This window comes from Oceanibaculum pacificum, assembly GCF_001618175.1.
GTDB classification, from domain to species: domain Bacteria; phylum Pseudomonadota; class Alphaproteobacteria; order Oceanibaculales; family Oceanibaculaceae; genus Oceanibaculum; species Oceanibaculum pacificum.
Genome location: NZ_LPXN01000101.1, coordinates 1 through 44,394 on the forward strand (window position 1 = coordinate 1; position 44,394 = coordinate 44,394).

The 44,394-nt window shown below is 67.5% G+C and carries 34 protein-coding genes; 25 read left to right on the forward strand and 9 right to left on the reverse strand.

Annotated elements, in window-relative coordinates; genetic code table 11:
• Positions 1-119: 119 nt before the first annotated feature.
• The 14 genes from AUP43_RS08505 (at position 120) to AUP43_RS08570 (ending at position 14,152) form a co-directional block, all read left to right on the forward strand.
• Positions 120-935 (forward strand): FadR/GntR family transcriptional regulator, encoded by an 816-nt coding sequence (locus AUP43_RS08505; protein ID WP_067555158.1) that lies wholly within the window; start codon positions 120-122, stop codon positions 933-935.
• Positions 850-1,737, forward strand: a complete 888-nt coding sequence (locus AUP43_RS08510) for an amidohydrolase family protein (protein WP_067555160.1) — start codon at positions 850-852, stop codon at positions 1,735-1,737. Before AUP43_RS08505 ends, AUP43_RS08510 begins: the two co-directional genes overlap by 86 nt.
• Before the next feature lie 52 nt (positions 1,738-1,789).
• The gene (locus tag AUP43_RS08515) at positions 1,790-2,797 is read left to right on the forward strand and encodes a TRAP transporter substrate-binding protein (RefSeq protein ID WP_067555163.1); all 1,008 of its coding nucleotides are present in this window, start codon (positions 1,790-1,792) and stop codon (positions 2,795-2,797) included.
• Between the two features lie 62 nt (positions 2,798-2,859).
• Positions 2,860-3,393 (forward strand): TRAP transporter small permease, encoded by a 534-nt coding sequence (locus AUP43_RS08520; RefSeq protein WP_157089283.1) that lies wholly within the window; start codon positions 2,860-2,862, stop codon positions 3,391-3,393.
• Entirely contained in the window at positions 3,393-4,670 is a 1,278-nt protein-coding gene (locus AUP43_RS08525) for a TRAP transporter large permease (RefSeq protein WP_067555169.1), read from the forward strand. Before AUP43_RS08520 ends, AUP43_RS08525 begins: the two co-directional genes overlap by 1 nt.
• A gap of 146 nt (positions 4,671-4,816) precedes the next feature.
• Positions 4,817-7,126 carry a hydrogen gas-evolving membrane-bound hydrogenase subunit E gene (gene mbhE / locus AUP43_RS08530; RefSeq protein ID WP_067555171.1) on the forward strand — a complete coding sequence of 770 codons (2,310 nt, stop codon included), beginning with the start codon at positions 4,817-4,819 and terminating at the stop codon, positions 7,124-7,126.
• Positions 7,123-7,518 carry an MnhB domain-containing protein gene (locus tag AUP43_RS08535; protein ID WP_198154855.1) on the forward strand — a complete coding sequence of 132 codons (396 nt, stop codon included), beginning with the start codon at positions 7,123-7,125 and terminating at the stop codon, positions 7,516-7,518. The genes mbhE and AUP43_RS08535 overlap by 4 nt, the downstream gene beginning before the upstream one ends.
• 2 nt (positions 7,519-7,520) lie before the next feature.
• Complete coding sequence (locus AUP43_RS08540; protein ID WP_067555173.1) at positions 7,521-7,925, forward strand: NADH-quinone oxidoreductase subunit K; 405 nt, start codon at positions 7,521-7,523, stop codon at positions 7,923-7,925.
• Complete coding sequence (locus AUP43_RS08545; protein WP_067555176.1) at positions 7,925-9,448, forward strand: Na+/H+ antiporter subunit D; 1,524 nt, start codon at positions 7,925-7,927, stop codon at positions 9,446-9,448. The genes AUP43_RS08540 and AUP43_RS08545 overlap by 1 nt, the downstream gene beginning before the upstream one ends.
• Positions 9,445-9,771: a Na+/H+ antiporter subunit E gene (locus AUP43_RS08550; RefSeq protein ID WP_067555179.1), complete on the forward strand. Its 327-nt coding sequence runs from the start codon at positions 9,445-9,447 to the stop codon at positions 9,769-9,771. Before AUP43_RS08545 ends, AUP43_RS08550 begins: the two co-directional genes overlap by 4 nt.
• On the forward strand, positions 9,768-10,058 hold the full coding sequence (locus AUP43_RS08555) for a monovalent cation/H+ antiporter complex subunit F (RefSeq protein WP_067555182.1): 291 nt from the start codon (positions 9,768-9,770) through the stop codon (positions 10,056-10,058). Before AUP43_RS08550 ends, AUP43_RS08555 begins: the two co-directional genes overlap by 4 nt.
• Positions 10,055-11,347 carry a monovalent cation/H(+) antiporter subunit G gene (locus AUP43_RS08560; RefSeq protein ID WP_067555185.1) on the forward strand — a complete coding sequence of 431 codons (1,293 nt, stop codon included), beginning with the start codon at positions 10,055-10,057 and terminating at the stop codon, positions 11,345-11,347. The genes AUP43_RS08555 and AUP43_RS08560 overlap by 4 nt, the downstream gene beginning before the upstream one ends.
• A 67-nt stretch (positions 11,348-11,414) precedes the next feature.
• Positions 11,415-12,794, forward strand: coding sequence for an ATP-binding protein (locus tag AUP43_RS08565; RefSeq protein ID WP_067555188.1), 1,380 nt, complete (start codon positions 11,415-11,417; stop codon positions 12,792-12,794).
• On the forward strand, positions 12,791-14,152 hold the full coding sequence (locus AUP43_RS08570; RefSeq protein ID WP_067555191.1) for a sigma-54-dependent transcriptional regulator: 1,362 nt from the start codon (positions 12,791-12,793) through the stop codon (positions 14,150-14,152). Before AUP43_RS08565 ends, AUP43_RS08570 begins: the two co-directional genes overlap by 4 nt.
• A gap of 9 nt (positions 14,153-14,161) precedes the next feature.
• Here AUP43_RS08570 and AUP43_RS08575 read toward each other — a convergent pair whose 3' ends face one another.
• On the reverse strand, positions 14,162-14,503 hold the full coding sequence (locus tag AUP43_RS08575) for a response regulator (RefSeq protein WP_067555194.1): 342 nt from the start codon (positions 14,501-14,503) through the stop codon (positions 14,162-14,164).
• A 191-nt stretch (positions 14,504-14,694) separates the two neighbouring features.
• Here AUP43_RS08575 and AUP43_RS08580 point away from each other — a divergent pair, with 191 nt between their 5' ends.
• The gene (locus tag AUP43_RS08580; protein ID WP_067555197.1) at positions 14,695-15,867 is read left to right on the forward strand and encodes an OpgC family protein; all 1,173 of its coding nucleotides are present in this window, start codon (positions 14,695-14,697) and stop codon (positions 15,865-15,867) included.
• Between the two features lie 10 nt (positions 15,868-15,877).
• On the opposite strand, the gene AUP43_RS08585 is transcribed toward AUP43_RS08580, so the two are convergent.
• A complete protein-coding gene (locus tag AUP43_RS08585) occupies positions 15,878-16,885 on the reverse strand; it encodes an ABC transporter substrate-binding protein (RefSeq protein WP_067555200.1) in 1,008 nt (335 codons plus the stop codon).
• 160 nt (positions 16,886-17,045) lie between these two features.
• Here AUP43_RS08585 and AUP43_RS08590 point away from each other — a divergent pair, with 160 nt between their 5' ends.
• From AUP43_RS08590 to AUP43_RS08620, 7 genes are all read left to right on the forward strand, one after another.
• Complete coding sequence (locus AUP43_RS08590; RefSeq protein ID WP_084462662.1) at positions 17,046-17,735, forward strand: TetR family transcriptional regulator; 690 nt, start codon at positions 17,046-17,048, stop codon at positions 17,733-17,735.
• A gap of 93 nt (positions 17,736-17,828) precedes the next feature.
• Entirely contained in the window at positions 17,829-18,668 is an 840-nt protein-coding gene (locus tag AUP43_RS08595) for an ABC transporter permease (protein ID WP_084462663.1), read from the forward strand.
• Entirely contained in the window at positions 18,665-20,059 is a 1,395-nt protein-coding gene (locus AUP43_RS08600; RefSeq protein WP_067555203.1) for an amidase, read from the forward strand. Before AUP43_RS08595 ends, AUP43_RS08600 begins: the two co-directional genes overlap by 4 nt.
• A 30-nt stretch (positions 20,060-20,089) precedes the next feature.
• Entirely contained in the window at positions 20,090-21,124 is a 1,035-nt protein-coding gene (locus AUP43_RS08605; protein WP_067555252.1) for an NAD-dependent epimerase/dehydratase family protein, read from the forward strand.
• Entirely contained in the window at positions 21,111-21,956 is an 846-nt protein-coding gene (locus AUP43_RS08610) for a GNAT family N-acetyltransferase (protein WP_067555206.1), read from the forward strand. Before AUP43_RS08605 ends, AUP43_RS08610 begins: the two co-directional genes overlap by 14 nt.
• A 9-nt stretch (positions 21,957-21,965) precedes the next feature.
• Positions 21,966-23,063 (forward strand): dihydrodipicolinate synthase family protein, encoded by a 1,098-nt coding sequence (locus AUP43_RS08615; protein WP_157089284.1) that lies wholly within the window; start codon positions 21,966-21,968, stop codon positions 23,061-23,063.
• A complete protein-coding gene (locus tag AUP43_RS08620; protein WP_067555209.1) occupies positions 23,060-23,824 on the forward strand; it encodes an ABC transporter ATP-binding protein in 765 nt (254 codons plus the stop codon). Before AUP43_RS08615 ends, AUP43_RS08620 begins: the two co-directional genes overlap by 4 nt.
• Positions 23,825-23,841: 17 nt before the next feature.
• On the opposite strand, the gene AUP43_RS08625 is transcribed toward AUP43_RS08620, so the two are convergent.
• The 7 genes from AUP43_RS08625 to hutI form a co-directional block, all read right to left on the reverse strand.
• Entirely contained in the window at positions 23,842-25,227 is a 1,386-nt protein-coding gene (locus AUP43_RS08625; RefSeq protein WP_067555212.1) for a TRAP transporter large permease, read from the reverse strand.
• A gap of 18 nt (positions 25,228-25,245) precedes the next feature.
• Positions 25,246-25,797: a TRAP transporter small permease subunit gene (locus AUP43_RS08630; RefSeq protein WP_067555215.1), complete on the reverse strand. Its 552-nt coding sequence runs from the start codon at positions 25,795-25,797 to the stop codon at positions 25,246-25,248.
• A gap of 55 nt (positions 25,798-25,852) precedes the next feature.
• A complete protein-coding gene (locus AUP43_RS08635; RefSeq protein ID WP_067555218.1) occupies positions 25,853-26,953 on the reverse strand; it encodes a TRAP transporter substrate-binding protein in 1,101 nt (366 codons plus the stop codon).
• Positions 26,954-27,051: 98 nt separating this feature from the next.
• A complete protein-coding gene (gene hutU, locus AUP43_RS08640; RefSeq protein WP_157089286.1) occupies positions 27,052-28,719 on the reverse strand; it encodes a urocanate hydratase in 1,668 nt (555 codons plus the stop codon).
• Positions 28,713-29,540, reverse strand: a complete 828-nt coding sequence (gene hutG, locus AUP43_RS08645; RefSeq protein WP_067555224.1) for an N-formylglutamate deformylase — start codon at positions 29,538-29,540, stop codon at positions 28,713-28,715. The genes hutU and hutG overlap by 7 nt, the downstream gene beginning before the upstream one ends.
• Complete coding sequence (gene hutH / locus AUP43_RS08650) at positions 29,537-31,078, reverse strand: histidine ammonia-lyase (protein WP_067555227.1); 1,542 nt, start codon at positions 31,076-31,078, stop codon at positions 29,537-29,539. The genes hutG and hutH overlap by 4 nt, the downstream gene beginning before the upstream one ends.
• Positions 31,075-32,283 carry an imidazolonepropionase gene (hutI, locus tag AUP43_RS08655; protein WP_067555230.1) on the reverse strand — a complete coding sequence of 403 codons (1,209 nt, stop codon included), beginning with the start codon at positions 32,281-32,283 and terminating at the stop codon, positions 31,075-31,077. Before hutI ends, hutH begins: the two co-directional genes overlap by 4 nt.
• Positions 32,284-32,393: 110 nt before the next feature.
• Here hutI and AUP43_RS08660 point away from each other — a divergent pair, with 110 nt between their 5' ends.
• The 3 genes from AUP43_RS08660 to AUP43_RS08670 form a co-directional block, all read left to right on the forward strand.
• Positions 32,394-33,752, forward strand: coding sequence for a formimidoylglutamate deiminase (locus AUP43_RS08660; protein ID WP_067555233.1), 1,359 nt, complete (start codon positions 32,394-32,396; stop codon positions 33,750-33,752).
• An 8-nt stretch (positions 33,753-33,760) separates the two neighbouring features.
• A complete protein-coding gene (hutC, locus tag AUP43_RS08665) occupies positions 33,761-34,498 on the forward strand; it encodes a histidine utilization repressor (protein ID WP_067555236.1) in 738 nt (245 codons plus the stop codon).
• 335 nt (positions 34,499-34,833) lie between these two features.
• Positions 34,834-44,394: VCBS domain-containing protein (locus AUP43_RS08670; protein WP_157089285.1), on the forward strand; the 9,561-nt coding region annotated here is incomplete at its 3' end.

Consider the following 44,394-nt stretch of genomic DNA (forward strand, 5'->3'; position numbering starts at 1 on the left):
GCGTCTCGAAGCATCGGGCGGCGCGCTCCGTTGATTCATGCCGCCTGTTAAGCGCCCAACCGCCCCGGCAAGCTGCGTCATGAATTGACTGCCGTCAGGTTATCAGACAACCTGACGAAATGAATCCCTTCAATGTTATCGCCAAGCCGGTTCGGCTGACGGATCAGATCGCGCGGGTGCTGGCGGAGCGCATCCTGCAGGGCGCGCTGCCGCCGGAATCGCGCCTGCCGGCGGAGAAGGAGCTGGCGGAATCCTTCGGGGTCAGCCGCTCGGTCATCCGCGAGGCCGTGTCGATGCTGAAATATGACGGGCTGGTCGAGACCCGCCAGGGCAGCGGCGTCTATGTCAGCGCCACGCCGACCGCGCGCTCCTTCCGGCTCGACCGGCCGGAGGCCGGCAGTGCGGCCGACCTGGCCGCCATCTTCGAGCTGCGCATCGTGGTCGAGGCCGCCGCCGCCGGGCTGGCGGCGGAGCGGCGCGGCAAGGCCCAGCTCGACGCCATGGCCGCCTATCTGGAGGTGATGGCCGCCGACGTATCGGGCGGGCGGGCCGGCATCGAGGCCGACGCCGATTTCCACACCGCCATCGCCGCCGCCTCGGGCAATGCCTATGTCGAGCGGTTCATCGAGTTCCTGGGCGGCGCGCTGCGCGAGGCGATCCGCACCGCGCGCAGCAACTCCGCGCAATATCCCGGCTTTCCCGACGTGGTGCAGGCCGAGCATCGCAGAGTGTTCGAAGCCATCGCCGCCGGCGACCCGGCCGCCGCCGAGGACGCCATGCGCCAGCATGTGCTGGCCGCCATGACCCGCCTGGGCCTGAAGAGCAAAAAGACCAAACCGGAGGAAGAAAATGACTGCCCCCCTCGACGAAGCGCCGGCGATTCCCGGCCCGGACCGGTCGCCACGGCGCCCCGCCCTGGCCCTGCCGCCGCTTAGCTGCGACACCCACGCCCACGTCTTCGGGCCGGCCAAGGCCTACCCCTACTCCACCCCGCGCAGCTACACCCCGCCGGATTCGCCGCTGGCGGAATATCTGGCGATGCACGACACGCTGGGCGTCCAGCGCGGCGTGCTGGTGCAGCCCAGCGTCTACGGCACCGACAATACGGCGATGATGGACGCGCTCAGCGCCCATCCCGACCGGCTGCGCGGCGTCGCCGTGGTCGATCTGGCTGTCAGCCAGAAGGAGCTGGAGGAGCTGCACGCGGGAGGCGTGCGCGGCCTGCGCATCAATGTGCTGTTCAAGGGCGGCGTGCCGATCTCCTCGGCGCGCGGGCTGGCGGATCGCATCGCGGCCTTGGGCTGGCACCTGCAATTCCTGATCGATGTCGGCAACCATCCCGAACTGGACAAGGAGATGGGCGACTTCCCCTGCCCGGTGGTGATCGACCATATGGGCCATTGCGCCGTCGCCAAGGCCCCGGCCGATCCCGGCTTCAACGCCCTGCTGCGGCTGCTGGATGGCGGCAATTGCTGGGTGAAGCTGTCCGGCCCCTACCGCATTACCGGCCGCAAGGCGGTGCCGTTCGACGATGTGACGGCGATCGCCCGCACGCTGGCCGAGCGCCGGCCCGACCGCATGGTCTGGGGCACCGACTGGCCGCACCCCTCGATCCACACCGACATGCCGAATGACGGCGACCTGGTCGACATGCTGGCCGACTGGGTGCCCGATGCCGAGACCCGGCGGCGAATCCTGGTCGACAACCCCGCGCAGCTCTACGATTTTCCGCGATAAGGCCCGCGAAGGGGTCGCCGTATCCACAACAGAAACCCAAGGGAACACCACCATGACGACACGACGCACAAGCCTGAAGCTCCTGTCCCTCAGCGCCGCCCTGCTGGCCGTTGCGGGCATCGCCGCCAGCCCGGCCTTCGCCCAGAAGACCGTGATCAAGCTGGGCTGGACCACCAGCGACGGCGCGCAGGACCCCTATGCCGTCGGCGCCCGCGCCTTCAAGGAAGAGGTCGAGAAGCGCGCCGGCGACCGGATCGAGGTTCAGTTCTACCCGAACCGCCAGCTCGGCGACGAGAAGGACATGCTGGAAGGCATGCGCTTCGGCACCATCGACGCCGGCATCATCACCAACGCCGTCGTCGCCAATGTCGAGCCGTCCTTCCAGCTGAACGACCTGCCCTTCCTCTACAGCAACGAGGCCCAGGCCCAGAAGCTGCTGGATGGCGAGATCGGCGAGGCGCTGTCGAAGAAGCTGGCTGCCAAGGGCGTCTACGTGCTGGGCTTCATGGAAGGCGGCTTCCGCCACATGATCAACAACCGCAAGCCGGTGGTGAATCCGGATGATGTCAGCGGCGTGAAGTATCGCGTGATGCAGAATCCGGTCTTCATCGACATGTTCTCCTCGCTGGGCGGCAGCGCCGTGCCGATGGCCTGGGGCGAGACCTTCACCGCCGTGCAGCAGGGCACCATCGACGGGCTGGAAATCCCGGTCGCGGTGATCAGCGCCAACAAGTACAACGAGGTCACCAAGTATCTGTCGCTGACCAACCACACCTATTCGGCCATTGAACTGCTGATGTCGAAGCGCAGCTTCGACAAGCTGCCGGCCGATCTGCAGGGTGCGGTGCGCGAGGCCGCCAAGGCGGCGACCGCCAGCCAGCGCGTGACCGCGGCGGCCAATGTGCAGACCCTGCTGACCGACCTGGAAAAGAAGGGCATGCAGGTCAACAAGATCAGCGACCCGGCCGCCTTCCGCACCAGCGTGAAGCCGGTCTATGACAAGTTCCGCTCCTCCATCGGCGCGGACCTGACCGACGCGGCGCTGAAGGCCGTGCAGTAACCCATCGATAGCGGCGCAGGCGCTGATGCCTGCGCCGTTTCTCTTTTTCGCGGAGATACGGCATGTCCGATACCCCATCGGCGTCGCCTGCAAGGGGGCCGTTGCGCTGGCTGGACCGGCTGAGCGGCCTGATCGGCCTGGCATCGGGCTATGTCGCGGTCGCCATGACGCTGGTCATGCTGGCCGTGCTGACGTTGCAGATCGTCGCCCGCTACTTCTTCGGCGTGGCGCTGAGCTGGAGCGAGGAGCTGTCGCTGCTGCTGTTCACCTGGGTGGTGCTGCTGGTCGGCAGCCTGGGCGTGCGCGAGGGCTTCCATGTGCGCCTCACCCTGCTGCTCGACGCGCTGCCGCCGGGAGCCGGCCTTTGGCTGAACCGGCTGCTCGACGCGGCGATCCTGGTGTTCGGTGTGTATCTGGCGCTGGCCGGCTATGATTACGTCGAGGCGACGATGGGCCAGACCTCCGCCGCCATCGCCTATCCCATCGAGGCGCTGCACATGGCCGCCCCGGTCTGCGGCGGGCTGATCGCGCTGCATGCGCTGTCGCGCATCCTGGTGCCGCTGCCGCCCCGCGCCGCCGTACCGGAGGTCGAATAATGTCCGCCGCCGCCTGGATCTTGAGCGCCGGCTTCGCCGGGCTGCTCGTCATCGGCATGCCCTTCGCCTTCGCGCTGGGGCTGACCACGCTGGCCGCGCTGATCGTCTCGGACATCGACATGATCGCGCTGGCGCAGAAGATGATCAGCGGCTCGCAATCCTTCAGCCTGCTGGCGATTCCCTTCTTCGTGCTGGCCGGCGACCTGATGACCGCCGGCGGCCTGTCGCGCCGGCTGGTCGCCTTCGCCAATACCCTGGTGCGCCATGTCACCGGCGGGCTGGGCATGGTGGCGGTGATCGCCGCCGTGTTCTTCGCCGCGATTTCCGGCTCCGCGCCCGCGACCACCGCCGCCATCGGCGCGATCATGATCCCGGAGATGGAGCGCCGCGGCTATGACCGCGCCTTCGCCACCGCGCTGGCCATCGCCGCCGGCATCATCGGGCCGCTGATTCCGCCCTCCATCCCGTTCGTGATCTGGGGCGTGATCGCCGAGCAATCCATCGCCCGGCTGTTCCTGGCCGGCGTGATCCCCGGCTTCCTGCTGGCCGTCGGACTGATGGCGCTGTGCTGGCTCTATGCCCGCCGCCACAGGATCGAGCGCGAAAGCCGCGCCGGCGGCCGGGAAATACTGGCCGCCGCCTGGGACGGCAAATGGGCGCTGGGCGCGCCGGTGCTGATCCTGGGCGGCATCTATGGCGGTGTGTTCACGCCGACCGAGGCGGCCGTGGTCGGCGCGGCCTATGCGCTGATCGTCGGCCTGCTGGTGCACCGCGAATTCACCGTGCGGGAGCTGCCGCGCATCACCCTCCAGGCGCTGCGCACCACCGCCATCGTCATGTTCATCATCACGGCGGCGGCCGGCTTCGGCTGGCTGGTGGCGTTCGAGCAATTGCCGCCGAAGATTGCCAACCTGCTGACCGGCCTGTCGGACGCGAACTGGGTGGTGCTGATGGTGATCAACGCGCTGCTGCTGGTCATCGGCGCGGTGATGGACAATGTGGCCGCCATGGTCATCCTGGGCGGCGTGCTGGTGAATGCCGGCAATCAGATGGGCCTCGACCCGATCCATCTGGGGGCCATCGTCACCACCAACCTGACCATCGGCATGGCGACGCCGCCCTTCGGCTATGCGCTGTTCGTGGGCGCGGCGGTCAGCGGCCTCAGCGTCGGGCGCATTTCCAAGGCGCTGTGGCCGATGCTGGTGGTGATGGGGCTGGTGCTGCTGGCCGTCACCTATATTCCCTTCGTCAGCCTGGCCTTCCAGGGCCTGCTGTAGCGATGAACGGGTGAACAGTCCCTGTTCGCGAACGCGAACAGGGACTGTGAACACGGGCTTGACCGTGGCGCATAAGCCATTGAAAAAAATAAAAAGATGATCCTGGCACGATCCTTGTGACAGAGGTGGCCCATGAGAGGCCGCCCATGACACATCTGCTTGCCCTGCCCCTGTTGATGGGGATTGTCGCCAGCCTTGCCGGCACCCGCCTGCCACCGCGGCACGCGCCCTTGCTGGGGGCGGCCGTGGCCGCCGCCTGCTTCGCCGCCTATGGCTTCCTCGGCCTTGGAATGGCCGATGGGGTGGCCGTGGAAGCGGCCTTCTGGAGCGTGCCGGCCCTGGGCATCGGCGGCGGGTTGCGGCTGGACGGGCTGGGGCTGGTCTTCGCCCTGCTGATCTCCGGCATCGGCTTCTTCATCTTCCTCTACGCCCACCGCTATCTGGAGGGCGACAAGCGGTTGACCCGCCTGTCGGTTATGCTGACGCTGTTCATGACCGCGATGCTGGGCGCGGTGACCGCCGACGATGTGATCGTGCTGTTCATCTTCTGGGAGATGACCAGCCTGACCTCCTTCTTCCTGGTCGGCTACGACCATGAGAAGCCGGGCGCGCGCCAGGCGGCGTTGCAGGCCCTGCTGGTCACCGCCGGCGGCGGGCTGGTGCTGCTGGCCGGGTTGCTGATGCTGACCGTTGCGACCGGCACCAGCAGCCTGTCGGCCATCATCGCAATGCGCGACATCGTATTGACCGATCCGACGGCGACGGCCGCCATGCTGCTGATCATCGTCGGCTGCTTCACCAAATCGGCGCAGATACCCTTCCATTTCTGGCTGCCGAACGCGATGGCCGCGCCCACGCCGGTCAGCGCCTACCTGCATTCCGCCACCATGGTGAAGCTGGGCATCTATCTGCTGGCGCGGATGAACCCGCTCTATCAGGACGAGGCGCTGTGGCAGTCGATCCTCACCTGGTTCGGCCTGGGCACGGCGGCGCTGGGCGCGCTGCTGGCGCTGCGCGAGACCGACCTGAAGCGCATCCTGGCCTATACCACGCTGACCGCGCTGGGCACGCTGACGCTGCTGATCGGCGCGGCCCCCACCCTCACCCTGACGGCGGCGATGGCCTTCCTGGTCGCCCATGCGCTCTACAAGGCGGCGATGTTCATGATCGCCGGCATTGTGGATCACGAGACCGGCACGCGCGACGCCCGCGCGCTCGGCGGTCTGCGCAAGGCGATGCCGGCGACGGCCATCGCCACCGTGCTGGCCGCCCTGTCGATGGCCGGCCTGCCGCCCTTCATCGGCTTCCTGGGCAAGGAGCTGATCTATGAATCGCTGCTGGAGGCCGGCCCCGCCGCCCTGCTGCTGATCGCCGGCATGCTGTTCGTGAACGGCGTGAATGTCGCGGTCGCCGGGCTGATGGCCATCCGCCTGTTCTTCGGCGGCCAGCGGCCGACGCCGGCCAGGCCGCACGATCCGCCCGCCGGCATGCTGGCCGGCCCCTGGACGCTGGCCGCGCTGGGCCTTGCCGGCGGCCTGCTGTCGGGCGCCGTGGGGCTGTGGATCGTCGGCCCCAGCGCCGGGGCGATCCTGGGCGCGCCGGTAACGGCCGACCTCTATCTCTGGCATGGCTTCAACCTGGTGCTGGGCCTCAGCGGCCTGACCCTGGCGACCGGCGGGGCGCTCTATCTGGGCTGGCCGCGGATTCAGCCCTGGCTGGCCGGCATCGCCGCCATCGACCGGTTTGGGGCGAATGCCGGGTACGAGAAGGGCCTGGCCGGGATAATCCGCCTGTCTGAGGTCAGCACCGCGCTGATCCAGCATGGCGACCTGCGCGGCTATCTGCGCACGCTGTTCCTGGTCACCGCCGCCGGGCTGCTGCTGACGCTGCTGCTGCGCGACGGCTTCGCCCTGCCTGGCTTCGACAGCGGCACCGTGGATATCCGCGCCCTGGCCTTCCTGGGCATTGCCGGCGGGGCGCTGGCGACGGTGTTCGCGCGCACCCTGTTCGGCGCGGTCGTATGCTCCGGCCTGGTCGGCTTCGCCACGGCGCTGGCCTTCCTGTTCTTCGGCGCGCCGGACGTCGCCTTCACCCAGTTCGCTGTGGAGACGCTGCTGGTCGCCATCCTGGCCTTCGCGCTGGTGAAGATGCCGATCCGCCGGGCCGACGACCGCACCGCCCGCGACCGGGTGAAGGATGGCGGTATCGCCATCGCCAGCGGCGTCGCGGTGACCGCGCTGCTGCTGGCCGTGCTGGCCACGCCGTTCGATAGCCGCCTGTCGGACTGGTTCGGCAATGCCAGCCTGACCGACGCCTTCGGCCGCAATGTGGTGAACGTCATCCTGGTCGATTTCCGCGCCCTCGACACGCTGGGCGAGATCACCGTGCTGGCCATCGCCGCCTTCGCCGTGCTCGCCCTGCTGCGCCCGATGCTTCAGGAGACCCGCAAATCATGATGCCCTCGCTGATCCTGCGCACCATGGCGCCGCTGGTGTTCGCGCTGTCGCTGCCGGTGTCCTTCTTCATCCTGATCCAGGGCCACAACAATCCCGGCGGCGGCTTCGTCGGCGGGCTGGTGGCGGCCGCTGGGGTGATCTTCTACGCACTGGGCCGGGGCCGCGACGCGGCAACGGATCTGCTGCGCGTGCCGCCCGCCACGCTGTGCGGCGTCGGCATCCTGCTGGCGGTCGCCAGCGGCGTGCCGGGCCTGCTGGGCGCGGGGTTCCTGACCCATGATTGGTGGGCCCCGGCCTATGGCCTGGGCACCGCGCTGATCTTCGATACCGGCGTCTACCTCACCGTGGTCGGCACCGCCTCGGCCATCTTCCTCGCGCTGATCAGGAGCTGATCGTGGAGAGCCTGTTCGCCATCGCCATCGGCATTCTCACGGCCGCCGCCGTCTATATGTTCCTGGCCCGCGACCTGCCGCGCGTGCTGATCGGCTTCATCATGCTGGGCACGGCGGTGAATATGCTAATCCTGGCCGCCGGCCGCATCGGCAGCATCGTGCCCGCACTGGTGGCGGGGAATGAGAGCGCGCTGACCGCCGCCGCCGCCAACCCGCTGCCGCAGGCGCTGATCCTGACCGCCATCGTCATCGGCTTCGGCCTGGCCGCCTTCGCCCTGATGCTGATCGTGAAGAGCCAGCGCATCCTGGGCACCGTGATGCCGGAGGAGATGCAGGAGGCCGAGGGCGATGTCGCCCCGCAGGCCCTGCCCGCGCCGGCGCCGGCCCGCCGGAAGGATGCCGCGTGATGCAGATTCTGCTGGTCGCACCGCTTCTGATTCCGCTCTGCACCGCCGCGCTGACCGCGATCCTGTGGAGCCGCCCGGATTTGCAGCGCCCCCTCGGCCTGGCCGGGGCCTGGCTGCTGCTGGGCAGCGCCGTGGCGCTGCTGTCCGCCGCCTGGGAGCATGGCCCGCTGGTCGGCCAGATGGGCGGCTGGGCGGCCCCCTACGGCATCACGCTGGTCATTGACCTGTTCTCCGCCATCATGCTGGTGATCACCGGGCTGATGGCCGTGGCCGTGGCGATCTACGCCATGGGGCCGGGCGCGGTGGAACGCGACAAGGCCGGCTTCCAGCCGCTGTTCCACAGCCTGATCCTGGGCGTGGCCGGCGCGTTCTCCACCGGCGACATCTTCAACCTGTATGTCTGGTTCGAGGTGATGCTGATCGCCTCCTTCGGCCTGCTGGTGCTGGACCGCACCCGCGAGCAGATCGATGGCGGGCTGCGCTATGTGGCGTTGAACCTGGTCGGCACGCTGTTCTTCCTGATGGCGGTCGGCCTGCTCTACGGCCTGACCGGCACGCTGAACCTGGCGGACATCGCCCGCGTCGCGCCCGACATCGAGAATCAGGGCGCGCTGGCGGCCGTCGGCGTGCTGCTGCTGATCGCCTTCGGGGCCAAGGCGGCGGTGTTCCCGATCTTCAACTGGCTGCCGGCGGCCTATCACACCGCCTCCATGCCGGTGGCCGCCATCTTCGCGGCCTTGCTCACCAAGGTCGGCGTCTACGCGATCATCCGGGTGTTCACCCTGATCTTCGCGCACGACGCCGCCTTCTTCGGGCCCATCGTCGGCGTGATCGCCATGGCGACCATGGTGACCGGCGTGCTGGGAGCCGCCTCGCACTACGATGTCCGGCGCATCCTGTCGTTCCACATCATCAGCCAGATCGGCTACATGCTGGTCGGCGTGGCGCTGATGACGCCGCTGGCGATCGCCGGCAGCGTGCTCTACGTCGTCCACCACATCATCGTGAAGGCCAACCTGTTTCTGATCGCCGGTGCGATGCGCCAGGAGGGTGGCTCCTTCGCGCTGCGCCGCCTCGGCGGGCTGTGGGCGGCGAAGCCGATCCTGGGGCTGCTGTTCCTGGTGCCGGCGCTGTCGCTGGCCGGGCTGCCGCCGCTCTCGGGCTTCTGGGGCAAGTTCGCGGTGATTCGCGCCGGCCTGGAGGCGGAAGCCTATGTGCTGGCCGGCGTGGCGCTCGCCGTCGGACTGCTGACGCTCTATTCGATGATCAAAATCTGGAATGAAGCATTCTGGAAAATGAAACCGGAAGCGGCGAAATCCATTCCCTGGACCCGCCGCGAGCGCGTCGCGACCTACGCACCGATCCTCGCGCTGGCCGCGCTGACACTGACCATCGGCCTGTGGACCGAACCCTTCGCCGCCCTGTCGCTGGCCGCCGCCGAGGAGCTGCTGGACCGTCAGGGCTACATCCAGGCCGTGCTCGGCTCCGTCCAGACCGCCGGCCTGCCGGGAGGTGCGGAATGACCCGCCTGTTTGCCTGGACCCGGCTGCTGCTGATCTTCCTGCGCGAGCTGGCGCTGGCCACCTGGGACACCATCAAGGCCGTGCTCGGGGCGACGCACAAGCTGAGCCCGGCGATCCTGGCCGTGCCGCTCGACCTGCGCTCCGACGCCGCGATTACGCTGTTCGCCAACATGGTCACGCTGACCCCCGGCACCACCAGCCTGGAGGTCAGCGAGGACAAGCGCACGCTTTATGTCCACTGCCTGGACGCGCCCGACCCGGAAGCCGCGATCCGCGGCATGAAATCCTCGCTGGAGCGCGCCGTAATGGAGGCCCTGCCATGAACCTGATCCTGATCGCCTCTGCGATATCCGGCGCGCTGGTCGGCGTCAGCCTGCTGGCCGTGACCTGGCGGTTGCTGGCCGGCCCCAGCGCCGCCGACCGGGTGGTCGCCATCGACCTTTTGAGCCTGCTGGGCGTGTGCATCGCCTCGTTGACGGCCGTGATGACCGGCGTCGTCGCCTATCTCTACATCGCCTTCGGGCTGGCCATATTCGGCTTCCTGGCCGCCGTGGCCTTCGCCACGCTGCTGGAGCGCGCCAGCGTAGACCCCGAGAAGGAGCCGGTATGATGAGCCTGTGGGTGGAATTCCTGGCCGCGGCCTTGATCCTGTCCGGCGGGGTCGTCATGTCGATCGCCGCACTGGGCGTCGCCCGGCTGCCGGATGTGTTCATGCGCATGCATGCCGCCACCAAGGCCGGCGTCGTGGGTTCCGGCCTCTTGATGCTGGGGGCCGGCGTGGCGCTGCAATCCACCATCGGGCTGTTGATCGCCCTTGCCGGCGTGGCGCTGCTGGTCGCGACCACGCCGATTGCCTCGCACGCCCTGGGCCGCGCCGCCTATGTCGCCGGCATGCCGATGAGCGAGGCGCTGGTGAGCGATGCGCTGGCCGGCGTGCATGACCGCAGACAATTCGATTTAACCCCGCCGCCGCCCCGCCCGAAACGGGCCGAGCCGCCGCGTAAAAAGGAGGAAAGCGCTATGGCTTCCGCTCTTATCCAGCGGCAGATGCTGCCGCACGCGATCACCAACCAGACGGCGTTGCGCCATATGGTCTGCTGGCTGGCCGGCGGACCGTCGCACCGCGAGGCCGTCCAGCTCGCCCTCGATCTGGCCCAGGCCTCCGGCGCGCAGCTCACCGGCCTGTCGGCGCTGGATCCGAAGGAATCGGCCTATCAGGGGCCGCTGCCCATCGGCGGCGCCTATTGGGCCAAATGGCTGGCCGAATCGCGCCGCACCAAGATGCGCGAAACCGCCGCCGCCGCCCTGGCCGAGTTCCAGTCGATGGCCGCCGGCAGCAGCGTGCAGATCGGCACCCGCCACGAGGAAGGCGAGCTGGAATCGACCATCATCGCCACCGCCGGCGCGGACATGCTGGTGGTGCCGGCCGGCGTCGACCGTTTCGGCATGAAGGTCGGCTATGCCGACGAGATCGCGCTGACCCTGTCGGAGGCGCGCCTCAGCCCGGTGCTGCGCGTGCGGCGGCGGCCGGAAACCGTGCACCGCATCGCCCTGATCATCGCCGGCACGCCGAATTGCGGACGGCTGGCGCATGGCTTGCTGCATACCGGCCTGTGGCCCGATTCGGCCGTGGTGGTGATTCCGGTCGGCGCCTACCGCCCGGCGATCCAGGCGTTGGCGGAAGAGCAGGTGAAGCAGCTTGCCGCCCACGGCCGCAAGGCCAGCCTGGGCGACCCGATCGATCTGGATATCGAGAGCGGCCCGCTGCGCAGCCGGCTGGCCAGCTTCGATGCCGCGGTGATGGGCGCGCTGACCCATCGCGTCGGCTGGTTCGGCGCGGTGCGCCAGGATGTGCATGAGATGGTCTGCGACACCGTGCCCATGACCCTCTTGCCTTGAGCCGCCGATAAACCGATTGTCGCTCCCAGCGTCACTGGCCGGGAGCGACATGCAAGGATTCGAAAAAATGATCTCCTGGTTGGCGCCGGAATTTCGCCTTCCGGTCATTGCCGGCCTGATTGTCTTCGTCGCCGCCGTGGCCACCACGCAGATCGCGCTGTGGATCGGCAACCGGGTCGGCGACCGGCAGATGGAGAGCGTCGGCCAGGTCTATCTGGACGGGCTGGTCGCCAATGTCGGCGGGCTGCTGACGGAGGGCGACCTGGAGGAGGTCGAGCGCCGCTTCGCCCGCGCCTTCGTCGAGCAGTTGGGCATCCGCGAGAAGGTGCTGCTGGTGCTGGACGACAAGGGCGACATCCTGCTGCGGGTCGGCGATCTGTCCTATCTCAGCGACATGGCGCTGGCGGTGCCGGCCGGCGGCACACGGGTCGACGAGGCGGCGGGCATCGCCTGGGTGGCGCGCAGCGCCAGCAATGTTCCCGGCATCCGCCTGGTCGCCGCGCTGGACGTGTCCCAGACGCTGGATGCGCGCCGGCGGCTGCGGTTGGGCGTGGTGCTGATCGATCTGCTGATCGCGGCCCTGTGTGGCGTCGCCGCCTATGTCGCGCTGCACCGGCTGGCGCGGCCGATCAACCGGCTGATGCTCCACCTCTCCAGCGCCGAGGGGCAACCGGAGACGATTCCCGACGCCGCCATCGCCCAGGCCGACCCGCGCTCCGCAGCACTGCTGGTCGCCTATAACCGCATGGCCGAGAGCGTGCGCGAACGCGAGGCGCTGGCCGCCCAGCTTGCCGAACGCGAGCAGGCCGCCGCGCTGGGCCGGCTGACCGCCACCATCGCGCATGAGGTGCGCAACCCGCTGGGCGGCATGGCGACCAGCGTTTCCACCCTGAAACGCTTCGGCGAGGATGCGACCGTGCGGCGGGAGGCCATCGGCCTGCTGGAGCGCGGCATCGAGACCATCGACAGCATCGTCACCAGCACGCTGAACCTGTTTCGCCCGGAAGAGGAGCGCCGCCTGTCGCGCGAGGATTTCGAGGATTTGCGGCATCTGGTGCGGCCGGCCGCGGTGAAAGGCGGCGTCACGCTCGACTGGCGGATCGACCTGCCGGGCGAAGTGTCGCTGGGCGCGGTCGCGGTGCGCCAGGTGCTGCTGAATCTGCTGCTGAACGCCTGCGCCGCCACACCGCCGAACGGCACGGTCACGCTGGAAGCGCGGATTGACGGAACCAGCCTGATCTGTACGGTGAGCGACGAGGGCAGCGGGCTGGAGCCCGACAACTCCCAGCATCTCAGCGGCTTGACCAGCGGCCCCGCCTCCAAGCGCCTGGGGCTGGATGTCATTGTCGGCCTGCTGGGCAGCCTGGATGGCAGCGCCTCGGTAAAGAGCGACAGCGAGACCGGCACCACCATCCGCGTGATGATCCCCCTGGAGAGCGCCGCATGAGTGCCGAAGCCGCGATCCTGGTCATCGAGGACGACCCGATCCTGGGGCCCGCCCTGGTGCAGCGGCTGCGCCTGGAGGGCTTCGCGCCCCGGCTGGCGGCCGATGGCGCCACCGCGCTGAAGGTGCTGGCGCAGCATCCGCCATCGGCCATCGTCAGCGATATCCGGCTGCCCGACATCAGCGGCGAGGCGGTGTTCACCCATACGCTGGACATGATCGGCCTGGTGCCGACCTTCTTCATCACCGCCTTCGGGGATATCTCGCAGGCGATCCGCCTGGTGAAAGCCGGGGCGAAGGATTATCTGGTGAAGCCGGTCGATGTCGACGCGCTGGTCGCGCAGTTAAGGGAAAGCTGCGCCGACGCCGGCGCGGTCGAAGGCAACAGCCTGGGGCAGGCGCCCGCCATGCGCGCGGCGGAGGATGTCTTGCGCCGCGTCGCCCCGCTCGACCTGCCCGTGCTGCTGCTGGGCGAGACCGGATCGGGCAAGGAAGTCGCCGCGCGCTTTCTGCATCGCGCCTCCGCCCGGCCGGACAGCGCTTTCGTCGCGGTGAATTGCGCCGCCATCCCGCACGAGTTGGTGGAGAGCACGCTGTTCGGCCATGAGCGCGGCGCGTTCACCGGCGCGGTCGCCCGGCGCGACGGGTTGCTGGAGCAGGCCGGCGACGGCATCCTGTTCCTGGACGAGATTGGCGAACTGCCGCTGGAATTGCAGCCGAAGCTGCTGCGCGTCATCCAGGAGGGACGCTATCTGCCGGTCGGCGCGACGACGGAAAAGCGCTTTACCGGCCGCCTGGTCTGCGCCACCCACAGCGACCTCAAGGCGGCCATCCGCGAGGGCGGGTTCCGCGAGGATCTGTATTACCGCATCAATGTGGTCGAGGTGACGATGCCGCCGTTGCGCGCGCGGGCGGAAGATATCGCCCCGCTGGCGGAGATGTTCCTGCGCCAGGCGGTCGCGCGGTTCCGCACCCCGCCGCGCCTGCTGTCGGCGGCGGCGCTGGCCGCGCTGCGGTCCTATGACTGGCCCGGCAATGTGCGCGAGTTGCGCAACCGCATTGAGCGGGCCGCCGCCCTGTGCGACGGCGAGGCCATCGGCGTCGCCGACATCTTCCCCGAGGATGGCCTGTCGCCCGAGCGGCCATCGCCCGAGCGGGCATCACCCGGCCGCCAAGCGCCGCCCGCCGCCGAAGCCGGCCTGGACGAATCGGTCGACCTCGCCGTGCGCGCCCGCATTGAGGCCGCCCTGCGCGAGGCCGGCGGCAACAAGTCCGAAGCCGCGCGCATCCTCAAAGTATCCCGCACGACCCTGTGGAAGAAGATTCGCCAGCTCGATATCGACACCGGCCCCGCGCGGTAAACCGCCGCGTCAGGCAAGGATTTCCTGCACTGTCGCCAGCAGCGTGGCGGCCGGCGCCGGCTTCGAGACAAAGGCGTGACATCGCAGATGCGGAGGCAAATCGCGGGCGGCATAGCCGGTCACGAAGACGAACGGAATTTTGCGCGCCGCCAGGCTGTCGGCCAGGCTGTAGCTGGTGCCCCCGATCAAGCCGACATCCAGGATGGCGAGATCGACCCGCTCCTCGGCCAGCACCTGCGCCGCCTCCGCGACGGAAGCGACCGGTCCCAGGACATCGTAACCAGCGCCGCGCAGCGCGGTGGCGTGGTCCTCGGCGACGAGCCATTCGTCTTCGACGATGAGTAGTCGCATCAGGGGCTCCTGTCGGGTTGAAGGGAAACGAAATCTCAGCCCAACCCGCCAGACCCGAAAATTGTTTCGTTCATCGACGCCGCTTTCCACGCCCTGGGCCGAACCTTGCGCCTTTACGGGCCGCTTGGCTTCCCACGCGGACGCTATACAATCGATCGTGACAGATGCGTGTCGGTTTAGGGGAGCCGTGAATGACGTCCGCCGGATCGGAGCGCGCGACCCAGCCCGCTTCCCAACGCGACTACCGGCTGGACTTCTTCCGTGGCGTCGCCCTGCTGTTCATCTTCCTGAACCATATTCCGGGCAACGATTTCTCCTGGATCACCAACAAGCATTTCGGCATCAGCGACGCGACCGAGATTTTCGTCTTCGTCTCCGGATATTCGGCGGCCATCGCCTACAGCCGGCGAATGGCCAGCGACGGTTTCCGCGCCGGCGCGATGCGGATGATCCGGCGGGCGGGAACGATCTACCTCGCCCATATCGCCACCTTCCTCATCCTGGCGGTCCTGACGCTGTGGGTGTCGCGCAAATACCAGGACATCGATTCGCTGGTGAACACCAATCTGCTGACCCTGCTGGTCGATCCGCCGATGGCGCTGATCGAGGCGCTGCTGCTCGGCTATCGCCCGATGAACATGGACGTGCTGCCGATGTATGTGCTGCTGATGCTGTGCTTCCCCTGGGGGCTCTGGGGGCTGATGCATTACCCGCGCACGACCATCGCCCTCTCCGGCGCGATCTGGCTGGCGGCCGGGCAGTTCGGGATCAACCTGATGCGCTACCCGACGGGCGACTGGTATTTCAACCCGCTGGCCTGGCAGTTCCTGTTCATGCTGGGAGCGTTCATGCGGCTCTATCCGCAGGACATGCCACGGCCGGAAAAATTCGACCGGGCGCTGCAACCGCTGGCGATTCTCTATCTGCTGTTCGGGCTCTATCTCGCCTCGACTTTCTACTGGCCGGGCCTGCTGCCGGCCTTGCCGCCGGTGCTGCACGATCTGATCCACCCGATCGACAAGACCGACCTCGACGTGCTGCGCGTGCTGCATTTCCTGGCCGCCGCCTATCTGGCCAGCCGCTGGATCGAGCCGGCCGCCGGCTGGCTGACCTCGCGCTGGGCACGGCCGATCACGGTGACCGGCCAGCAGAGCCTGCCGATTTTCTGCTTCGGCATCCTGCTGGCCTTCAGCGGGCGCTGGATCCTGCGCACCTACGATGCGTCGCTGACCACGCAATTCGTCATCAGCGTCGGCGGCATCGCCTTCATGATGATCGCCGCCGACATGCTGAGCCACTATGCCGCCTATCGCCGCGCCCGGCCCAAGCCCGCCGGCCTGGGCAAGGCGCTGGCGACGTCGTAGCCGTCGGGCGTTATTGCGCCGTCATTTTCACGTCGGTGCTGAGAAAATCGTTCGTGTAGGCGCTCGTCGGATCGAACGGCTTGTCGATGCTGAAATAGGTCTTGATCAGATCGTACGTGGCGGCCATGCGCCCCTTGTCGAAGCCGCCCAGCGCCGTGCCGGTGGTGTAGGGATCGGCCATCAGCTCCTTCACCCGGCCCCACTGGTCCATCATCGCCCGCTCTTCCAGACCGCTCGCCCGCTTCAGCAGCGCGGCGACGCAAGGCTTGTGATCGGCCACGCAATCCGCATAGGCCCGCTGCGTGACCTGCACGAAGTTGCGCACCGCTTGCGGGTTCTTCATCAGATAGTCGCGGTTGACGACGATGGAGTTTCCATACGGGTTGATGCCGACCTCGCTCCACCGGATGAACCCCAGATCGTCGCCCAGCTCGCGGATTTTCAGGTCATGGCCGTTATAGAAGTCGGAGATAATGTCGATACGGCCGGCCACCAGGGTCGGCATCTTGGCCTGCGGGGCGATATTGACGAAGCTGACCGCCCCGTCCGCCAGGCCGACCGCCTGCGCGAAGGCCGGCCACATGACGCGCGCGGCGTCGGCCGGCGGGTTGCCCAGCGTATGCCCGGCGAAATCCTTCGGGCCGTTGATGCCGGAGGATTTCTTCCAGTACAGCACGAAGGGGGAATTGGCGTAGATCGCCATCACCGCCACCAGATCGGCGCCCTTGGAATTGGCGACGAAGGCGGTTCCCATCTCGGCGATGCCCATCGGGCTGGCCCCGGCACCGACCGCCTGGGCGGACATGGCCGAGCCCTTGCCGCTCTCCACCGTCAGCTCGATGCCGGCCTTGTCGTAGCGCCCTTCCTCCAGGGCAAGAAAGATCGGCGCGTGGTCCGCGCCCGGCGTCCAATTCAGGACGAGGTTGATCTTATCCTTGGCGAAAGCCGGCCCGAAAGCCGTTCCGGACAACAGGATCGCCAGCCCGGCCGCCAGCATGGACCTTCCGTAACGTCGCATATGCCTCTCCTTGTTCAGTGGCGCGCCTTGGCCTCGAAGGCGTCGCGCCCGGCTTTGCATCCGCGAGATGAGTCGACACGGGCCGCCCACCTGGATTATTGAGAAGGCTAGCTTTGGCGCCGGATAGCGTCAATCGGTCAGTCAACTATTTGGTTGAAAAATGGCGGAAGCCGATCTCCCTGCCCCGGCCCAGAACCCGAAAGCCGGCACCGTGCGAGCCGCCGGCAAGAAGGAAAGCCGCAAGAACCCGGGCACCAGCCGCGAGCTGCTGCTGGCCGCCGCCCGGCGGGAATTCGCCCGGCGCGGGTTCGAAGGCGCGCGGGTCGACGAAATCGCCAAGCGGGCGGGCGTGAACAAGCAGCTTGTCTATCACCATTTCGGCAATAAGGAAGCGCTCTACAGGCTGGTGCTGGAGAGTGTCTATACCGAGATTCGCGAGCAGGAAAAGCGGCTCGACCTCAGCAATCTCGATCCGGAGCAGGCCCTGCGCCGGCTGATCGAATTCTCCTTCGACTACCTCGCCGCCAACCGCGATTTCGTGGCGCTGCTGACCGACGAGAACCTGCATAAGGGCCGCCGCCTGAAGCAGGTCGCCAATCTGCAGCCGCTGCATTCGCCGCTCATAGAGATACTCGGCCAGACGCTGGCGCGCGGCACGCAAGGCGGGCTGTTCCGCCCCGGCCTCGACCCGATGCAGGTCTATATCTCCATCGCCGGGCTGGGTTTCTTCTACTTCAACAACATCCATACGCTGTCGGCGATATTCGGGCGCAAATTCGAGGATAAGACGGAAATCGCCGCGCGCCGCGCGCATGTCGTCGATCTGATGCTGCACGCCCTGCGGCCATAGCGCCCCCGCCTTCCGCTCGGCCCTTGACAGGTCGTTCGGCGCGTCCCTAACATCAACCAACTGGTTGATTGATTCCGGGCGCGGGAGGGGCGGATGACGGACACCGCAACGATAGCGGACGACACCAAGGCGGGACGCCCAGGCGGGCCATCCGCGGCCGAACGTATCGACACGATCCGCCGCTATGCGGTGATCACCGCCGTTCATCTGGCGGTTCTGGCCCTGTGGTACGCGGTGACGGCCGCCGGGGTGCTGAAGCCCTTCATCCTGCCCTCGCCCGGCGCCACGCTGGAGACGCTGTTTCAGGCGCGCTATCGCTGGGTCGACAACATCACCGTCACCGTAATCGAGATTTTCGTCGGCTATTGGTTCGCGGTGGTGTTCGCGGTGTTCCTCGCCTTGCTGTTTTCCTGGTTCCGCACCCTGCACACGGCGCTTTTTCCGCTGTTCGTCACCTTCAGCATGATCCCGAAGGTGGCGTTGGGGCCGCTGTTCGTCGTCTGGTTCGGCTATGGCGTCGCCACCAACATCTTCTTCGCCTTCATCATCTCCTTCTTCCCGATCCTGATCACCACGGCGCGCGGCCTGCGCGAGGTGGAGCCGGATTTGCTGGATCTGGTGCGGGCGCTGAAGGGCACGCGCTGGCAGATCTTCGTCAAGATCCAGTTCCCCGGCGCCCTGCCCTACATCTTTTCGGCGATGAAGGTGGGCGCGATCTTGGCGGTCGCCGGGGCCATCGTCGGCGAGTTCATCGCCTCGTCCAGCGGCCTCGGCTATCTGATGATCCAGGTGCAGACCACGCTGGATACGGCGGCGATGTTCATGGCCGTCATTCTGCTGACCCTGCTGGGCATCTCGCTGTTCGGGCTGGTGCTGCTGCTAGAACGCATCTTCGTGGTGAAGGATGCGCGGTTGGAAACGAGGTCTGCATGAGCGAGCTTCCCTGGAAAAGCGCCACCGACCTGCTGGCCGCCTATCGCGCCCGCACGCTGTCGCCGGTTGAGGCGACGCAGGCCGTGCTGGACCGCGCCGAGCGGTTGAACCCGGTTCTGAACGCCTTCTGCCTGATCGACCCGGAAACGGCCCTGACCGCCGCCCGCGAGTCCGAGGCGCGGTGGGCGAAGGGCGCGCCGTTGGGGCTGGTCGATGGCGTGCCGGTATCGGTGAAGGACATTATCGTCACCAAGGGCTGGCCGACGCTGCGCGGCTCCCGCACCGTCGATCCGAACCAGCCCTGGACCGAAGACGGGCCGGCCGTCGCCCGGCTGCGCGAGCATGGGGCGGTGCTGTTCGGCAAGACGACAACGCCGGAATTCGCCGCCAAGGCGGTGACCCGCAGCCCGCTCACCGGCACGACGCTGAATCCGTGGGATACCCGATGCACGCCCGGCGGCAGCAGCGGGGGCGCGGGCGCGGCGGTGGCGGCCGGCATCGGCCCGATGGCGCTGGCGACCGATGCCGGCGGCTCGATCCGCCTGCCGGCCAGCTTCTCCGGCGTATTCGGGCACAAGCCGAGCGGCGGCCGGGTGCCGATGTATCCGCCCACGCCCTATGGCTCGCTGGCCGGTTTCGGCCCGATGACCCGCACGGTGACCGACGCGGCGCTGATGATGAGCGTGATCGCCGCCTTCGATGCCCGCGAATGGAACGTGCTGCCGCCCGACGGCACCCAGTATCACCAGCAGCTCGACGCCGACCCGAAGGCCTGGCGCATCGCCTGGAGCCCGAGGCTGTGCGGCGCCGTGGTCGATCCCCAGGTGGCGGCATTGACGGAACAGGCAGCCCAGGCCTTCGCCGGGATGGGGGCCACGGTCGAGACGGTGGAGCATCTGTTCGACGATCCGCTGCCCACCCTGACCAAATTCCAGAAAGGCCTGACCGCCTTCGCCTTCCGCGCCATGCCGGAGGAGAAGCTGGCGCTGATGGACCCCGAGCTGGTGGAGACGATCCGCGCCAGCCGCGACGCCAGCCTGATGGACCATCTGGAAGCGGAGATGGAGCGCGCCGCCCTGGGACGCGCCATGATCGCCTTCCACCAGACATACGATTTGCTGCTGACGCCGACCGTCGGCGTGCCGCCTTTCTCGGCCGAGCTGAACCGGCCGGAAGGGACCGTCGGCAAGAGCTGGTATCCCTTCACCTACCCCTTCAACCTGACGCGCCAGCCGGCCGCCAGCGTGCCCTGCGGCTTTACCGCCGAGGGCTTGCCGGTCGGCTTGCAGATCGTCGGGCCGCCGCACCGCGATCTGCTGGTGCTGCAGGCCGCGCGCGCCTTCGAGCGGGCGCGGCCCTGGCATGATCGCCGGCCGCCGCTCGACGCCTAGAATCGCAGAACGAGGAGAATTCCCGTGAACATGCAGTCGCCGCCGGCCTTGCCGGCCCGCATTGCCGATATCGACCAGCTCGAAGAGGTGCTGTCGCGCCCGGACGAGGCGCTTGAGCGTGATCTCGCCGCCGCCGATGGCGACATATTGGTGCTGGGCGTCGCCGGCAAGATGGGGCCGACGCTGGCCCGCATGGCCAAGCGCGCCGCCCCCGGCCGCCGGGTGATCGGCGTCGCCCGCTTCAGCGAGCCGGAGATGCAGGAAAAGCTGGAAGGCTGGGGCGTCGAGACGATCCGCGCCGACCTGCTGGACCCGCAGGCGCTGGCCGCGCTGCCGCGCGCCAGGAACGTGATCTTCATGGCCGGGCGCAAATTCGGCTCCAGCGGCGAGCAGCCGCTGACCTGGGCGATGAACACCTTCCTGCCGGGCCTGGTCGCGGAAAGCTTCAGGGAATCGCGGATCGTCGCGTTTTCAACCGGTTGCGTCTATCCCTTCGTCTCCATCGACCAGATGGGATCGAGCGAGGATACCCCGCTGGACCCGCCGGGCGAATACGCCAATTCCTGCGTCGGGCGGGAGCGGCTGTTCCAGCATTTCAGCGCGCAATACGGCACGCCGGGGCGGCTGTTCCGGCTGAATTACGCCATCGATCTGCGCTATGGCGTGCTGTTCGATATCGCCAGCAAGGTGCGCGACGGCACGCCGGTCGATCTCTCCACCGGCCATGTGAACGTGATCTGGCAGGGCGACGCCAGCCGCTATGCGCTGCGCTGCCTGGCGCACGCCACCGCGCCGACATCGCCGATCAATATCAGCGGGCCGGAGACGCTGTCGGTGAAATGGCTGGCGGAGGCTTTCGGCCAGCGCCTGGGCCGGCAGCCGGCCTTCAGCGGCCAGCCGGCGCCGACCGCCTGGCTGACCAACACGGCCGAGGCGATGCGGCTGTTCGGCTATCCCTCCGTCTCGCTGGCGACCATGCTGGATTGGGTGGCCGACTGGGTCGGTCGCGACATGCCCAGCCTGAACAAGCCCACCAAGTTCGAGAGCCGGGATGGCAAATACTGACGCGCCCGACATCGTTCCGCTAGGTGAGGCGGCGATCCCGGACGGGCTGGCGCTGGTCGCCGAAGCCGGCTGGAACCAGGTCGCCGACGATTGGCGGGTGATGATCCGCAACGGCCGCACCGTCGGCTGCCGGGACGATTCCGGGCGCTTCGTCGCTTCCGGCCTGGCCCTGCCTTATGGCGAGCGGACCGGCTGGGTCAGCATGGTACTGGTGAATGGCGCCTGGCGGCGGCGCGGCATCGCCACCCGCATCGTCGAGCATTGCGCTGGCTGGCTGGAGGCGCGCGGCATTACCCCGGTCCTCGACGCCACGCCCGCCGGGGCCGCGGTGTACCGGCCGATGGGATTCGAGACGATTGCCGCCCTGACCCGCTGGCATCGCGCGTCCGGCCCGGCCGGCGGGGCCGAGGGCGTGCGGCCGGCCAGGGCCGAGGATCTGCCCTACATCGCCATGACGGACGCCCGGGTGTTCGGCGCCGAGCGGCGTTTCCTGCTGGAGGATCTGCTGTCGCGGCCGGGCGCCGTGGCAATGGTGGCGAGGGAGCCGAATTGCGGCTTCGCCCTGTCGCGCAAGGGCCGGGTGGCGACGCAGATCGGCCCGATCCTGGCGCAGGACGATGCCACCGCCCTCGCGCTGCTGGAAGGCATGCTGGGCGTCATCGAGGGGCCGGTGCTGATCGACGCGTTCGACCGGCAGGATATGCTGGTCTGGCATCTCGACCGGGTGGGCTTCACGCGGCAGCGGCCGTTCGAGCGCATGGCGCGCGGACCGCACAAGGATTTCGGCATGGCCGGGCGCTGCTTCGCGGCCGCCGGCCCGGAACTGGGATAGGAGAGCATCATGGGGCTGCATTGGAGCGACATACCGGTCGATGCCTTGAGCGTGCTGCGCAAGGGCGTGGCCATTCCGGCGCATCCGCTGGCGCTGCGCGCCGACCGTTCCTTCGATATCGAACGGCAGCGGGCGCTGACCCGCTATTACATCGATGCCGGGGCCGGCGGCCTGGCGGTCGGCGTGCATACCACGCAATTCGCCATCCGGGATGTCGGCCTGTACGAGCCGGTGCTGGAGGCCGCGCTGGAAACCGCGTCCGCCTGGACCGACCGGCCGCTGATCCGCATCGCCGGCCTTGTCGGCCGCACCGACCAGGCGGTGCGCGAGGCGGGGGTCGCGCGCGGCATCGGCTACCATGCCGGGCTGCTCAGCCTGGCCGCCATGAAGGGCGCGTCGGAGGACGAGTTGATCGCGCATTGCACGAGGGTCGCCGCCGAAATACCGGTGGTGGGATTCTATTTGCAGCCCTCGGTCGGCGGCATTCGCCTGTCGTTCGATTTCTGGCGCCGCTTCTCCGCCATCGACAATGTGGTGGCGATCAAGATGGCCCCGTTCAATCGCTACGCCACCCTGGATGTGGTGCGCGGCGTGATCGCCGCCGGGGCGGCGGACCGCGTCACCCTCTATACCGGCAATGACGACCATATCGTCGCCGATCTGGTCACGCCCTATCGGCTGCCGCGCGGCGACGCGCCGGTGACGCTGCGCATCAAGGGCGGGCTACTCGGCCATTGGTCGGTCTGGCTGAAAGCCGCCGTGGCGCTGCTGGAGCGCTGTCAAGTGGAAGCCGCCAAGCCGTCCGTCTCGGCCGATCTGCTGGCGCTGGACTCCCAGGTGACCGACTGCAACGCCGCCCTGTTCGACGTGGCGCATAATTTCCACGGCTGCATCGCCGGCTGCCACGAGATACTGCGCCGCCAGGGGTTGCTGGAGGGCATCTGGTGCCTGGACCCGCAGGAGGGGTTGAGCCCCGGCCAGGCGGCGGAGCTGACGCGCGTGCAGCGCGCCTACCCGCATCTGACCGACGATGGCTTCGTCGCCGCCAATCTCGACCGCTGGCTGTCCGGCGACCACCGCACCGCGCTGAAGGATATCGCGGCATGAGCGGCGGGCGGCTGATCCATCTGGAAGGGGTGCGCAAGGTCTACCACACCCGCGACCGCGACATCCTCGCCGTCTCCGACGTGACGATGGACGTGAATGACGGCGATTTCATCTCGCTGGTCGGCCCGTCCGGCTGCGGCAAGACGACGGTACTGAAAATCCTGGCCGATCTGCATCCGGCCGATGAGGGCGTCATCGAGATCGGCAGCCCGGAAGCGCCGTTCGACCATAGCCGCGACATCGGCATGGTGTTCCAGCAGGCGCTGCTGCTGAAATGGCGGCGGATCATCGATAATGTGCTGCTGCCCGCCGAAATCCTCGGCCTGCCGACGAAGCAGAGCCGGGAACGCGCCCGCGACCTGCTCGCCATGGTGGGCTTGAAAGGGTTCGAGGATCGCTACCCCTACGAGCTGTCCGGCGGCATGCAGCAGCGCGCGGCCATCGCCCGCTCCCTGGTGCACGACCCGAAGCTGGTGCTGATGGACGAGCCGTTCGGCGCGCTCGATGCGCTGACCCGCGAGAAGATGAACCTGGAATTGCTGCGGATCTGGCAGGAATCGAAGAAGACCGTCATCTTCGTCACCCACTCGATCCAGGAGGCGGTGTTCCTGGGCTCGCACTGCGCGGTGCTGACCGCCGGGCCGGCGCGCATGGCGGATTACTTCCCCATCGACCTGCCCTACCCGCGCACGCTGGACATGAAGACGCAGGAGGATTTCGGCGTCTATTCCCGGCGCATCTACAAGCTGCTGAATCTGTAACCCGCAAGACCGGCCGTTCAGCGGAACAGCAGTTCCGGCAGCCAGGTCGCCAGGCCGGGGAAGAACCAGACCAGCACCAGGGCGGCTATCTGGATGCCGACGAAGGGCACCGCCCCCTTCCAGATTTCCATCGTCTCCACCGAAGGCGGGGCGAAGCCGCGCAGATAGAACAGGGTGAAGCCGAAGGGCGGGGTCAGGAAGCTGGTCTGCAAATTCAGCCCGACCATGACGCCCAGCCAGATCGGATCGACGCCCAGCACGATCAGCGGCCCGCCGCAGATCGGCAGCATGATCAGGATGATCTCGAAGGTGTCGAGGAAGAAGCCCAGCACGAACATAACCGCCATGACGATCAGCACCGCGCCGACCACGCCGCCGGGCATGTTGGTCAGCGCCTCCTCCACCATGTGCTCGCCGCCCAGCCCGCGGAAGGTGAGCGAGAACAGCGAGGCGGCCAGCACGATGGCGAAGATCATCGCGGTCGTCACCGCCGTGCCCTTGCCGGCGTCGCGGATCAGCCCCCAGGACAGGCGGCCGTTGGCCCAGGTCAGCAGCAGCGCGCCGAACACGCCGATGGAGGCGGATTCGGTGGGCGTGGCGATGCCGGCCAGGATCGAGCCCAGCACGGCGACGATCAGCAGCAGCGGCGGGATGACCGCCTTCGCCACCGCCACCGGCAGGCCCCGGCGCTCGGCGTCCGTGACCTCGATGGGCGGGCAGCTCCGCGGCTGGAAGACAGCCTTCACCGCCATGAACAGCATGAACAGCACGACCAGCAGCAGGCCGGGCAGCAAGGCGCCGGCGAACAGATCGCCGGCCGACAGCGTGGTCGGCGCGAAATTGCCCAGGCGCATCTGCGCCGCCTGGTTCACGCCGGACAATATGTCGGCGGTGAAGATCAGGATGGTCGAGGGCGGGATGATCTGCGCCAGCGTCGAGGATGCCGCGATGACGCCGGTCGCCAGGCGCGGCTGATAGCCGACCCGCAGCATCGCCGGCAGCGCGATCAGCGCCATGGTCGCCACCGTGGCCCCGACCACACCGGTCGCCGCCGCCAGCATCGCGCCCACCACAATGACCGAAAAGCCCAGCCCGCCGGACCGCGCGCCGAACAGCTTGCCCATCGTGGTCAGCAGATCCTCGGCCACGCCGGAGCGTTGCAGCACATTGCCCATCAGCACGAACAGCGGCACCGCGACCAGCACCTCGTTGCTCATCACGCCGAAATAGCGCAGCGGCAGGTTGATCAGCGTGCTGTAGTCGAACACCCCCAGCATATGGCCGAGAAAGGCGAAGACCAGCGACAGCCCGGCCAGCGAAAAGGCGACCGGCAGGCCGGTCATCAAAATCAGGATCGTCGAGAGAAAGAAGACGATGGAGACGATGTCGCCCGTGGTCAGCATCGGGTTCTTTCCGAAGGGTCAGTTCTGCGGGGAGTCGGCGAAGGGCGGCTGTTGTGCTGCCGCCTGGTCGCCGGTCAGCACCAGGATGCCGCGCGCCAGCACCGCCAGCCCCTGCAGGCCGACCAGCAGGCAGAACAGCAGCAGCACGCTTTTCAGCACATAGACGCCGGGCATGCCGTTGGGCTGCGGCGAGCCCTCCTGGATCGCCCAGGCGGACAGCACGAAGGGCCAGGTCAGCCAGGCCAGCGCCGCCATCCAGGGCAGGGTGAAGACCAGCACGCCGATGCATTCCACCAGGGCGCGCCGCCGCACCGGCCATTTGGCGTACAGGATGTCGACCCGCACATGGGCGTTGCAGCGCATCGCGTAGACCGTGCCCAGCAGGAACACCACGGCGTGAATCCAGACATAGAGATCCTGCATCCAGGCGAAGGTGACGTGCAGCGCATAGCGCAGCAGGACCACCACGGCGCAGACGATCGCCGTCGACCAGACCAGATAGACCAGCGCCTGGCCGATCCGGTCGGACAGCGCGTCGATGCCGGCCGCGAAACGCCGCAAAGCCTGCATTGATCCTCCAGAAAAAAGGGGCGGCGATCCCGGAATCCGGAACCGCCGCTTCCGGTTATTGGAACTTGTAGGGCAAGGTACGGGCCTGCATCACGCCCAGCTCGGTATAGCGGGCATTCTCCATCGCCCCCTGGCGGAACACCGCATAGGCGTCGGCGATCTTGCGCACCAGATCGTCCTTATCCTCGCGCAGCTCCGCCATGATCTCGCCGGCGGCGTTGCCGGCGGCGACCAGCACGTCCTCCGGGGCCTGGCGCACCTGCACGCCGTGCTTCTCCACCAGCGTCTTCAGGGCCGGCGGGTTGCGCACGATGTATTCCGAGGTGGAATAGGCGTAGGTCGCCGAGCAGGCGGTCTCAACCACGAGCTTCAGCTCGTCGGACAGGGCGTCCCACTTCGCCTTGTTGATCACGCATTCCTCTGCCGAGGCCGGCTCCTGCACGCCGGGCCAGTAATAGAATTTGGCGGCCTGGTGGAAGCCCAGCGCCAGATCGGTCCAGGGGCCGATGAACTCCGCCGCGTCGATGGTGCCGGATTGCAGCGCCGGATAAATCTCGCCGCCCGGAAGCTGCACCACGGACGCGCCCATCCGGCGGTACATCTCGCCGCCGAGGCCGGGGGAGCGGAAGCGCAGCCCCTTGAAATCCTCGGCCGACTTGATCTCCTTCTTGAACCAGCCCATCCACTGGTTGCCGGTATTGCCGCACAGGAAGCCCTTCAGGCCGAAGCGGCCATACATCTCGTCATACAGCGCCTGCCCGCCGCCATGCAGCATCCAGGCGTGCTGCTCCGAGGCGGTGAGGCCGTAGGGCATGTTGCCGAACAGCACGATGCCGGCCGACTTGCCGCGCCAATAGGTCGGCACCGAGTGATACATCTCCGCCGCCCCCTGCGAGACGGCGTCGAACACGCCGGCGGCGGGGGCGAGCTGGCCGGCGCCGAACACTTTCACCGTCAGCTTGCCTTCGCTCATTTTCGTGATCTTGTCGGCCAGCCAGGCGGCGCTGGTGCCCGGTCCGGGCAGGTTCAGCGGCCAGGACGTGACCATGCGCCATTCCATCTTGCCCTGGGCAATCGCGGGGGCCGCCAGCCCGGACGCCGCAACGGCGGCCGTGCCGCCGACGACGGCACCCTTCAGGAACTTCCGTCTCTCCATTTAACCCTCCTGTTCACACGGTTTATGAATGCTTGTTGGTGCTTCCTCCGCGTCGCCTCATCTCACGCTTTCGCGCGAGGCTCGGCAAGCGCCGTTTCTTAGCCCAGGCTGGGCAGCTTCAGCCCGTGCTCGCGGGCGCAGGCTTGGGCGATCTCGTAGCCGGCATCGGCATGGCGCATCACGCCGGTGGCCGGGTCGTTCCACAGCACCCGCTCGACGCGCCGCGCCGCCTCCGGCGTGCCGTCGCAGACCACCACCATGCCGGAATGCTGCGAGAAGCCCATGCCGACCCCGCCGCCATGATGCAGCGACACCCAGGTCGCCCCGGACGCGCAATTCAGCAGCGCGTTCAGCAGCGGCCAGTCGGACACCGCGTCGGAGCCGTCCAGCATCGCCTCGGTCTCGCGGTTGGGCGAGGCGACGGAGCCGCTGTCGAGATGGTCGCGGCCGATGACGATGGGGGCCTTGAGTTCGCCTTTGGCCACCATCTCGTTGAAGGCCAGCCCCACCCGGTGCCGGTCGCCCAGCCCGATCCAGCAGATGCGCGCCGGCAGTCCCTGGAACTGGATGCGGCTGCGCGCCATGTCGAGCCAGTTGTGCAGATGGGCGTCGTCGGGCAGCAGCTCCTTCATCTTCCGGTCGGTCTTGTAGATATCCTCCGGATCGCCGGACAGCGCCACCCAGCGGAACGGCCCGATGCCCCGACAGAACAGCGGGCGGATATAGGCCGGCACGAAACCGGGGAAAGCGAAGGCGTCCTCCACCCCCTCCTCCAGCGCCATCTGCCTGATGTTATTGCCGTAATCGACCGTCGGCACGCCCATGCGGTGGAAATCCAGCATGGCGCGCACATGCGCGGCCATCGAACGCTTGGCGGCCTGGGTGACGGCCTTCGGGTCGCTCTCGCGCCGGGTCTCCCAATCGGCCAGGGACCAGCCCTTCGGCAGATATCCGTTCACCGGATCGTGCGCCGAGGTCTGGTCGGTCACGCAATCCGGGCGCACGCCGCGCCGCACCAGCTCCGGGAAGATATCGGCGGCATTCCCCAGCAGGCCGACAGAGACCGGCTTGCCGTCCTTGCGCGCCGCCTCGATCATCGCCAGCGCCTCGTCCAGCGTCTCCGCCTTCCGGTCCAGATAGCCGGTGCGCAGCCGCATCTCGATGCGGCTCGGCTGGCATTCGACGGCCAGGCAGGACGCCCCCGCCATGGTGGCGGCCAGCGGCTGCGCGCCGCCCATGCCGCCCAGCCCGGCGGTCAGGATCCAGCGCCCGGCGAGGCTGCCGCCATAATGCTGCCGGCCCATCTCCACGAAAGTCTCGTAGGTGCCCTGCACAATGCCCTGCGAGCCGATATAGATCCACGATCCGGCCGTCATCTGGCCGTACATCATCAGCCCCTTGCGGTCGAGCTCGTGGAAATGCTCCCAGGTCGCCCAATGCGGCACCAGATTGGAATTGGCGATCAGCACGCGCGGTGCATCGGCATGGGTGCGGAACACGCCGACCGGCTTGCCGGACTGCACCAGCAGCGTCTCGTCGCCCTCCAGCGTCTTCAGGCTGGCGGCGATGCGGTCGAAGCTCTCCCAGTCGCGCGCGGCCCGGCCGATGCCGCCATAGACCACCAGCTCGCCCGGCCGCTCCGCGACGTCGGGGTCGAGATTGTTCATCAGCATCCGCAGGGGCGCTTCGGTCAGCCAGCTCCTGGCGCTGAGGTCGCCGCCCCTGTCGGCGCGGATCACGCGGGCATTGTCGAGACGGGTCATGATGCTCCCTCCTGTTCGGCGAAGCGCAGGCAGTCTTCCAGGATATCCTTCAGCACCACGCGGATCGGCGCGGCATGGGCGGGATCGTATGGGGTCGGCCAATTGGCCTCGGAAACCGGCCCCAGCGGTTCTTCCATATAGCCGCGGCAACCCAGCTCCATCTGCACCGCATGCACGCCTTCGGCCGGCTTGCCATAGTGCCGGGTGATGTAGCCGCCCTTGAAGCGGCCGTTCAGAATCGAGGGAAACTCGCTTTCAGCACAGCGACGCTCGACCTCTGCCGCCAGTTCCGGCGCGCAGGCCGCGCCCGAATTGGTGCCGATGTTGAAGACCGGCAGCATATCCTCGAACAGACGCGGGATAGCCGAGCGGATGGAGTGGCAATCATACAGCACGACCGTCGGATGGCTCTGCCGCAGCCGCGCGATCTCTGCCGCCAGCGCATCGTGATAGGGCTGGAAATAGGTTTCGCGGCGGGAGGATATCTCCGCCTCGTCCGGCTCCTGGCCTTGCCGGTACAGGGGCTCGCCATCGAAGCTGGTGAGCGGGCACAGGCCGGTGGTCGCCTGACCGGGATAGAGCGATACGCCGGAGGGATCGCGATTCACGTCGATGATGGTGCGCGAGATGCCGGTGCGCACCATGGTGGCGTCCAGCTCCACGCCGAAATCATACAGCTTCTCGATCCACCAATCGGCATCCTTGCGGGCCAGCCAGGGCGACACCAGCCGGGGCTGGAATGCCGCCGGAATATCTGTGCCGGTATGCGGAAAGCTCAGCACCAGCGGGGCCTTGCCCCGGCGAATGGTCAGCCAGTTGGTCATCGTAAATCCTCGGCTACGGAAGGCAGGCCGCCAGCCGCCCGGGCCAGCGCGCCGGAGACGACCAGGTCGGTCGCGGCGGCGATATCCGGGGCCATATAGCGGTCATCCGTCAAGGTGGGAACGTTTTTGCGCAAGAGGGTTCGCGCCCGCTCCAGCGCCGGGCTGGAGGCAAGCGGCGCGCGGAAATCGCAGCCCTGGGCGGCGGCCAGAAGCTCGATGCCGACCACGCCGGCGGCGTTGCGCGCCATCGCCAGCAGCCGGCGCGCGCCGTGCGCGGCCATCGAGACGTGATCCTCCTGATTGGCCGATGTCGGGATCGAATCGACGCTGGCCGGATAGGCGTTCTGCTTGTTCTCGGACACCAGCGCCGCCGCCGTCACCTGCGGGATCATGAAGCCGGAATTCAGCCCCGGCTTCGGCGTCAGGAAGGCCGGCAATGCAGACAATACGGGATCGACCAGCATGGCGATGCGGCGTTCGGCCAGCGAACCGATCTCGCAAATTGCCAGCGCGATCGTGTCGGCGGCGAAGGCCACCGGCTCGGCATGGAAATTCCCGCCGGAGATCACCTCGCTTTGTTCGGCGAAGACCAGCGGATTGTCGGTCACGCCATTGGCCTCCACCGCCAGCGTCCCTGCCGCCTGCCTCAAGATATCGAGACACGCCCCCATCACCTGCGGCTGACAGCGCAGGCAATAGGGGTCCTGCACCCGGTCATCGCCAATCAGATGCGAGGCGCGGATGGCGCTGCCCTGCATCAGGTTGCGCAGCGCCGCCGCCACCTCGATCTGGCCGCGATGCCGGCGCAGATCATGGATGCGGGCATCGAACGGCCCGTCGGAGCCGCGTGCCGCGTCGGTGCTGAGCGCGCCCGTGACCAGCGCGGCCTGGAACACCCGCTCCGCCTCGAACAGCCCGGCCAGCGCCAGCGCGGTCGAGGCCTGGGTGCCGTTCAGGAACGCCAGCCCCTCCTTCGGCCCTAGCGCCAGCGGGTCCAGCCCGGCCTTGGCGAGCGCCTGCACGGCCGGCACCCGCCCGCCGTCCACGAAAAACTCCCCCACGCCCATCTGCGCCGCCGTCATATGGGCCAGCGGCGCCAAATCGCCCGACGCGCCGACGGAGCCCTGCCCCGGCACCACGGGAATCAACCCTTTCTCCAGGCAGTCGGCCAGATGCATCAGGCTGGACCAGCTGATGCCCGAAGCGCCCTGCGCCAGGCTGGCCAGCTTCAGCGCCATCATCAGCCGCACCACCGGCACCGGCAGCGCCTCGCCCACCCCGGCTGCATGCGACAGCACGATATTGCGCTGCAGGGTCTCGATATCCTCCGCCCCGATGCGGATGCTGGCCAGCTTTCCGAAGCCGGTATTGATGCCATAGACCGGCGCGCCGGCCTTCACTATGTCCTGCACCGTCCGGGCCGCCGCATCCACCTGCGGCTGGCAGGCTGCATCGAGCCGGGCATCCGCGCCGAAATAGATCGCGCGCCAGTCCGACAGCGGCACCGAGCCTGCCCGCATGGTTACGATGTCGCTCATTGCCCCCTCCAGATGCGTGCCCAGAGCGGGTTGAAGCCGATGCGGTAGACCAGCTCCGCCGGGTGTTCGATATCCCAGATTGCCAGGTCGCAGGATTTGCCGGCTTCCAGCGTGCCGATGCTGTCCTGCCGGCCCAGCGCCCGCGCCGCCTCCCGCGTTACCCCGGCCAGGCATTCCGCGACCGTCAGGCGGAACAGCGTCGCGCCCATATTCATCGTCAGCAGCAGCGAGGTCAGCGGCGAGGAGCCGGGGTTGCAGTCGGTCGCCAGCGCGATGGCGACGCCGTGCTTGCGCAGCAGATCGACCGGCGGCAGCTTGGTCTCGCGCAGGAAGTAAAACGCGCCGGGCAGCAGCACCGCGACCGTGCCGGCCTTCGCCATCGCGGCGATGCCGGCCGCGTCGGCATATTCGATATGGTCGGCCGACAGCGCCCCCTGCTCCGCCGCCAGCCGCGCGCCCTGCAGGTTGGACAGCTGGTCGGCATGCAGCTTCACCGGCAGGCCATGCGCCTTGGCGGCGGCAAACACCCGCGCGGTCTGTTCCGGCGAGAAGGCGATGGCTTCGCAGAAGGCGTCCACCGCATCGGCCAGCCCCTCGGCGGCCAAGGCGGGGATCATTTCCCGGCAGACCAGGTCGATGTAGGAATCCTTGTCGTCGCCCGCCTCCGGCGGCATCGCATGCGCGCCGAGGAAGGTGGTGACGATGTCGATGGGCCGCTTTTCGCCCAGCCTGCGGGCGGCGCGCAGGCTCTTGCGCTCGTCGGCCAGGGACAGGCCATAGCCGGATTTCGCCTCCAGCGTCGTCACCCCCTCGGCGATCAGCGCGTCGAGGCGCGGCAGGGCGGCGGCGACAAGCTCATCCTCGCTGGCCGCGCGCGTGGCCTTCACGGTGGAGACGATGCCGCCGCCGGCCTGCGCGATCTCGGCATAGGTCGCACCGGCCAGGCGCTGCTCGAATTCCCGCGCGCGGTCGCCGCCATGGACGATGTGGGTGTGGCAATCGACCAGGCCGGGCGTGATCCAGCGGCCCGCGCAATCGATCCGCTCGGCGGAATCCCAGCCGGCGGGCAGGTCGCGCATCGGCCCGGCGAAGGCGATCCGGCCGCCGGTCGCCGCGACCGCGCCATCCGTCACAACCCCGATGCCGTCCTTACCAGGCACAAGGGTTGCGAGGCGTGCATTCAGCCAGATTCTATCGAAGCGCATCGAGGGGCTCCGCCGTCATTTGTCTATACATAATCCAACGTCGGAATATTATGTCTAGACATAATTTTCGGGCCTGTCCGATGATGCCCCAAAATGATGGAGTTCGCACGATGCGACGGCTGATCTTCGACCATGCCCTGCTGCCCGACGGCTGGGCCGAGCGGGTCGCCCTGACCCTCCGCGATGGCTGGATCGAGGCCGTCGAGCCGAATGCCACGGGCGAAGGCGAGCGCGTCGCCGGTATCGCCCTGCCCGGCATGCCCGACCTGCACAGCCACGCCTTCCAGCGCGGCATGGCGGGTCTGGCGGAAACCCGTGGCCCGGCCTCGGATTCCTTCTGGACCTGGCGACAGGTCATGTACCGGTTCCTGGAGCGGCTGACGCCCGAGACGCTGGAAGCGGTCAGCGCCTTCGCCATGATGGAGATGGTCGAGGGCGGCTTTACCGCCTTGGCCGAATTCCACTATCTGCACCATGATTCCGCCGGCCATCCCTATGCCGACCGGGCCGAGCTGTCGGCCCGCATCGCGGCGGCGGCGGCGGCCAGCGGCATCGGCCTGACCCTGCTGCCGGTATTCTACGCCCACAGCGATTTCGGCGGGCTGCCGCCGACCGAAGGCCAGCGCCGCTTCGTCAACGACATCGACGGTTTCGTGCATCTGCTGGAGGGTGCTGCCACGGCGATAGCCCCCCTGCCCGACTCCCGCCTGGGCGTCGCCCCGCACAGCCTGCGCGCGGCGACGACGCAGGAGATCGCAGCGCTGGTCGGGATGGTGCCGGACGGGCCGATCCACATCCACATCGCCGAGCAGATGCAAGAGGTCGAGGGCTGCCTCGCCTGGTCGGGCCGCCGGCCGGTCGAGCACCTGCTGGACAGCCAGAAGGTGGACGCACGCTGGTGCCTGGTGCACGCCACGCATCTGCTGCCGGCGGAGACGACCGCCATGGCCGTGTCGGGCGCTGTCGCCGGTCTGTGCCCGCTGACCGAGGCCAATCTGGGCGACGGCATTTTCGACGGCGTGAGCTACCTGGCCCAGGGCGGGCGCTTCGGCATCGGCAGCGATTCCAATATCGAGCTGGACGCGCCGGCTGAGCTGAAGCTGCTGGAATACAGCCAGCGCCTGCGCGACCGGGGCCGCAACCTGATGGTGCGCGGGCAGGAGGGCGCCTCGACCGGGCGGGCGCTCTATGCGGCGGCGCTGGCGGGCGGAAGCCAGGCGCTGGGCCGACGGATCGGCGCGCTGGCGACCGGCCGACGGGCGGATATCGTGGTGCTGGACGCGGCCCATCCCGACCTCGCCGCCGTCGCCGGCGACCGCTGGCTGGACGCCTATATCTTCGTGGCCGGCAAAGACGCCATCGACAGGGTCATGGTCGGCGGCGAGGCGCTGGTCGAGGGCGGCCGGCACCGTGACCGCGACGCCCTCGCCGCCCGCTATCGCGCGGCGCTTTCCGCCTTGCGGGCCTGAGCGCCGAGATGGCCGGCGCGCCCAATTTGCACCAGCGCATCCGCGAGGAGATCGAGGCGCGCATCCTGTCCGGCGAATGGCCGCCGGGCACGCGCATCCCGGTCGAGCATGAGCTGGTCGCCCAGTATGGCTGCTCGCGCATGACCGTCAGCAAGGCGCTGTCGGCGCTGGTCGCCAGCGGCCTGATCCTGCGCCGCCGCCGCGCCGGATCGGTGGTCGCAGCCCCAACCCAGCCGCGCGCGGTGCTGGAAATACCCGATTTCGCGCAGGAGGCGGCGCGCGCCGGAGTCAGCTACCGGTTCGAGATACTGCACCGCGCCGTGGAGCGGCTGGGGCCGGCCGGCGCGCGGCGCATCGCGCTGCCGGCCGATCACGAGATGCTGTCCGTCGCCACCGTCCATATCTACGATTCGGTGCCGGTCGCCCATGAGCGCCGGCTGATCAATCTGGCGGCCGTGCCGGCGGTGCTAAACGAGGCGTTCGACCGGATTCCCCCCGGCTCCTGGCTGCTGGATCGCGTGCCCTGGAGCGGAGCCGAGCACGCGATCCGCGCCATCAACGCGGATGCGGAACAGGCGCGTCGTCTGGCCATCGCCCCCGGCGCGGCGTGCCTGCTGGTCGAACGCCGCACCTGGCAGGCGGGCAATTTCATCACCGAGGCCCGCACCCTTTATCCAGGTGACCGGCAATATCTCGTCGGCCGGTTCTCGCCGCCTGAAGGACACCATGATCCTCGGTCCCGGTGAGCTGACGATGGGTCGCGTGGCAACGCCGGATTCCGGTCCATCTCAATGTCCTCTGGCCGGAGGCTCAATCGATGAAAATGATAATTAGTAGAAGGGTTTGTTTTAGAAAAACCAAATAAGTGTAGATTATATAGGTTCCACTATTTTTGATAAACTACTCTGAATCTTACTAAATATGACTAAATCTGTCATTTAGTTCACATTTTCAAGAAAGCTTGGTTAATTTCAGGGAAAACGATTTGCGACAGCCTTCCTGTCCTGTAAAGAAGATACCGACGAGCGGGCGCGGTCGGGGGAGACGATAGCGCCAGCTTCTTATCGGAGGGGAGGGGACCATGGCGCGCAAGCTTCGCATGGCTGCGCTGGAGTCGCGTATTCTGCTCGACGCTGCCGCTGTCGCAACCGTTGCGGCGGAAGCCGCGAAGACGGCGGATCAGGCCGATGCAGCGCCGGACGCAGCGCCCGATCACCCCCCCGCCGACACTCCCCACATTGTAAGCAACCAGCCAGATATACCAGGCGTCGCGCCACAAGACGGCCGGACGGTCGTGGTGATCGATTCCCGCGTCAGCGACCTGCAGGAAATCCTGAATTCGCTGCCCGCCGAGGCCGAGGCCATCGTCATCGACACCACCACCGCCGGGGTCGAGGCGGTTACCGAACTGCTGGGCAGCAGCCAGGACGTCGCCTCCCTGCACATCATTTCCCACGGCACGCCGGGCGGCTTCGTGCTGGGGGCCGACCAGGTCGATTCCAAGTCGCTGGCGAACGGCAAGGGCGAGGCGATCGCCGCCTGGTCCACCGGCCTGGCGAGCGGCGCCGACGTGATGCTGTATGGCTGCGATGTCGGCCAGGGCTCCGCCGGCCGGGATTTCCTGTCCCGCATGGCCTGGCTGACCGGGGCGGATATCGCCGCCTCCAGCGACGCCACGGGCGCCGCCACGCTGGGCGGCGACTGGGATCTGGAAGTCCAGGTCGGCGCGGTGAACATGATGTCCGCGCTGTCGGGCAACGAGCTGTTCGCCTGGCAGGGCCTGCTGGAAGCGCCGGAAATCACGGGCGCGCCGGAAAAAGTCACGCTGATCGAACCATCCAGCATCAACGCCTCCGAGACGGTGAGCGAATACAGCTTCTCCGGCATCGTCATCGATGATGGCGGGGAGGCTGAGGTCACCGTCATCGTCACGGTTTCCAACGCCGCGGCCGGCACGCTGGAGCACACCGAGGACGGCAGCGGCTCGACGTTGAGCTTCACCGGCACCGGCGCGGACGCGACCGCCTGGCTCGCCAATCTGACGTTCGTCGCCGCCGACAGCGCCACCCTCGACGGCGGCGAGTCGGTCACCACGAACATCGTCATCGAGGCGGAAGGCGGCGGCATCACCGTCGACCATACGCTGGCCGTGACCGTCACCCCGTCGAACGACCCGACCCTGCTGCCCGACGGTTCGATGACCGTGGACGAAGGCGATAGCGAAGCGGTCACCGCCGCGGCGCTGACCATCGACGACCCGGAAGTGAGCAACGGCAACCAATCGGCCGAGCAGGTCATCTATCGCCTGCTGGACTTGCCGACATATGGCTATCTGACCCTGAACGGCGAGCGTGTCGGCGTCGGCTCGATCTTCAGCCACCAGGACGTGCTGGATAATCTCCTCGTCTATCATCACACCGAGACCGGCGCGCAGCAGAACGACGCCGACGGGTTCGAAGTGTCGGTGAATGACGGCGCGACGCCGCAGGCGAGTTCCAACACCGCCACGGTCACCATCAACATCAACCCGATCAACCAGCTTCCGACCGCGTCGGGCAGCGGCACGGTCTATGAAGGCCAGCCGGAGGACGCGCAGAACGCCAATACCGGCAATGGCGGCGTGACCTACACCCCGGTCGGCCTGATGATCGAGGGCGACGATGGCGGCGATCCCGGCGATTCGCTGACGCTGTACATCACCAGCCTGCCGACGGCCGGCGAGTTGTATTACAACGGCACGCTGCTGGATGCCGGGGATGTTGCCGGCGGCTTCATGATCGCCTGGGCCGACCGCAACCTGCTGACCTATCGGCATGACGGCCGCGGCGCGCAGGACAGCACCGATACCGGCCCGTCCACCATCACCTTCACCTACCGCGTGGACGACAGCGAGGATTCCACCGGCGACCAGACCATGACCCTGTCGGTGCTGGAGGTGAATGACGATCCGGAATGGAACGAGTCCAGCACACTGGAAGCCGACATCCCGGATGACGGCAACTACCGCGTCACGCTGGACGAAACCATGCTGGAAGCGATGGACATCGATTCCAGCGACGACGAGATCACCTTCGCCCTCACCGAGCTGGCCGACAAGGGCCAGGTCTGGCTGAACGGCAACGGCCTGGCGCTGGGCGCGACCTTCACCATGGCCGATGTGCGCGACGGCAGGGTCAGCTTCCTGCAGACGACAGGCGCGGGTCCGGGCGAAACCACGGAATTCAAATTCGTCGTGCTGGACAATGCGCTGTCGCTGCGCTGGAACGCCGCGACCGGCGAGGATTACGAGCGGCCGGGCGGCATCTACGATTCCGGCACCGACAACCGCACGGAATTCACCTTTGTCGTCAACCTGCTGGAAACGGCGGGCGGTGGCGAGGCGGGCACGCCGCCGGCGCTGGTCGGGCCAGAATTGCAGCCCTCGACCGAATATCTCGGCGATAATCCGGTCGCCGGCGGCAGCGGCGACACCGTCGTCGATGAGGGCGGCAGCGGCATTCTCACCGGCGCGGGCGGCATGCTGCATTACACCGCCGGCAGCGCCTCCGCCGACCAGATCGTCTATACCGTCACCGGTTTCGCCGGCGACTTCCCCGGCACGCTGGAAAAGAATGTCGGCGGCGACTGGATCACGCTGGGCAAGTACGGCACCTTCACCCAGGCCGACCTGAACGACGGCAATATCCGCTTCAGCCATGATGGCGGCGAGAGCTTCGAGACCAGCTTCACCTACAGCGTGACGGCCGGCGGGCTGCAGACGCCCTCGCTGGAGCCGCTGGCGGCCACCGGCAGCTTCGACATTTTCATCACCCCGGTGAACGACGCGCCGACCGTGGCCGGCTCGACCGAGAATCTGATCGCCGAGGGCGCGACGAAAATCATCACCCGCGACATGGTCGGCATCGGCGACCCCGATGACGAGACCAGCGGCGGCGAGTATGACAGCGAAACCACGCTGGGCGATTCGAACTGGGAAGGCGACACCAACTACGCCATCGACCATGATTCCGGCAATCCGCTGCATTTCATCGTCACCGAGCTGCCGGAGCACGGCGTGCTGCAATGGTTCGACGGCAGCGGCTGGGTGGACATCACCGCCGACGACGTTACCGATGCGCGGCAATTCTCCTATGAACTGCTGACCAATGACGGCGATTCCGGCCTGCGCTACATCCATGACGGTCTGGAGGTGCGGGCCGATTCCTTCCGCGTCAGCGCCGTCGACCGCCATGGCGAGCCCAGCGATGGCGACGCCGCCATCTCCTTCGTCATCACCAATGTAAATGACGGGCCGGAGATCGCGCAGAATCCCGATGCCGAGGACGCGCCGTTCAGCGACCCCGCCGCCCCGAACAATCTGGGCGGGCTGGTTTCCCAGAACAACGCCATCACCGTCAACGAGGGCGAAACCTACCAGATCACCACCGCCGACCTCGCCGCCTACGATCCGGACAGCTCGTCCGCGCAGGTGCAGTACCGCATCACCTCTAACACCGGGCACGGGCAGGTCGCCCTCTCGAACGATGGCGGCAACACCTTCCGCATCCTGGGCGTCGGCGCTTCCTTCAGCCAGGCCGACGTGACCGCCGGCAAGCTGTACTACATCCATGACGGCAGCGAGCCGCCGGCCAGCCCGGACAGCCCGTACGACATGTTCGTCTTCACCCTGGCCGACGGCGACAAGGAGCTGACGAACCGCGAATTCCACATCAACATCGCCGGTCCGGCCAACGATGCGCCGGAATTCTCCGACACGGCCGACGGCCCGATCGAGGTGGGCGAGAACGCGGTTTCCGTCAGCGGCTTCACCATCGCCGATGCGGATTTGGCCGACGGCGTCGGCAGCGGCGAGACCGACTTCGTGCAGGCCATCGTGCGCGTGGTCACCACCGGCGGCGCGCCAATCGACCATGCGACCACGGCGGGCGGGGTCACCATCGGATATGCCGCCGGGCTGACGCCGATCGACGGGCATGACGGCGATGGCGATTATCTGGTGCTGCAAGGCACGCGCGCCGAAATCAACGCCGCGCTGGCCGGCCTGACGGTGCAGTTCGGCGCGAATGCCGACACGACCTACCGGCTCCAGGTGATCCTGGACGACCGCTCGCGCGACGCCAACGGCGATCTCACCAGCGGCGCGAATGGCGGGCCGGTGAACGATCCGGGCGAGGCCGGGGGCGACTCGGTCATCTCCGGCACCGACTATGACTGGGGCAGCGAGAGCGTCGCCGACGCCGACGACCTGCCCCTGCCGCTGAACATGGCGATGGCGCAGGTCACGCTCTACGCCTCGGCCGTGAACGATCCGGGTGCCATCACCGGCGTGCCGGTCGATCAGACTGTGGACGAGGATGTCCGCACCTTCATCGGCGGCGGCTTCGCCTTCACCGACGCGGAATCCACCGCCTTCGACCTGCCGGTGACGGTCACCATCAGCACCGGCGGCAACGGCACGCTGGAAGTCGGCGATCCCGGCGATGTCGAGGTGAGCGGCAATGACAGCGGCACGCTGACGCTGACCGGCACCGTGGGCGACATCGCCGCGCTGCTGAACGATTCGACCGACGGCCTGCATTACACCAGCGCCGGCAACGCCAACCACGACCAGAATGCCGGCGGCGATGGCGATGTCACCATCACCGTCACGCTGACCGAAAGCGACGCGGCGCTGGGCAGCGGCCCCTATGCCGACGGCCTCACCGACAGCTTCACGCTGACCATCGATCCGGTGAACGACCGGCCGGGCGCGACCGCCAGCGGCGGCGCGCTGCCGATCACCAACAGCGGCTTCACCGCCGTCACCGGCCTGTCCGTCAGCGATGCCGACATCAGCGACACCGGCGGCGTGCTGGCCGGCGAGACCGATGTGGTGGAAGTCACGGTCCGGCTGCTGGAGAGCAATGTCGCCCTGGGCTCGGGCGACTATACCGACGGCTCGACCCCGGCGGTGATGAACACCACGGCGGCCGGCCATGGCGCGACGGTCGACGGCACCTATGACGGCGACGGAACGGCGCTGAAAATCCGCGGCACCATCGCCCAGGTGAACGCCTATCTGGGCGGCTTGCAGATCGATCTGGGCTATATGTCCAACTCCGACGCGACCTACGCCATCGAGATCGTCGTCGACGATCGCGTGCGCGACGTGGCGACTGGCGCGCTCGACGGCTCTGGCGACGCCAATGGCGGGCCGGTGAACCAGGATGGCGACGACACGCCGACCGCCATCGTCGATACGCCCGCCACCATCGATCCGTTCACCACGGCCATCCCGGCGGATTTGACGCCCAACACCAACAGCGCCAGCCGCAACCTGTTCCTCTCCACGGTGAACAACCCGGCGGACGTGACCGCGAGCGACGTCACGGTGGACGAAGGCTCCGCCACCATCGTGCTGAGCACGGCGAACAGCAACATCCAGGTCAGCGACCCCGATCATAATGGCGGGGTGATGTCGGTCACCGTCACCGTGGACGAGGGCTTCATCACCGCCGTCGGCGGCACCGGCGGCACGGTGACCGGCGTCGGCGCCAGCAGCCAGGAAATCACCATCGAAGGCACGCAGGCGCAGATTAACAACCGCCTGAACGCCATCACCATCACCCTGCCGGTGTTCGATCACGACACGGAGGGCAGCGGCACCGCCGCCGACTGGAACGGCGAGATATCCGTCACCGTGGTGGTGAACGACCAGGGCAACACCGGCGAGCGGCCGGGCGCACTGGTCGGCCAGGACGACCATCCGGACACCGACGACGCCACCACCGGCTATGGCGATTACGCTTACGCCGACGGTAGCAGCAACGAGCTGACGACCACGCGGATTTTCACCATCACCGTCGATCCGGTGAACGACGCGCCGGTCATCGGCGGCGACGTACCGACCAACACCGATCATCCCGACGGGCCGGGCAGCGACTATCTGGCCGTCACCATCCTGGAAACGCCGGTCGGCGACCGCACGACCACCCAGATCGCGCTGCTGGAGAATCCCACCACCAGCGACATCGATTTCCAGGACGCCACCTTCGAGGGCGGCACGCTGACGATCAGCTTCGAGGACTATCAGGCCGGCGACGTGCTGTCGCTCGACGGCTCGCCCGTCGGCGTCGAGTCCGTGACGGGCGGCGAAGCGGCGGATCTGGTGATTACCCTGTCTGCATTGGCCGACGAGACCGCCCTGCCGGCCATCCTCGCCGCCATCCGCTATCACAGCACCTCGGCCACGCCGGGCGGCGCTGGAGCGGACGCGCTGACCCGCGATTTCAGCATCGTGCTGAACGACGGCAACAACGATAATGGCGTCACCAATGCCGGCGGTCCCGCCGCGCTGGATTCCAACATCCTCACCGGCACCATCGTCATCGATCTGCCGCCGGAAGCGGTGAACGACACCAATAGCCTGGGCAAGAACGACGACGATGTCGACGGCACGGTGCTGCCGAACGACAGCGACCCCAACGGCGATGACGGCATCTCCGTCACCGCCATCGCCTTCGAGAACGATCCCGACAATATCGGCACCGACCAGACGCCCGGCACCATCGGCAACCCGCTGGCCGGCGATTACGGCACGCTGACGCTGAATGCCGACGGCACCTACACCTACGATCTCGACAATGCGCTGCCGGTGGTCGAGACGCTGCGGCCGGGCGAGACGCTGGTGGAAGTGTTTACCTACGAGATCACCGACCCGTCGGGCCAGACCGACACCGCCACGCTGACCATCACCATCAACGGCGACAGCGCCCCGCCGGTCGCCACCGACAACACCGCCGCCGTGGCCGAGGACGTGACGCTGACCGACAGCGGCAACGTCATCACCGACGATGACGGCAACGATGTCGATTACGACCCCGAGGAGAGCGACGTCACCGTCGCCGAAATCGAGGGCGACAGCGACAATGTCGGCGAGGCGGTCGAGGGCACCTATGGCAGCGTCGTCATTCAGGCCAATGGCAGCTACACCTACACGCTGAACAACGCCGCCGCGAACGTCCAGGCGCTGGCCGAGGGCGAGACCGTCACCGACGTCTTCGAATACACGCTGACCGACGAGGATGGCGACACCGCCACGGCGACGCTGACCGTCACCATCACCGGCCAGAACGACGCGCCCACCGCGCTGAACAACGCGCACGAGATCGATAAGGGCGAGACCGACCCGATCACCGGCAATGTCATCGGCGACGATGACGGCGACGGCGAGGATAGCGACCCCGACAATGACGCGGTGCTGAGCATCGCCGAAGTCGATGGCGTGCCCGGCGATGTCGGCCAGGTGCTGACCGGCACCTACGGCACCATCACGATCAATTCGAACGGCAGCTACAGCTACACGCTGGACAATGCCAACGCCGACGTCATCGCCCTGCGCCCCGGCCAGACGCTGACCGAGAGCTTCGACTACACGCTGACCGACGAGCATGACGCGACCGACACCGCCACGCTGACCATCACCATCAACGGCGTGAACACCGGGCCCTTCGCCACCGACAACAGCAACGCCATCACCGAGGACGATGCCGATCCGGTCACCGGCAATGTGATGACGGAGGATGACGGCGACGGCGTCGACAGCGACCCCGAAGGCACCGACATCGAGGTGACCGCCATCGACGGCGAATCCAGCGATGTCGGCCAGGCGGTCGAGGGCACCTATGGCAGCGTGACCATCAACAGCGACGGCAGCTACAGCTATGCGCTGAACAACGCCAGCGCGGTGGTTCAGGCGCTGACCGAAGGGCAGATCGTCACCGACAGCTTCGACTACACCATCACCGACGAGGATGGCGGCACCGCGACCGCGACGCTGACCATCACCATCACCGGCGTGAACGACACGCCGGTCGCGCAGAACAACGACAACAGCGTGGTGAAGGGCGCGACCGACCCGATTACCGGCAATGTCATCGACGATGATAACGGCGACGGCGTCGACGCCGATCCCGACGCCGGCACGGACCTCACCGTCTCTGCCATCGACGGCGAGGCAGGCGATGTCGGCCAGATGTTGACCGGCACCTACGGCACCATCACGATCAATTCGAACGGCAGCTACAGCTACACGCTGGACAATGATAACGAGGATGTCGTCGCGCTGCGGCCGGGCGATCCGGCGCTGACCGAGAACTTCACCTATACCATCGTCGACGATTACGGCCAGACCGACACCGCCACGCTGACGATCACCATCAATGGCGAGAATACCGGCCCGACCGCGACCGATAACGAGAACGAGATCGACGAGGACGCCACCGTCCCGGCGACCGGCAACGTGCTGACCGACAATGACGGCGACGGCGTCGATACCGACCCCGAGGGCACCGACCTGATCGTCGCCGAGGTGAATGGCGAGGCCGCCGACGTCGGCGTGGAAGTGGCCGGCACCTACGGCGCCATCACGATCAACGAGGATGGCAGCTACAGCTACGTCATCGATAACGACAATGCCGACGTGCAGGCGCTGGAGGAAGGCGAGACCGTCACCGACAGCTTCACCTACACCATGCAGGACGAGGATGGCGGCACCGATACGGCGACGCTGACCATCACCATCAACGGCGTGAACACCGGGCCCTTCGCCACCGACAACAGCAACGCCATCACCGAGGACGATGCCGATCCGGTCACCGGCAATGTGATGACGGAGGATGACGGCGACGGCGTCGACAGCGACGTGGAGGGCAGCGACCTTGACGTGTCCGCCGTGAATGGCGAGACGACGAATGTCGGCGCGGCCGTGTCCGGCACCTATGGCAGCGTCACCATCAATGCCGACGGCACCTACAGCTATGCGCTGGACAATGACAGCGCCGCCGTCCAGGCGCTGGAGGAAGGCGAGACCGTCACCGATGTCTTCACCTACACCATCGTCGACGACCAAGGCGCCACCGACACCGCAACGCTGACCGTCACCATCACCGGCCGCAACGACGCGCCGGTGGCGACCGACAATGAAAACGACATCCAGGAAGACGCGACCGATCCCGTCACCGGCAATGTCATCAGCGACAATGACGGCGACGGCATCGACAGCGACCCCGAGGACAGCCCGCTGACCGTCATCGAGATCGATGGCGAATCCGGCGATGTCGGCGAGGAGGTCGTCGGCAACTACGGCACCATCACGATCAACGAGGATGGCAGCTACAGCTACGTCATCGATAACGACAATGCCGACGTGCAGGCGCTGGAGGAAGGCGAGACCGTCACCGACAGCTTCACCTACACCATCGAGGATGAGGATGGGGCGACCGACACCGCCACGCTGACCATCACCATCACCGGCGTGAACGATGCCCCGGCGGCGGTCGACGATGCCGGCGACACCCGACGCCTGGTGAAGGAGACCGAGACCGGCAACGTGCTGGATAACGACACCGACATCGACAATGGCGCCACCGCCACCGTCGACGCGGTGGATGGCGAGGCCGGCAATGTCGGCAGCGTGGTCACCGGCACCTATGGCGAACTGACGCTGAACAGCGACGGCAGCTACAGCTACGCGCTGGACAGCGACCATCCCGATGTCGTCGCCCTGTTCGGCACCACCGACAGCCTGACCGACAGCTTCGAATACACGATGAGCGACGGCGAGGGCGGCACCGCCTCCGCCACGCTGACCATCACCATCACC

Excerpts from the sequence above, each read along its gene's own strand:
- AUP43_RS08505 (WP_067555158.1), top strand. The coding sequence starts at position 120 with ATGAATCCCTTCAATGTTATCGCCAAGCCGGTTCGGCTGACGGATCAG.
- AUP43_RS08510 (WP_067555160.1), top strand. The coding sequence starts at position 850 with ATGACTGCCCCCCTCGACGAAGCGCCGGCGATTCCCGGCCCGGACCGG.
- AUP43_RS08515 (WP_067555163.1), top strand. The coding sequence starts at position 1,790 with ATGACGACACGACGCACAAGCCTGAAGCTCCTGTCCCTCAGCGCCGCC.
- AUP43_RS08520 (WP_157089283.1), top strand. The coding sequence starts at position 2,860 with ATGTCCGATACCCCATCGGCGTCGCCTGCAAGGGGGCCGTTGCGCTGG.
- AUP43_RS08525 (WP_067555169.1), top strand. The coding sequence starts at position 3,393 with ATGTCCGCCGCCGCCTGGATCTTGAGCGCCGGCTTCGCCGGGCTGCTC.
- mbhE (WP_067555171.1), top strand. The coding sequence starts at position 4,817 with ATGACACATCTGCTTGCCCTGCCCCTGTTGATGGGGATTGTCGCCAGC.
- AUP43_RS08535 (WP_198154855.1), top strand. The coding sequence starts at position 7,123 with ATGATGCCCTCGCTGATCCTGCGCACCATGGCGCCGCTGGTGTTCGCG.
- AUP43_RS08545 (WP_067555176.1), top strand. The coding sequence starts at position 7,925 with ATGCAGATTCTGCTGGTCGCACCGCTTCTGATTCCGCTCTGCACCGCC.
- AUP43_RS08550 (WP_067555179.1), top strand. The coding sequence starts at position 9,445 with ATGACCCGCCTGTTTGCCTGGACCCGGCTGCTGCTGATCTTCCTGCGC.
- AUP43_RS08555 (WP_067555182.1), top strand. The coding sequence starts at position 9,768 with ATGAACCTGATCCTGATCGCCTCTGCGATATCCGGCGCGCTGGTCGGC.
- AUP43_RS08560 (WP_067555185.1), top strand. The coding sequence starts at position 10,055 with ATGATGAGCCTGTGGGTGGAATTCCTGGCCGCGGCCTTGATCCTGTCC.
- AUP43_RS08565 (WP_067555188.1), top strand. The coding sequence starts at position 11,415 with ATGATCTCCTGGTTGGCGCCGGAATTTCGCCTTCCGGTCATTGCCGGC.
- AUP43_RS08570 (WP_067555191.1), top strand. The coding sequence starts at position 12,791 with ATGAGTGCCGAAGCCGCGATCCTGGTCATCGAGGACGACCCGATCCTG.
- AUP43_RS08575 (WP_067555194.1), bottom strand. The coding sequence starts at position 14,503 with ATGCGACTACTCATCGTCGAAGACGAATGGCTCGTCGCCGAGGACCAC.
- AUP43_RS08580 (WP_067555197.1), top strand. The coding sequence starts at position 14,695 with ATGACGTCCGCCGGATCGGAGCGCGCGACCCAGCCCGCTTCCCAACGC.
- AUP43_RS08585 (WP_067555200.1), bottom strand. The coding sequence starts at position 16,885 with ATGCGACGTTACGGAAGGTCCATGCTGGCGGCCGGGCTGGCGATCCTG.
- AUP43_RS08590 (WP_084462662.1), top strand. The coding sequence starts at position 17,046 with ATGGCGGAAGCCGATCTCCCTGCCCCGGCCCAGAACCCGAAAGCCGGC.
- AUP43_RS08595 (WP_084462663.1), top strand. The coding sequence starts at position 17,829 with ATGACGGACACCGCAACGATAGCGGACGACACCAAGGCGGGACGCCCA.
- AUP43_RS08600 (WP_067555203.1), top strand. The coding sequence starts at position 18,665 with ATGAGCGAGCTTCCCTGGAAAAGCGCCACCGACCTGCTGGCCGCCTAT.
- AUP43_RS08605 (WP_067555252.1), top strand. The coding sequence starts at position 20,090 with ATGCAGTCGCCGCCGGCCTTGCCGGCCCGCATTGCCGATATCGACCAG.
- AUP43_RS08610 (WP_067555206.1), top strand. The coding sequence starts at position 21,111 with ATGGCAAATACTGACGCGCCCGACATCGTTCCGCTAGGTGAGGCGGCG.
- AUP43_RS08615 (WP_157089284.1), top strand. The coding sequence starts at position 21,966 with ATGGGGCTGCATTGGAGCGACATACCGGTCGATGCCTTGAGCGTGCTG.
- AUP43_RS08620 (WP_067555209.1), top strand. The coding sequence starts at position 23,060 with ATGAGCGGCGGGCGGCTGATCCATCTGGAAGGGGTGCGCAAGGTCTAC.
- AUP43_RS08625 (WP_067555212.1), bottom strand. The coding sequence starts at position 25,227 with ATGCTGACCACGGGCGACATCGTCTCCATCGTCTTCTTTCTCTCGACG.
- AUP43_RS08630 (WP_067555215.1), bottom strand. The coding sequence starts at position 25,797 with ATGCAGGCTTTGCGGCGTTTCGCGGCCGGCATCGACGCGCTGTCCGAC.
- AUP43_RS08635 (WP_067555218.1), bottom strand. The coding sequence starts at position 26,953 with ATGGAGAGACGGAAGTTCCTGAAGGGTGCCGTCGTCGGCGGCACGGCC.
- hutG (WP_067555224.1), bottom strand. The coding sequence starts at position 29,540 with ATGACCAACTGGCTGACCATTCGCCGGGGCAAGGCCCCGCTGGTGCTG.
- hutH (WP_067555227.1), bottom strand. The coding sequence starts at position 31,078 with ATGAGCGACATCGTAACCATGCGGGCAGGCTCGGTGCCGCTGTCGGAC.
- hutI (WP_067555230.1), bottom strand. The coding sequence starts at position 32,283 with ATGCGCTTCGATAGAATCTGGCTGAATGCACGCCTCGCAACCCTTGTG.
- AUP43_RS08660 (WP_067555233.1), top strand. The coding sequence starts at position 32,394 with ATGCGACGGCTGATCTTCGACCATGCCCTGCTGCCCGACGGCTGGGCC.
- hutC (WP_067555236.1), top strand. The coding sequence starts at position 33,761 with ATGGCCGGCGCGCCCAATTTGCACCAGCGCATCCGCGAGGAGATCGAG.